Source organism: Ruegeria sp. CH10 (assembly GCF_056537125.1).
This window is the reverse complement of sequence record NZ_JBQFQY010000008.1, coordinates 115,344-172,512: the sequence shown is the minus strand read 5'-3', so window position 1 is coordinate 172,512 and position 57,169 is coordinate 115,344. Positions and strand designations below refer to the sequence as shown.

Sequence of the window (57,169 nt, the reverse complement as noted above, 5' to 3'; positions counted from 1 at the left end):
TCACCAACCGACAAATCGCGCCACCCGTCGGATAATAAACCCCAGTAACACCACCCGTACCAATCGTGATAAACTCTTCGGCGTATGCGGCGGTCGACAGCATGGATGCGGCTGCAAATGCTGTGATTGAAACTTTGTTGAACACTATGACACTCCTGTTGTCCGTTTTATTGCTCCCCACGGGGGTGTCTGATCTAGTCAAAACACGTAGAAAACGGCTTTAGAATCAGCCCCCCGGATGTCAAAGACCAAAGCGAAACCAAACAGCACGTGTCTATACGGTAAGTTACGTATATGATTGGGGGCCGAAGGGCGCCGAACCGTGTCCCAACCCATGTTTCAAGGCGGCTGGAACCAAAGATTGGATACAACAGCACAACAGGATTTCCCCCGGGATCAGGCCGAACCGGCCCGTAGACGCAGATCGTTGCGGGCCACGTTGGCCCTGTGTCTGGCGGGGCTGCAATTCGTGGCTGTGTTGTCCGTGACTCTGTCGACGTTTGTCAGTTCCGAGAACGCTTTGCTGCGGCAATCGCGCCTTTCGCTGAATGAGGTCAGCGTCAATGTCATCGGTCAGGTCAAAAGCTTTCTGAACCCCGCGCGACAGGCACTGGATGCGACGCGGCGGCTGGCGGAGAACGATGTTCTGGACATCCACGACACCGCTGCACTGGAGAGCCATTTCTTTCAGCAATTACAGGTCGCACCGCAATTGGCGGGGATTTACATGGCGGATGAAACCGGGCGGTTTGTCTATGTGATGCGGACCAATGAACCGGGGCAATATCGCACTAAGGTCATTCCCCCGTTTCCACCCGACCTCAGCCAGCATCCGGCGGATTTCCAGTGGCGCAATGACCGGTTTACCCTGCTGGACAGCTCGGACACGCTGATCGACACCTATGAGCCTCGAACCCGCCCTTGGTTCACCATGGTGCAAGAGGCGAAAGCGCCGATCTGGACGCGACCCTACATATTCTTCACCACGCGCCAACCGGGCATCACCTACAGTGTGCCGGTGCTGGATGAGGCGGGCAACATCCGGGCCATTCTGGGTATCGATATTCAGATCGATGCGCTGTCGGGCTTCCTGCTGGATATCTGGTCGGAACGGCGCGGTGCAGCGTTGGTACTGAACGAGGATGGCTCGGTTCTGGCGCATCCGACGCTGGTGCTGATCCCGCAGGACGCGGATTACGACAATCCCGAACTGCCGATGGTGGACCAGATCGACGACCCGCTGGCCCGTCAGGCCTTTGGGGCATTGACGCAAGTGGACCGCACCGAAATCGAAGGGCCCGTCTACACGGATTTTGAACAGAACGGTCAGGATTATGTCGCCATGTTGATCGAGGTGTCCGAACCGGGTCTGCGCTGGCTGATCGGGCTTTATGCGGCCGAGGACAATTTCATCGGTGAGATCAAGAAAAACCGGGTGCAGGGCATCTGGATCGCTTTGTCCATCGCAATCCTGACCGGGGCCATCGGGCTGGCCCTGGCCGACCGGATTTATGCCCCGGTGCGCAGTTTTGCCAGCCAGACGCAACGCCTGTCCAGCGGTGAGATTCCGCCCGCCGAAGACCTGGGCAGCCCGTATCGCGAGTTGGAGGATAGCGGCGCTGCCCTGGCGCAAGAAGTCCGACAACGGCAACGGTTCGAAGCGGCCTATGGACGTACTTTTGATCTGGCCTCACGGGGGATGGCGCAAATATCGCCGGAAACAGGGCGATTTGAACGGTTCAACGCGCAGCTATGCGATATTTTGGGCTACGCGGACACCGAATTCGCGACCATGACACTGACCGATATTCTGCCCGAGGATGGCCAGCAGCTGGCCGTGACGTTCCGTGAAACCCTACTGCAGGATTCCGAATTCATTGCCGAGAACCAATTCATCCGCAAAGACGGCTCACCCATCTGGCTGCGGGTCAACGCGATCCTGATCCGCGACGAAAATGGCGTTCCCGATCATGCGGTTGCGATTGTTGATGACGTCAGCGACCGCAAACAGGCCGAAGAAGAGGCCAGCCGCCTGAACCGTGATCTGTCTCATGTGGCGCGCGTGAACCTGATGGGCGAGATGGCATCGGGGCTGGCGCATGAACTGAACCAGCCGCTGAGCGCGATTTCTTACAATGTGGATGCGGCCAAGATCACGCTGGACGAAATTGGCGATCCCGATCCCGAGCTAAACGAGATTCTGACCGATATCGACCGCCAATCGCGTCGGGCGGGGGATATTATCCGTGCGTTGCGCGATGTGGTGCGCAAAGATCGTGGACGGCAAACACCGTTCGAACTGGATGGGTTGATCCGGCAAACGGTTACTCTGATGGAGACCGATGCCCGTGAGCATGACATCAGGATCGTCTATCGCCACTCTGACCTGCCACCGGTCATCGGAAATCGCACGCAAATCGCGCAGGTCCTGGTCAACCTCTTGCGCAACGCCATAGACGCGCTGGCCCGCCATCCCGCCAAGACGGGGCGGATCACGATAGCCACGCAGATCAACGGGGACTGTGTGGAAGTCCAGGTCGAGGACAACGGGCCGGGTATCAGCGCGGATGTCACCTTGTTCAATACGTTTGACACACAGAAAACCGACGGGCTGGGGTTGGGCCTGTCGATTTGCCGAACCATCGTCAAGACCAATGGCGGCCGGATATGGCATGACCCTATCGAAGGCTCGGGGGCCCGGTTCTGTTTCACCCTGCGTCGCAGCGACGTCGATGCCGGAGGCGATGTATGAACGACCAGCCGCTGACTGTTTTCATTGTCGACGATGATGACGACGTGCGCATTGCCCTTTCCAGATCTCTTGGTAAACGCGGGTTGACCGTTGAACACTTTGCCGACGCGCAAACTTTTCTGGAACAGGTCGATGAAGACGCAGCAGGCTGTCTGATCCTCGACTACGGCATGCCGGGCATGGATGGGTTGGAGCTGCAGGATCATCTGGTCCGTCAGAACTCGACTCTGCCGATCATCTTTGTCTCAGGTCACGGCGGCATCCCTGAATCGGTGCGGGCCACAAAGGCCGGAGCCATTGATTTTCTGGAAAAACCATTTGACCTGACCGTGCTGATCGAGCGGATAGACTCCGCATGGGAGATTGGCGCGCAGCTGCGTGCGGATAAGCAAAGGCGGCAGGACCTGGCGGAGAAACGCAGCCTGTTGACCGAGCGGGAAGAACAGGTTCTGCATCACATCCTGACTCATCCCGCGCGCACCTCCAGCAAAGAAATTGCCGCCGAGCTGGGGATCAGCCCGCGAACGGTTGAGATTCACCGAGGGCGCATCCAACAGAAGGTGGGGGTAAAGACCACAATCGAACTGTATGAACTGTTTGCCCAAATGCCGTGAATGATCAACTCACAGGTCACCCTGCACCATCAGCCATTTGCCATCCGACAAGCTCTGTACACATGTCGGATGGTTGACAGTTTCAAACTGTGCCTTCGCTATCCGTAGACCAGGTTCGGCAGCCACGTGATGACCTGCGGGAACAGCATGCAGATCACCAATCCCACGATCTGAAGGAACAGGAATGGCAGAGCAGCTTTGAAGATATCTGTCATCGGAATCGTCGGCGGTGCCACCCCGCGCAGATAGAACAGCGCATAGCCAAAGGGTGGCGACAGAAAGCTCATCTGCATGTTCACCAGATACAGCACACCGAACCACAGAACCAGATCGTTGGGATCGTCAAAGCCAAAGGCGGCAGCCCCCAGCGCCTTGATGATGGGCACAAAGATCGGCACACACAGCAACAGGATGCCGACCCAATCCAGGAACATGCCCAGCACCACCAGCAGGATCTGCATGACGATCAGGATGCCCCACGGGCCCAGTCCGGCCCCCTGCATGGTTTCCTGCACGAATTGCTGGCCCCCTTCCAGAACGTAAAGCCCCACAAAGATGGTCGCACCGAACATGATCCAGATCACCATGGCTGAGGCTTTGAGCGTGGTCAGGCACGCCTCGCGCACCGTGGGCCAATCCAGCTTGTTGTGGATTGCGGCGACTATGAAGGCACCAAAGGTGCCGATGCCCGCAGCCTCAACCGGAGTAGCTACGCCCGAAAAGATCACGCCCAGAACAATGACGATCAGAGCAATCGGGGCCGACATCTTACCCAGCAGACGCATTTTTTCCCGGTTCGAAATCCGCTCGTTCACCGGAATGGGCGGCCCCAGAACCGGATTGATATAGGACCGGATCACCACATAGAGGATATACATCCCCGACAGCATCAACCCCGGAATCACGGCTCCGATGAACAGCTCGCCCACCGATTGCTCGGCAACCACGGCGTAGATGATGGCCAGAATGGAGGGCGGGATCAGGATGCCCAACGTGCCCCCGGCCATGATCGACCCCATGGCGATTTTTGGGTCATAGCCGCGTTTGAGCATCGCAGGCAGCGCGATGATCCCCATCGTCACCACAGCCGCGCCGATCACGCCAACCATGGCCGCCAGAACGGTCGAGGCGATGATGGTCGCTGCTGCCAAACCGCCTTTCAGGCCGCCCAGAACCTTGTAGATCACATCGAACATGTCGTTGATGATCCCGGCCCTTTCCAGCATCGAGGCCATGAAGATGAACAGCGGAATGGCTGATAGCTGATAGTTCGTCATCAGTGGGAAAATTCGGCTGGGCACGATATTCAGCGCTCGCGCATCCCCCAGAACGAACAGAAAGACACACGCCAGCCCGCCGGTGACAAAGGCCAGCGGCAGACCGGCCATAAGCAGCGCCAGCAGCGAGCCGAACATAACGAGCGTCAACAGCTCGATGGACATATCAAGACCCATCGGTCAGTACCCCCGTGCAATCGTTCGGATGTCTTTGGACAGTTTCGACACCCCTTGCAAAATCAACAGAACCGCGCCCACGACCATCATCCATTTCATCGGCCACAGCGGGATTTCCCATTCGTTAAAGCTGATCTCACCCCAGCGGATGTTCGGATCAGTCCAGTCGCCAAAGGTCAGCGCTCCGAACATCTGGAAGAAACTCATCTCGCCGCGCGCCCAGTCCGAGACGACCGAGTTGCCGGTGGGCACTGCAATCGCGTCCATTGCAAAGATGTAGGACGTCACCAGAAGCGTTCCGGCAAAGATGAAGAAGAAGATCGAGGTGACCAGATCGGCCCAGGCCCGTTTCGGCTTGGTCAAAGGGGCATAGAAGATATCGACCCGCACATGGCTTTCGGTCAGCATCGCGTATGATCCGGCGATCAGATATTGCATGCCGAACATCAGATACATCGATTCATGCGCCCAGTTGGTCGGCGCATTAAAGACGTAGCGGACGATCACCTCATAGTAGTAGACAAAGACTGCGATCACCGCCCAATAGCTGACGAATTCCCCGGCATAAAGGGACAGACGGTCAATCCAGTTCTCGGCATATTCGTGATCGGCTTTGCGCGCACCGGGGTCCATTTCCGCGGCACGGGCGGCCGTTTCCTCGTCGATCTCGATTTCGGGTTCTTCCGGGTCAGCCGCGGCCTTTTCGCGTGCCCGCGCAACAAGGCGCGGCATCAAAAGTGCGTCAATCGCAAGAAGGGCAAGGATCGTGTAGAACGCATAACGGGCGACGGCGCCCCAGGTGGCGCGGGTCTTACCGGCGGTCTCGGCAAGCGGTCGCGATTGTTCAATATCGGCGTTGGCTTCGTCCAGTCGCTCACGCCCGGTACTGATCGCCTTTTCCGCGCGATCCAGAGCGCGTTCGGCGCGACGTTTCTGCAAGGCAGTGCCGTCCTGCGCAGCCTCGGCTGCGGCGCGCAGCTCGTCCAGTTCGGCTTCGGCAGCTTCCACCCGTCCGGCTTCGCGGTCGATCACACGCTCGGCCTGACGCACCACGTTGATCGCGTTGGAAAACTCGTTCCGTGCCTCACGTTCCTGCCCGTTGGCAAAAAGGATCAGCAGGAAGATCGGCAGGTAGACCAGCCCCAGAAGGCTGCGCAGATAAAACCGGTGGAGGCCCAGCATCCCGCCGGTCACAAGGATCAGATATCCCAGAGGCATCCCGTATGTGCGGGTCTGAGGTTGCGTGCGGCGCGCCAGAATCATGGCCAGGGCCGGAAAGGCGATCAGCCCGACCCAGTATAGCCAATGTGGCAGCGTAAAATCGACGCTTGGCATGGTAAGTTCCGAAGTCCAAAGGAAAAGATGGCCCGCGCAGAAACTGCGCGGACTGCGGGGCACACGGCCCTTGACTTACAGGTCCAGAGTCTGGCCTTCGATCATTTCGGGCGTGACATAGCCCAATGAGCCGGACATCATATAATCCAGCTGGATCTTGAACACGCGTGCTGCGTCCTTGTCGCGGTTGGCGTATTTAAACCAGATCGGTACGGCGATTTCCGTCATCAGTTCCACATCGTCTTGCGACAGGCGCGTGATTTCGGTGCCTTCGGCTTCGAACTTTTTCCAGGCTTCCTGATCGGCAGCCTGAATCGCGGCGTGGTGGAGGTCGGAATAGACATGAGTTTCCATCTCGACGAATTCCTGCATCTGCGGGCTGATCTTGTCCCATGCCGTCTTGCCGACGGTGATGTCCATGATGTCGACCGGCTGGTAAACCGACATAAAGCCCGGAGGGCCCATGACGATGTAATCGGTCACCTGACTGAAGCCCAACGCATGGTTCACGGCCGGGCCCACAAAGTCGGCCACGTCAATGGTGCCTTTTTCCAGCGCCGGGAAGATTTCCGAACCGGGCAGAACCGTTGTCTCGGCCCCCAGCTCCGAGAACACCTCGGCCACCATACCACCCGGCAGGCGCATCTTGCGGCCCTCGAAGTCATCGATCGAGCGGATCGGAACCTTGGAGTGGATGATGTTCGGCCCGTGATGCACCGGCCCAACAAAATGCAGACCCTGACGGCCCAGCAATTCACGCGCGATATCGATGCCACCAAGGCCATAGAAGAACACATCATATTCATGCGGTTGGCGCAGACCCAGAGGGTATGAGCTGAGGAACACAGCCGCCGGGATGATGCCCTGATAATAAATGGTGAACGGGTTGATCGCGTCCAACACACCGTTTTTCACCGCGTCGGCCAACTGGAAGTCGCCAACAACATCATTAGCGCCAAAGGCCTGAAAGGCCAATTCCCCACCGGTTTTTTCCTCAATGGTTGCGCACCAATCCTTGAAGGTCTGCAATCCGATCCCACCGGGCCAGGATGTCTGAATCTTCCAGGTCGTCCCCTCTCCGGCTGCGGTTGCGATATGAGGGGCGGCCAGTGTGGCGGCGCTTGCACCGGCAATGGTTCTGAACGCGCTGCGGCGCGTAATGAGCTTTTTCGTCATTTCTTTCCTCCCTTTGAGAACTGCGCGCCTTCAAAAAAGAACGATCAGTTCACCCTCAGCATAGACCTAAATAAAGAAATTGGTAAAATTATTTTTCCAATATCGGATAAATCACGTTTTCGCGATCAGGGACTCCTTTGTTAAACGCGGTTTGCCAATTTTCGTCTCGCTTAATGCTCGGGCTCTCGATTCAGACCGTTCAATTGCGCGATGAAATCCGCCAGCATCGGCAAATAGCGATCCCCCTGCCCTGCGGCCTCCATTGCCGCGAATGCGTTTCGCACATCGGCCTGCACCGGATTCACAGCCCCGACGCTATTGGCCAGATTTGCCAGGTAGCGCATGTCTTTATGGGCATTGGTGATCGAGAATTTGTGCGCGTTTTCGTCCCGGTCCAATGTCCATTTCATGAAGGTTTCATAGAACCCGTTAGACAGGCGTCCGGGGCGGATGATGGAATCCACTTGCTGAACAGTCAGGCCGGATTTTTCAGCAATCGCAAGCGCTTCGGAATAGAGCGCTGCGTAGCCAAGTGAGATAAAGTTGTTAATCAGCTTCATCTTGTGCCCCAGGCCAACTTCGCCCAGATGCACCGCCAACGCGGACCAGCAGTCCAGCACCGGCTTGATTTTCTCGAACGTTTCCGGGCTTGCGCCCACCATTGTATCCAGCGTACCGGCTTCGGCCTCTTTCGGGGTTTTCGCAAGGGGTGCATCGGCCAAGTCCATACCCGCGTCGCGCAGCTCTTGCGCCAGTTGCTGGGTTGAGACCGGATCAGAAGTTGAGCAATCTATCACGATCAGCCCCTGCTTTTCCGAGGCCAGTATCCCGTCAGAGCCGCGCACAAGCTGTTCAACCTGCGGACTGCCAGAGACGCACAGGTGGATGATGTCACATTGGGCGGCCATGTCTTTTGCCGTTTTCACCTCGGACGCGCCGCGCTGCACCAGATCATCGACAGGTTGGCGGTTGCGATGCCCCATCACGATCAACGGATACCCGTTTGCAAGGATGTTTTTGGCCATGCCATGCCCCATCAGGCCGACACCGATAAAACCAATAACGGGTTTGTTCATTTGCGAGTCCTCTCTCAAACCGGATTGAGGCCCGAAGATTGCGCTAACAAAACCTGAGCGCAAGTGTAGGTCTGTGCGCAGATCGCGGCGAGTTTACCGGACGTGATGTCAGATTGCCCATGATGTGATACTTCGGCCAAAGCGCTTCAGATGAACGGGGCTGTTGCCAACCACGCGTGAGGTAGCGCGTTTTGCACTTAAGGAAATTGCAACAGATATGCCGTTAGCTGCTTGAGGTTACGTGTTATTCTGGCCGTTTCAGCCGAATTTCCGTGTCCGAAAGGACATACCACAAAATGAACGCATTTTTGTCTTGGACACACCAGCATATGCGCGTTTAGGAGAGGCTGCAGACTTTAAGAGCAGACGAGGCATCTATGCAAGATTTCAGCATCGTTAACGGCAATCCCGCGACGTTCGTAGATACGACGCCCGGAGGGGGTTTTGTTGTCGATTTTGCTTTGCTGGACAACAGTTTCAGTCTGCAGGTCAACGATGTGGAACTGTTCGTTAGCGGACCCGCGGGCGCCCCGAACGAGCTACAGTTCCAGATATCCGGCACAGCCGGGCAAACGGTTCAGTTCGCAGATGGCGACAGGTATGAAATTGATACGCCTGCGGTCTGGCAGCTTTCCAATTCGGATGATGCCCCCGTTGTCCGGCTTGAGGTAAACCCGGACGGAACCATCCAACTGTTCGGGGTAAAGGCAGATGACGGGACGCTGGTGCCCCTCCAGCTGGTCAACGGTCTGACGGTCAATACCGATGCAATCGCCGCAGCCTGGGATGATGATGGCTCGAACACCATCACAATCAACCAATCGCAGACGGGCCCCACAAACGCGAGCGGTCAGTTCGATGATGTGCCCTGTTTTGCATCCGGGACATTGATCGAAACGCCGAATGGTCTTGTCCGGGTTGAGGATTTAAAGGTCGGTGATCAGATTCTGACCTATGACAACGGCGCACAGCCCATCCGTTGGATCGGCTCACGCCACCTTAGCCCGACCCAGCTTGCGGCGGTGCCAAGGCTCAAACCCATTCTGATCCGGGCCGACGCGCTGGGGATCGGATATCCCCAGCATGACCTGATCGTATCACCGCAGCATCGTGTACTGGTATCTTCTGCAATTGCCAAACGCATGTTCGACTGCCAGGACGTCCTGCTACCGGCAAAGAAATTACTGCCGTTGAGTGGCGTCGACACCGTAGAAGACTTGGCGGACGGGGTTCAGTACTTTCACATCCTGTTCGATCAGCACGAAATCATCTGGTCCAATGGCGCGCCCACGGAAAGTCTTTTCCTGGGACCCGAAGCCTTAAAATCCGTATCCGCCGAAGCGCAGCAAGAAATCAGGGATTTGTTTCCGGAATGCCTTCACCCGGAATTTCAGCCCCTGCCCGCCCGTTTCATTCCTGAAAAGGGCAAGCTGATGGCAAAACTGGTCCAGCGCCATCAGGGAAATCGAAAACCCCTCTTCACTGGCCCGGTCGTGCTTACCTAGCGTTTTGGAGCGTTGGCACGGCAGTTTGCCTTTTGGACACGGGAGTGTTGCCGTGTTTTGTTGTGTTGGACATGAGTGAAACATCCCAATCCGGCTGATCTAAAACCCAATCCTTGCACCGAAAAACGGCCCTTCAAACGTCAGCTCAGACAAAACCTGCGAATTGCCCAAGTCCCATGTCAGATACCTGTAGCCGAACACCAAATCCCATGAATTGACCCGATAGTTGAGCGCAGCACTCAATTGCGCCGTCAGGTCGCTTTCACCGGTCCCGATATCCGCATAGTAGGATACGCCCCATCGATCGGACAGGCTTGCAACGCCGCGAACTCCGACAATAGCGTCCCAATTGTTTAGACCGCCGGACACCCGTTGCGATCCTGTGCCGACCGAGAGATTGGCGCTGGTATCAAGGTCCATGGCCCGAAAGCCGCCCAACACAGCAACGCGATTGGTGCCGGTATCAAGGATGTCATACCCAAGCGACCCGGAAAACACGAACCCCCGGACATCGGCATCTGCCGTGGCAGGAATACCCGGGCCCACTGTTGAATCCCGGTCATCGCTCAGGTCCAGATATAGCGCATCCGCAAACACAGACAGCTGTCCCCGGCGGGCTTCGACCGCGCCCATCAGGGCAAAGTCGAGATTGTCCAGAATATCGCTGAAGCTCAGGTCGAGGTTTTGGCCTGTCGTGGTTTCACCGCTCAGCGCCGGTCCCCAAAGATACAGGTACCCATTGAAATCCCAGTTCCTCGTCTCAGCCTGCGCCCCTGTCCCAAGCCAGAACAACGGGGCAAACCCCAAAGCGCGCAACAGATTTGGCAAGATGGCGACGTCTTTACCTGTCATGCTATTGTCCTGCTTCTGGTCCACGCTTTGGTGTCCTGCCGAAATGAATCAATGTCGTCATTGCCAGCTCATGAACACGCTACGCGCTTCTTCGCTTTCAGGGCGCAGGTTTCCGATGCCACCATAGGGGATGTCCGTTCCAATCTCTGAGTTTGGATATTTCGACATCATCTTCTCATGACGCTGGACCATGTCCTGAAAAGACGCGCCCGACCACAACGCGTTCCCGACCAGAGCATTTTCTTCGCGGGGATCGCGATAGATGTTGAAAACGGGGGCTGCGGCACCGGGTTGTCCGGGCGCGGGCAGGTGCATCTTAAATTCCTGTTTGACGACAGAACGCAGCACCGGACCTTCATAAACGTAGACATAGTCGCGGCGTCCATTGCCCTCGCCTTCAAGCAGCAGGGCGGTCTGGTCGATCCCGTCAATCACCCTGTCCCGAGGGATATAGTCGGTCGCACCAGCGATGCGCGCCATCGTGGTATAGATATCCGAGACGTGAAAAATATCACCCGCCGCGCTGTCGGCTGCAATCACGCCGGGCCAGCGGATGAACGCATCCGTCCGCACACCGCCCTCCAGATGCTGGGTCTTGCCGCCGCGATAGATCAGCTGATTCAGGCCGGATGTCCCCTCAAACTGGTACATCAACCCGTTGTCCGCCATGAGCATGACGATGGTGTTGTCGGCCTCGCCGGTTTCATCCAGCTTGGCCAGCAAATCTCCAATCCAACCATCCAAAAGCTGCAGCTTGTCGGCGTGAAACCCACCATTCCGCGAGATCGCCTGATCCGGGTAGACAAAATTCAGCGGATAAAGCGGCCAGTATTGCAGAAAGAACGGCTCATCCAGGGCCGCGACACGTTCAAGCTGTTCAAGCGCCTGCGCCTGATAGCGTTCGTTCATTTCCTCATATTTGGCTTGGGTCCACTCTTCGCCCGGGGTCATGTCAACCTCACGCGCGGGCCCGCCTGCTTCGCCCTCGACGCCGGTGACCAGCCCGTAAGGTTTGAAACGTTCATCCAGCATGAACTGGTTGTTCTGACCCGATGAGTGGTAGCCCAGCATATTGTTCGCCTGCATCGCCTCGCGTGTCATCAGGCTCAGCTGAACCTGCTGATGCAAGGGGAACGCGGCCCAGTCGAAGCCCTGATTGTGTGGGTATGCTTCTTCGATATCCCCCTGATGCCATTTGCCGACATGAGTGGTGGTGTAGCCCGCCTGTTTCAGGATTTCCGGCAACGTGATCTCGCTCGCGGGCAATCCTTCACCGACCAGAGCGACCTTGACCTCTTTGACACCGGCGCGGATCGGATGACGCCCTGTCAGCATCGCCGTGCGTGTCGGCGTGCAGGACGGCTCGGTGTACATGCGCATCAATGACATACCTTCGCGGGCAAAACTGTTGATATTGGGTGTCTCAATCCCCATCACGTAGTTCAGCTTACGCTCTCCCATCTGGCCGAAGCTGATATCGTCAATCAGGATGTACAGAAAGTTTGGTGGCTTTCCGCCATTGGCCGCGCGAATTTCGGACAGCCGGGCTTCGATCTCAACATCCTGAGCGTCCCATTCTTCACCGAACTGGGCCCGCAGAAATTCAAACTCTCCGTCATGTACGATTGCGCCATCCTGCGCGGTGGCGGGCCCCAATGTCAGAGCCGTCATCACCCCGGCCACGACGCCAGATTTCCAGTTTGTGTTAAGCACCCCTGATTTCCCCCTGATTGGTTGTATCTTCCATCGCCTGAACGATCAGTTCGTGGCATTTGGCCGATAGCGATTGGTTTGATCCCTGTGCCAGTTCCGTCAGACGTTGAAGTTCCGGCGGTGTAAGAAACGTCACAACGCGTTCCGACCGCGCATCACCTTTCGGCAGACGCGGGCGGCCCATTGTTGCTTCGTTTGGGTCATCCTCAGACACTTGACAGATCGCAGTCCAAAATCGCTACATTACCGGTAAACTGTCAGGCTCTGGGAATGGACCACATCAAAAATTCGCCAAATCTGCAGAACGCGGCGGCCTCGGAACTGCGCGATACCCCTGCGGCGAGGACGGTTGATCTGGACCACCCCAACGCCATCGGAACCTTTACGCCCTGGCAGGTCGACTTCCGACAGTTGGACCCGGGTCGGCTAAAGACCCAAGTCACAGTCCGCGCAGGCCACGCGGTCTTGGCCCTGAACATTTCGATGAACCAACGGGTCCATCAGCGCGGCGCGTCGCCAGAGGGGTGGACGACCTTGGGCATTCCGGGGCCCGGCGCGATCGATAGCTGGAAGGGCAACCGGATGACAAAGAATACGTTTCTGTCATTCGGAGACAGCGATGGATTTGACGGCATCTCGACCGGTGGTTTTGCAGGCGGCGTTGTTTCATTTGAAACCGCTCGGCTGCGGAACCTGGCTCAGGCCTGCGGTTTTGGCCTGAGTGAATGCACTCCGGATGCACGGGCAATGGCATCTGTTTCCGGAATGGCCAGCCTGAAAAGGTTGCAACGCAGGATTGCGGCTCTGCTGACCGACCCAAAAGCGGATTGGACCGGCGAGACGGAAGAAAGCCTTATGCTCGAAGCGTTGGCGATGCTGACCGACAGCACAGCGCATGATGACAAGAGCCACTCAGAAACACGGCGAAAAGCCCTGAGCCGTGCGATCGACCTGATGCTTGAAACCCTGGATGAGCCGCTTTCGATAGAAGAGATATGCCTTCAATGCGGCGCATCCTGGCGTACACTGAACAGGGCTTTCAAAGAGCATTTCGGCCACGGTCCAAAGACCTACTACATGCGGCTGAGACTAAATCGTGTTCGTGAGGATTTACTGGGGTCTTCATTCGGCGGAACGATAACAGACGCAGCGAACCGTCACGGATTCTGGCATATGGGGCAGTTTGCGCGGGACTATAAACTGTTCTTTGGCGACCTGCCGTCCGAAACCCGCCGGCGTCTTCAGTGACCGACACGCTGTTGGGCCAGTCAAGCAACTGCCGGGGAAGTGACTTTGCGATTTTGACAGGCAGCGCGCTGTAACGGTTACATGCGTCAAGTTACGTTGCCCGGCAACCCAAGTCAGAGTGACATTTCACCAAGATGCAAAGTGTCTGGCGTGCTTCAACCGCTTTTTCCGCGGCGCTGGGAGCGTCACTGATGAGTCGATCACGGAACGTGGAGAAACGAATGCAACAGCAGACCTGCACCACGCACAAAACCCGGTTCCGTATCACAGCATTGCTGACCTGTGTTCTTGCGACTGCGCTGACCAACGGGTCAAACGCGCAAGACGCAGAAATCGTACATGACGCAGAACACTACGTCCTCAAGGCACAACACGCAGACCGGTGGGAGGAAGAAGACCTCGAACTCGCGGCACAGCTTGCCGCGCTGGAACAGCGGTTTGGAACGCCGCCGAACATTATTCATATCATGTGGGACGATACACCCGTTGGCGAGGTGGGCATCCCGCACCTCCAGAAAAACCGGGGTTTCGAAACATCCAACATGAACCGGTTTGCGGCCGAGGGTATCTATTTCACACGCATGTATACCGAGCCCTCCTGCACGCCCAGCCGTGCCGCTGCGATGACCGGGCGACACGCCGTTCGAAACGGAATGTACAATGTGGGGTTTCCCTACGAGTACGGTGGCTTGGCCGCCGATGAAGTGACCATTGCCGAGGTCCTCAGCGCTGCAGGCTATGCCACTGCATTTTATGGGAAATCCCATCTGGGAGATGTTGAATCCAGCTATTTGAACAGGCAGGGATTTGATGACGCCCATTGGACGCCTTACAATCAGGTGCCCAGTCTCTATGTACCGCGCGGTCAGCGAGGCGCGCTGGTGCCGGGTGTGCTGTTTCCAGAGATGTTCCCGAAAGATCCGTATGACATAGACTTGGGATGGCGGCCAAAGGGATATGTCTGGTCCCTGATCGGAACCAAAGATGGCCCAACCCGCGAATGGGAAGACGGCGGCCTGCCACCCACCGACGAGGAGGGCTATTACCAACTCGAACAGGTCTGGCAAGACAAGACAATCGCTTTCATGGAACGCAGTGCTGCCGATGGAACGCCGTTCTTCATCTCGTATTGGCCCAACATCAACTCGTTTTTGAACATCCGCCCCTCGGAAACGCCCAGCACCGTGTCCTTCGGAGTGCTACAGGAGGGGCTGGCCAATATCGACCGTTTCGTCGGGCGCCTGACCGAGGCGCTTGAGGCTGCCGGGGTGGCAGAGAATACGCTGGTCATCCTGATGGCGGACAATGGGCCGATGACGCATGATGGCCCCCCGGGCATGGTTGAAACGCTGTATCGCGGGGGCAAGGGTGACTATACGGACGGGGCCGTTCGTGTCCCCGCGCTGGCCCGGTGGCCCGGCGTCATAGATGCGGGGCAGATTGTCGGGGATATTGTGCATCTGACCGACTTGTTCACGACATTCGCAACCCTTGGAGGGGCGCAACAGCACATTCCTCGGGATCGCATTATCGATGGCGTCGACCAGACCGCGTTGTTCCTAAAGGGTGACACGTATAGCCGCCGCGACTATGTGCATATCTATACCGGACCGGTTCTGGCCGCGACTGTGAAGGGTCGTTACAAAAAGCACTGGACTGGGGCCAAACCGGGTTTGTCCGGGCCTGAGTTCTATGACATGTACAACGACCCGCGTGAGGTTCAGGGCAAGATGCTGCCGATGTTCCCGGCCAAAGGCATGTTCAACCAAATGAAAATGCGCCACTTGCTGATGAAGGAATACTATCCGGATCAGGGCCAGAACCGCGATTTCCCGTTCCGAAATCTGGAAAACGCGCGCCCCGAGACGGTCGAAGCAAGCCAACCGCGCGTCAACGCAGAGGATGTGCCATTTGACCCGGCGGACCTTATTCGGAACATTCCTGAATGGGAAAACACCGAAGCGAACTGGGGCATTGGCAGCCGCAGTGGCGAGTGAGCATTGCCCGCCTGTTTGCAAAAAGCCTTAAGTGGTCTTCCGAGCGATGACCGCGAATTCGCTATGCTGCTCGGAATAGGGTGAGCCTCTGATATCCTTGTAGATGTGTCCGACCGAGAGCCCGGCCATCTCCAATTCGCGCGTCAGGCTGTCCGGGCTGAAATACTGCAACCAGTTATAGATGACCTCGGGCCGACCGCGTTCCGGGAAGATCGAGTATTTATCGAGCATGACCGCTTCTTGTTCGTACTTGAACGTGTTCACAAAACAATAATAGTCACTTGCGGCCCAGAAATGATTGAGCTGGTTGCGCTCGTAGAAACTGGCAGACTTACGCTCGGCGAAGGCGGCCATGGAATAGACATCCAACAGCACCGCGCCGTTCGCCTTTAGAGCTTTGTGAAAAATACGACGTAAATCCGATCTTTGCGCAGGGCTTAAGGCACAGAAATCGCACATGATCATCGTGATCAGATCGAATTGATCTGTCTGGTCGAACGCCAGATAGTTGCCTTGAAGATACTCAATCTTCTGGCCCGATTGTTGCGCCTGCTGTCTTGCATATCGGATAGACGTGGCCGAAAAATCCAATCCGGTAACGTTTGCCCCGGATTTTTCAAACCGAGACGTATACAGCCCCGGACCGCAGCCAAAGTCACAAACGGACTTCCCCGGTTGCAGATCAAAATGGTCAATGATCCACTCTGAGGACGCCTCAATAAAGGCGCGCTTTCTGGACGCGATGTCGACCGTTTCATTCAGATGAAATTCCAGCATCTGTCTGGATCGGTGCTCATCAGCCCACAGAGCCTCAGCGGTATAGACCCCAAAGACTGTGGGTTTGTCATTGATCTCATTTAGTTCTTTGTACATCGCCAATCTTTCTGCACGCGGAGAGCATGCCTGCTCTGGTCGCCCCGTTCTGCGCATATCAGTCAGGTTATGATGGATAGTTGGGCCGCAGCAACGCAACGCGCGGTGTGTAACGGTTACAGGTTTGGGCGAGAGGGAATTGGTTGGGCCCGCCCTAGCGGGACACTGGGTCAACCCAACCGGCAGCAGACAGCTGTCTGAGAACCCGCTCGGCATCTGCCCTGTCCTCGAACAGGGTTCTCAGGACCAGTGAAACACGGCTTTCCGGCCAAGAGGTTTGGAAAGCTCCGACCATTTCGCGGGCTTTGTCATGCTGCCCCGATGCCTGATAGGCGGCAATTAGGTGGGCTGTGTTAATCTCACTGATGGGTCCGCCAGTGCGTACGGCCTCTGTCAGATGCCAGATGGATTTGTCATAGTCACCGGTGTGAAAAAAGGCGGTTCCCAGCGCGTTCCGCCAAGGCAACCCGGTGCCAGAACGGCCCCGGTGCAGCTTTGGATTGGCATTGGCGATTGTGCGTTCGAAATCGCCGGAAAACACGGAAATGACAGCGTCGATTTCAAGCGAAAACAGGTTATCAGGCTCAAGCTGCAGCGCGCGATGGCTGGATTGCTGAGCCGCAGCAAAATCTCGATGGACAAACTGCGAAAAAGCCTTGGCCGAATGGCTCCAGGCTTTGGTCGAATCCAACTCCAATGCGCGTTCCGCAAAGGCATTGGCAGCGTTCAAATGAACCTCGCGCTCCTGCGCGCTTGCTGACAGCCCGGCCAGAATGGTCGAGGCTTGCGACGCGCCAGCGTAACTGCCGTAGTAGTTCGGATCCAGACGCATTGCTTCTTCGAACATCTCCAGTGCTGCCGAAACGCGCAGCAATTCGGGCGCCGGGAACAGCAATGCGCGCGCTTCGTCGGACATATTGCGGGCCAATAGGGCCGTGGGCTTGTTTTCAAACAATGCCGACCTTGCCTCAGGCGACAGATCCTGCGGCTTTGAGGGTGTGTTGGAACGCGGCATCACAAAGACAGCCATTGCCGCCAACACCACGGCTATTGTGCCTCCAAGAATCCAAGGCACCAGAGGCTTGGAAAACAGTTTGTGATCCTGAGGAGCCTGAAGTGAAATCCGCTCGAACCGGGGTGCATAACCACCCTTGTCGATGTGAATGCGCACCGGATCGCCCTGCCCTTCGGAGGCATAATACAGGTCCAGCCGTTGGCGCAGTCGTGTTGCGTCCACCCGTACGACGGCGTCTGGATTGCCGTCCTCTCCCGGGCCCTTGTTGTACACATCCTCAAGGATTGTCTTGCCCAAGATCAAATCATGACGGCCTGCCAGTTCCTGCTCGACCACATAGGTCAAAAAGGCTCTCAGGCGTTCGGCACCGCTGAATTCGCTGCTTTCGACCACGCGATGCAGAGCAGCCTGTTTCTCCTGCCTGTCGATCTTGGGTTCAGCCATGTGCGGAAAGCCTCACAGACAATCTGTAACGGTTACATACCCCAAGTTACATTGTTCGACTGCGCTTTGCATCTCTCAAATGGCCGCATCGCGATCTGTGATTGCGTCGATTTCGGACGTGTCCCTTGAACGCGGTTAACGGGGTCCTTGAACCAAAAAAACAGGAAGAAAACATGGTAGACTTGTCCAAACGCCACGGCCTTGCAACGTCGCTTTTCGCAGGTTTCTCCGTGTTTCTAGGGGCGCAAAGCCTGGCACAGGACGCGCCCATCGTGCGCGATGCAGAGTACTACATACTCGAGGCACAAAACGGTGAACGCTGGGCCCAAGAGGACCAGGCAATCGACGATGCACTGGCTGCATTCCAAGAGGTCAATAACGGTAAGCCGCCCAATGTTCTTTACATTCTGATCGACGATATCGGCTTTGGCGATCTGGGCAGCGAGACCCTGAATGCCATTCGTGGCTACAAGACCCCTTCGATCAATCAATTTGCCACCGAAGGCATGCGGTTGGCGAGAATGTATACCGAACCCTCCTGCACACCCACCCGTGTCGCGTTCATGACCGGCCGTCAGCCGCACCGCAACGGCATGGGCAACACACAGGTCGAGCTTTCGGGCTTTGGCCTGGCCAAGGATGAGGTGACCCTGGCCGAGCTTTTGTCAGATGCCGGATACAATACCGCCCATATCGGGAAATGGCACATGGGCGACATTCGCGAGTCCTGGCCGAATTTCCAGGGCTTCGATTTCGCGGCCTTCCCGATCCATCAACAGGGTCAGCTGACCATTTACCATGACGATGCCGCAGACGAAGAGGTCTCGGTCGGGATTGGCGACAATAACTATGACGATCTCTACACCATGGATCGCTGGCTGCGCACGGATGCGTCCCGGCTGGCGACTGGGGTAGAAGGCGTGCGGAACGAGGATGTTCGCGAAGTCCATATGGAACCGGGCGAGCGCTGGACCGAAGCAAAATACCACGAAATGAACCTGCGCTATCAGGATCAGGCAATGGATCAGCTGCGCGCGCTTGCCGCGCAGGATGAACCCTTTTTCCTGCAATACTGGCCGCTTTACCCCCTGACAGGCCCGCGGACGACGACCGATGAATACACAACGCCAAATGGCGGGCACTATGTCGAGAAAATGAAGCTGGTCGACAGCTGGATCGGTGACCTGCTGGCCGAGATGGAGACACTGGGCGTTGCCGACAACACCATCGTCATCATCATGGGCGACAACGGTCATTTCACAAAGTATGCGCCACAATCGGGCTATACGCCCATGATCTTCCGTGGGGGCAAGGGCGCGACCACCGAAGGCGGGGTGCGCGTCGACGCCTTTGTGCGCTGGCCCGAGATGATCCAGGCAGGGTCGGTCGTGGGCGATATGATCCACGTGACAGATCTGTTCACTACGCTGGCACGGGTCGCCGGAGTAACAGACGCCATACCGCGTGATCGAGTAATTGATGGGATTGATCAGACGTCTCTGTTGTTCAATGGCGAGGCCCATGGCCGGCGTGATTACGTCTTTCTTTACAATATCAACAAATTAGAGGCTGTGATAAAAGAGCAGTACAAGCTCGCCATTCCCGGTGGAAACATTGAAAACGCGATCCTTGCGGATTTCTACGATCTGTTTCGCGACCCGCAAGAGAAATACCCCGTCTCAACTGAGATCGGAGCCTGGGGCAGCGCAAAGTTTGTCAACATGATCCAGCGCCATTTCCAACGCAAAAACAAATATCCCGACACACCGCCCGGTACCGGCGTTCCCTATGACGGGATTGTCAACCTGCGCCCCGAGACACAGGCAACCGTCGAAGAGTTCTTCTTCATGCGGCAGACCCCAGAACAATAAAGCCCCCTTGCAAATCCAGTTTGAAAAACTGCTCCAGGAAGGAGAACGATATGACCCCGTTTTTGACCAAAATCTCATCTGTCCGAACCGCAACACTGGCATGTGCTTTGCTCGCCCTCTCGGTCGCGCCGCTGTCGGACGCTGTTGCGCAAACGGCCAATGCCTCGTGCGGAACGGATCTGCCTTTGTCCGGCACGCTTACATTTAATGGCCAATCGGTATCGGTACTGGTTGGCGTCCGCTGGGGCAAAGGTGTTCTGACGCTGAACGACGGTCAGGAGATTCCGTTTTCCGCGAATGGCATGAAGGCCCTGGAATCCGGCGTCCGTGTGGGTGAGATCGAAGGCGAGGTTTATGGCCTGACCGACCCTGTGGACTTTGTCGGGCAATACTATGGTTCGGCGGGCGGCCTTGTCCCGGTGCAGTCGTCCGGCGATATCACGCTGGTCAATTCCTCATGCGTCGTAATCGTGGCGCGGCACAAATCCACGGGCGTAACCCTGTCGGTGCCGGCAGAGCAGTCCGTGAAAATCCAGTTTCAGTGACCGCATCCGCGACCACTTATGGGGGCGGTCAGCCCCCTGTGCCACCAAAACATCTTGGAACCTGAATCGATGCGTCTTTTGATCATCCTTGTTTTGACCGCACTGGTGGGCTGTTCAGGTCCCAAAAACCTTGTCGGAGTGGAAACGGCCGTGCCGTCCGAAGGCGTTCCGGATCTCACCCGCCATCGGATCTACGTCGCAACACCGCGTGCGCTGTCAGAAGACCCGTCAGAGTTCTTTTCCGGCGCGCGCGCCCCCGAGTTGAGCTTTGCGGCGATCGACGTCACGATTCCGCCCGATCATCAGAAAGGCAAAATTGAACGACCAGCCTCACTGCCCCCTGATCCGCGCAAACACTTTGTTATCGAGACGCCGGGCTTGTTTTCTGACAAAGCGCAGTTTCAGCAGGCGGTCGGCGATGCGGCAAAATCCCTGCCAAGGGAAAACCGCGAAGTTCTGCTGTTCGTGCATGGGTACAACACAAACCTGACCAGTGCGGTTTTGCAGATGGCCCAGTTTGTCGAGGATTCCGGATACCAGGGTGTGCCGATCCTGTTCACCTGGGCCTCAAGCGGTCAGACGGTCAAATACGTTTACGACATCAACAGCGCGTTGATCGCCCGAGATCACCTGATCAGCATGTTTTCGGTGATGGAGGACTCGGCAATCGACGGATATGATCTGGTGGCGCATTCGATGGGTACGTTTCTGGTCATGGAGGCCGGACGGCAGGTGTCGATGACAACCGGTTTGAATCCCACAGGAAAGGCGCAAAACGTGGTGCTGGCGGCACCGGACATCGATATCGACCTTTTCCTGACGCAGATCCGCCGTTTCCCCGAACAATACAGGCGGTTCGTTGTGTTGGTGTCGCAGGATGACAAAGCGCTGAAGGCCAGCCAGCGGGTTGCGGGTGGCGTTGCGCGCCTTGGCCAGATCCCCGCCGACGAGCTGGCGGACCTGGGGATCAATGCCATCGATCTGAGCACCGTGGATGACACCGGTACGCTGGCCCATTCGAAATTCAAGGACTCGCCGCAAATCGCACAGCTGATGGGCACTGCCCTGACGCAGAGTTCAAGTTTTGAATCGGATTTCGACTTTTCGGTGGGGCGCACAATCGGCACAGGAATCGATGGGGTTCTTCAGGTCGTGCAGATCGATGGATGAGCGGGCCGAGGCGCAGTGCGCGCGGCAAGAACCACCTGACAATCGCAAAGAGAGGCCCAACATGCGTTCAGGACCGGCATTATTCAGAACGGCTTCGGCCCTCTTCCTGGCAGCTTGTGCTCTGCCCTCACTGACTGCGGCGCAGAGTGACCAGACCGGGCCAGTGGAAGAAACGGCAGGCGCCGAGACAGAGGCGCAGTTCACGACAGAAGAACTGCAAGAGCTTGTCGCGCCCGTCGCCCTTTACCCCGATACGCTGTTGATACAAATCCTAGTTGCGGCCACTTATCCGCTGGACGTGTCCAAAGCGGATCAGTTTGCCGAAGACACAGCTGACTCAGAGCCCGAAGCACGCAAGGCGCTGATCGAAGAGCAGGGCTGGGACGCCAGCGTGACCGTGCTTGCGACAGCCTTCCCCGATACGTTGTCCAGAATGGCCGACAACATCGCCTGGACCGAAACCATCGGCGCCGCAATGCTGGTCCAGAGCGAGGGTGTGATGGACGCCGTTCAGGTCAAACGCGCCGAGGCCGAGGCGGCGGGCACGCTTGACAGCGGTCAAGAACAGATAGTCGAGGTGACGCAAGAGGACAACGGCGACCAGACCATCACCATTGCACCGACAGACCCTCAGGTCGTCTATGTGCCGCAGTACAACACTGAAACCGTCTATGTTGTTGAGGAAGGCAGTGGCAGCTCCGGCGCAAACGAGGCCGTATCTGCTGCCTTGCTCTTCTTCGGGACAGCCGTGCTGATTGACGCCATTTTTGACGATGACGACGATTGGTACAGGTATTGGGGCTGCCTCAATTGCGGCGGCTGGCATGGCCGGCCGATCCATCATGACCCCGGCAGGATTGCCATCGGGAATGATCGGAACGTGTTCGTCAATACCGGTGATGTGACTGTCGGATGGCAACCTGACCCAAGGCGCGAGGCCGAAGCGCGTCGAACCATTCAGGATCGGCGGGCTCCGGGTGGCGCCACGACACTGCCTGCGCGCAGTCCCAACCGGGGCGACCAACTGCGGCGCGATCTGAGTGATCGGACCGGTGCGGCGGATATCACCCGTCCGCAGAGCGGTCAGATATCCGATCCTGCCCGTATTCCGGACAACGCCCGTCCGGATGTGGGCAGCGGCACGACCGATGTTCGGAACAACGTAAACACCGGCGATCAGGCTAATAGGCCGAGGGGCGCAGAAACACCCAGGCACAACACAGCGCCGGGTGAACCATCGCGACCCGGAAGGCCGCAGGGGCGCCCGACGCGGGGTGCCGACGGGCCGAGAAGAAAGTAATTCAGTTGTTCCGCCACGCGGTGCAGAACAAGGAGGGTTGAGTTTTGCAACAAAGGTCTGGTGTTACGCGTAAAGGGACAAACGGTCCTATGACACGACACATGGGTGCGGCGGCACTGCTGGCGATGTCCGCGCTACCGGGGCACGCTCAGAACACGGCGGGGGAATGGGATTTTGTTGTAACCCCCTATTTGTGGGCACCGGGCTTAACCGGCGACGTATCGCCGGGCCCAAGATCCCCTACCCTGAGCGTGGATGCGTCCTTTAGCGATCTTCTTGAGGAACTGGACATAGGGTTTCTGATCGCGGGCTCGGCGACCAAGGACAGGATCGGGGTCTTTGGTGACCTTCAATACTTTGATTTCAATTCGGGGGATGCATCGCCCGGCCCGCTTTTCAGCTCAGCCGTTGTTGATACGGACATCACGATTGCAACGCTGGGGCTGGAATACGTGGCCTATGGATCGCCAAGATCAGAGCTGCGTCTGGCCGCGGGCGTTCGGTACTATGACGTTTCGATCAACGGCTCTCTGACCGCAGGTGCGCTGCCAGGCCGGGATGTCACCGGTGGAGACGACTGGTGGGATGGGATTGTCGGAGTACGCGGACAGTCTTTTATCGACGATAACTGGTATCTTACCGGATGGTCTTTTGTGGGTGGCGGCGGTTCGGATTTGGCCGCAGATGTTTTCGGGGGCGTCGGCTATAAAATCAGCGAAACGGTGGATTTGGTCGGGGGGTACAGGTATTTCTCGGTCGATCGCGAAGATGGGAACGGCTTTGTCTACGATGTCGAGCAAAACGGTGCTCTGTTCGGTGTGAAGCTGAAATTCTAGGATGAGCCACCGGGTGAACGGTGTTTCCGGATAGGGTCGTAAGCTGCGCGTGGTTGGGGAAACCACACGCAGACTTTCGGTTTGGCCGCTTGTCTCAGCTGCGGCGGGCCCTGCCGCCTGTCAGAAGGCGGCCTCTACGTCGTTTGTGCAGACATACACGGATTTGACCTGCGAATAGTGTTTAATCGCTTCTTTGGAGTTTTCGCGGCCTACACCCGATCCTTTCATGCCACCGAACGGCGCCTCGACCGGAGTCAGGTTATACGTGTTGATGTAACAGCTGCCTGCCTGGAACGCCGCCGAAACCCGGTGAGCTCGTGCAAGATCTTTGGTGAATACGCCAGCGGCCAGACCAAACTCGGTCTCGTTGGCGCGGGCAATGGCTTCGTCTTCGGTTTCAAACTCCAACAAAGCCAGGACGGGGCCGAAAATCTCTTCGCGGGCAATGGTCATGTCGTCGGTGACATCCGTGAACAGGGTCGGTTCCATGTAGAAACCGGCGCCGCGATCAAGACGTGCGCCGCCATAGGCCAGCGTCGCCCCCTCGGCCTTGCCCTTTTCAACATAGCCAAGGGCGATATCCAGCTGTGCCTGACTGACCATGGGGCCAAAACTCACCTGCGGGTCCATCGGGTCACCGATCACAGCGCCCTCCAGCCGTTCGCAAAGGCGTTTGACAAAGGCGTCCTTTATGCCCTTTTGCACGAACACACGGGTACCATTGGAACAGACCTGCCCAGAAGAGTAATAGTTCCCGTTGATCACGCCGCTGATCGCATTCTCAAGATCGGCATCGTCGAAGACAAGTATGGGGGATTTGCCGCCCAATTCCATGGTCACGTGTTTCATGCCTTCGGCGGCGGCGGCATAAACCTTTTTGCCCGTCGGGACCGAGCCGGTCAGAGACACCTTGTCTATCCGCGTGTCGGCCACCATCGCGGCGCTGGCGTCACGCAGGCCCTGCACCACGTTGAAAACACCGGCGGGCGCGCCGGCGTCGGTCAGAAGCTCGGCCAGTTTCAGCGCTGTCAGCGGGGTCGTTTCGGACGGTTTGAACACCATCGTATTGCCACAGGCCAAGGCTGGGGCGGCTTTCCATGAGGCAATCTGGATGGGATAGTTCCATGCGCCGATGCCAAGGCAGACGCCAAGCGCCTCGGGCACGGTGTAGACGAAATCTCCGTTGCCGACGGGGATGTATTCTCCGGTCAAAGTTGCGGCCAGCCCACCGAAATATTCCAATGCCTCTGCCCCCGACAGAGCGTCTGCGACCAGTGTTTCCTGAAGCGGCTTGCCAGTGTCGTGGGTTTCGATCTTAGACAGGTCTTCGTTACACTGGCGGATCAGTTCGGCAGCACGGCGCAATACACGGCCCCGTTCGACGGCTGGGGTCGCAGCCCATGCTCTTTGCGCCGCCTTGGCACTGGAAATCGCCTGTTCGACAATCGCAGGCGTGGCCGAGTGCACCCGGGCGATAACCTCGCCGGTCGCCGGGTATATCACATCAATCGCCTCGCCATCGGTATCTTCGACATATGCGCCATTGATGAAATGACTGGCCTTGGGTTGATACTTCATTCTGTCCTCTTGGAAGAAGTCGCTACGCCTGAACACAGGGGCAGCTTTGACATTGCATTCAAATGGCGCGCGCTGGTGGGTTCAGTCGCTGGCGGGTTTCCCATTCCGGGTCGATCCAGACATCGGCATTGGACGCGGGCAGCGGGTCACGCCCCAGGATCAAATCCGCGCCGCGTTCCCCCACCATCATCGACGGGGCGTTCAGGTTGCCGTTGGGGATCACCGGGAAGATGGACGAATCCACCACGCGCAGGTTCTCCATTCCGCGGACCCGACATTCGGGGTCCAGTACGGCCATGGGGTCATCATCGCCACCCATCTTGCAAGTGCCCGAGGGGTGATAGGCGGTTTCCGCCTCTTGCCGGACCCATGCGTCGATCTCATCATCTGTCCGGACATCTGCGCCGGGCGCGTATTCGCCTGCATTGAACGGGTCCAGCGCCGGTTGATTCATGATTTCCCGCGTCAGACGCACCGCGCGCCGCCAATCCTCGATATCCTCTTGTTCCTTGAGGTAATTGAACAGGATCTTGGGGTGGTCTTCCATGTTCGGAGTTTGGATCCGCACATGACCACGGCTTTTAGCCTTGTTCGGACCGACATGCACCTGGAACCCGTCTTCTTTGAAGGCAGGATCGCCGGAATAAGAAATCGCTCCGGGAAGGAAATGGAACTGGATATCGGGCCAGCGCAACCCTGCGCGCGACCGTATGAACCCACCCGATTCAAACTGGTTTGAGGCCCCGATGCCTTTTTTGGTCAACAGCCATTGCAGTCCGATCTTAGCCTCGTTGAGCAACCCAAGTTTGGAATTCAGGCTGACGGGCTGCGAACAGCGCATTTGAAAGAACACCTCAAGGTGATCCATCAGGTTTTCGCCGACACCGGGCAGATCATGCACGACCTCAACCCCGGCGTTGCGCAGAACATCAGCCGGGCCAATACCCGAAACCTGCAGCAAGGCCGGAGAGTTAAAGGCGCTGGCCGCGATGATCACCTCTTTGTTCGCCTTGGCGATTTTGCGCTGGCCCTTACGATCATATTCGATCCCGGTGGCGCGCTTGCCGTCCAGAACGATACGCTTGGCAAAAGCCCAGGTCTCGATTTTCAGGTTCTTGCGGTGGCGGATCGGTTTCAGGAAACACCGCGCGGTCGAGCTGCGCCGCCCTTCAAACGCGGTCATCTGATAGGGGCCGAACCCCTCTTGCCGGTAACCGTTATAGTCGGTCGTAGCCGGATAGCCCGCTTCGACGCCCGCGTCGATAAATGCCTGATACAGGGGCGTACCAACCATGTCATTTCCGCGCGAGACTCTCAGGTATCCATCCGTGTTGCGATATTCATCTTCGCTGCCGCTATATTGCTCGCTGCGTTTGAAATAGGGCAGCACCTGCGCATAGCCCCAGCCCTTGGCACCCAGTTCGACCCATTCATCATAATCGCAGGCGTGGCCACGCACGTAGGCCATGCCGTTGATCGCAGACGATCCACCCAAACCCTTGCCCCGATGCTGACCAATCCGGCGATTGTTCATGTAGGGTTCAGGCTCGGTCACGTGTTTCCAGTTAAAGCGGTCAAACTTCATCGGATACGTCATCGCGGCGGGCATGTTGACAAACAGGTTGTCATTCTCGCCTCCGGCCTCAAGCAGCAGCACTGTATTGGCGGCATCTTCGGTCAGTCGGTTGGCCAGGACCGCACCAGCCGAACCCGCGCCCACGATGACATAATCGAACTGTTCCATCGTCTTTTCCCATGTTTCCCGGCGATGTCAGCAAACACGAACGCTTGCGACCTGATCACCTGATCACCTGTGCACCGCGCAGCGACGCTGGGTTTGCCGTCGCGAGCTGACGCAGTTTTGTTGACTTAACTCTGTTATCGATTTTTAACTGATTGATCAGTCAAAAACGATTTTCTTGGAGCTCTAGCTGACATTGACTGACTTGCCAGTCAACAAAAAACGACGCGTTGCCATCAGGCACGAGGTCAGGGATACATCCGACTTTCAGAAAGCCGCCGTTGGGACTGCCAAAAGGTGGCTGATGTCGGCTAAGGGTCTTTTCGCCCTTGAGGGCACGGTGGCGACCCGCGGCGCGAATTTTCAGGATGGTTGGGTAACGGATTGCGCGTGGATATTGATCGGGCCTATTGTTTCCCTATGAAGTCGTTCACACGCCAACACAATACGCTCTGGCCCATCGCATGAGTGTCACCCTCAAAGAAGTCGCGGCTCTGGCCGGTGTATCGCGCTCAGCCGTGTCGCGCACGTTTACAAAAGGGGCTTCGGTCTCGGCCAAGACGCGCAGCAAGGTCGAGAAAGCAGCAGCAGAACTGGGCTACAGCCCGAACGCGCTGGCCTCTTCCCTGACCACCGGGCGGACCAAGCTGATCGGTCTGATTTCCAACAACTTTCACAACCCGATCTTTCTGGAAGTGTTCGATCAGTTCACCCGTGCCCTGCAGGAACGCGGGCTGCGCCCGTTGATCGTGAACCTGACGGATGAGACGGAACCTACAAACTCTGTGCGGATGTTGCGGCAATATTCGGTGGACGCGGCGATTGTCGCCTCATCAACCCTGCCCCCAAGCTTTGCCAAGGCATTTCATGATGCGGGCGTTCCGGTTGTGCATACGTTTGGCCGCTCGGCAACCTCGCCCGAGGTGCATGTGGTTGGCATCGACAACGTGGAATGCGGACGCATGGCCGCCCGCGAGCTTTTGGCGCGCGGTTACCGCCATGTGGGTTATCTGGGTGGGCCCAAAGACGCCACATCCGCCATGGACCGCTATCGCGGTTTCATGGAAGAGGCCGAAAAGCACCCCGACCTGAATGTGACGCATTCCTTTGCGGGTGCCTATTCGTTTGAGGCGGGGCGCGCGGAAATGTTGCGCCTGTTGCAGGGTCAGCCCGCCGAAGGGTATTTCTGCGGCGATGACATTCTGTCGATCGGGGCCTTGTCCGCGCTGTCAGACCATGGCCTGCAACCCGGCAAGGACATCGGCATAATCGGTCTGAACGACATGGAGATGTCGCGCTGGCAAAGCGTTGATCTGACCACAATCCACCAGCCGATCAAACAGATCATCACCGCCTCAGTCGATCTGGTCGAAGAGATGCTGAAAGATCCTGCGCGCTATCCCGAAGCCCGGATTTTTCCCTGCCGCGTGATCGAGCGGGGCACGTTACGGCCCCGCCCCTGATCAACGGAACATGGGCGGACGCGCGTCAGTCCACGCCCCGTCGTTCTTCGACGAGGCAACCGCCGCATGCACGGCGGCGATAGACCGCACGCCATCAGCGGGTGTTGGCAAGCCGTCACGGGTTTCACCCTGAATGGCGTCAGCCAGATCGCAATAGATATTCGCAACGGCCAGCGGGAACCCTTCGGGATGGGCAATGGCAACACGGGACAGGCGCTGCGCGTCTTCGTGCAAGCCGCCTTCGCCCTTTTCAATGATCTGCGTGCGGCCATTGACAGGGGTATAGACCAGCTGGTTCGGCTGTTCCGACATCCAGCGCAGACCACCGGTTTCGCCAAAGACCTGAATGTCGAACCCGTGCTGCCGCCCAATAGCCACGGATGAAGTCCACAGTCGCCCAACCGCGCCGCCCTCGGTGCGGAAGTTGACCATAGCGTCATCTTCAAGCTCGCGGCTGGAAATGGTCGAGGCCATATCCGCCGAGAGCGTTTTGACCTCATCGTCGCTGATAAAGCTCGCCATATGCAGCGCGTGGATGCCGCAATCGGCAAACTGCCCGGAAACGCCCGCCATCGCCGGATCGTAACGCCAGCGCACACGGGGGTTGTCGGCATCCGTGGCGTCCCCATGATGACCATGGCTGAAATTCGTCACCACCAGCCGTACTTTGCCGATGTCGCCCGCCCGCACCATCGCGCGGGCCTGCCGGACCATCGGATAGGCGGAATAACAGTAGTTGACCGCACAAATCTTGCCCGAGGCTTCGGCGACGCGGACGATCTCTTCGCCCTCTTCCACCGTCATGGTCATCGGCTTTTCGCACAGCACGTGGAACCCGGCCTCAAGAAAGGCTTTCGCAATCTCGAAATGGGTGGCGTTCGGCGTCGCAATCGTCACCAGATCGATGCGGTCGGCGCGGTCTTTTTCACCGGCCAGCATCTCTAGCCAGTCGCCATAGGCACGGTCCTGCGCTACCCCCAGACGTTGCGCATATTCGCGCCCGACATCGGGGCGATGATCCAGTGCGCCCGCAGTGAATTCGAACATCCCGTCAGCCAATGCACCCAAACGGTGGGCGGGTCCGATCTGACTGCCCTCGCCCCCGCCAATCATGCCCCATTTCAGTTTTGCCATGATCTTAGTCTCTCTTCTATCATGCCGATATTTGCGTCAGAAATCGCTGACCGCCTGCCATTGCCGCTGGTCCGAGGATGCAAGTGCTGCCGCCAGAACCCGGTTGACCTCATGCCCAACGCGGAACGTGGGCCAGATATTCTGGCCGGTGTGAATGGCGTGCAGGAAATCCTTGGCCTCAATGATGATCTGATCCTGATACCCGGTCCCGTGCCCCGGCCCCTGACAGAAGGGTTCATAATCAGGGTGGGCAGGGCCGGTCAGGATTTTGGTAAAGCCCCGCGTCGCCTCAGGCCCTTCGCTGCGATACAACCACAGGGCGTTCTGATCCTCTTGATCGAAGCGGATCGCGCCCTTCGTGCCCGAGATTTCATAGGCATAGCCCATCTTCCGCCCCGTCGCGACACGGCTGAAATACAGATTGCCCATGACGCCATTCTCAAAGCGGCACATCATCTGGGCGTGGTCATCATTGGTGACCTCGCCACCCGGACGATGACGGTGCACGGTTTCGACATCCGCCATGACCTGCGTGATCGGCCCGATCAGAGCCAGCGCACCGTTGACCATATGGGGTGCCAGATCCCCGATCGTGCCATTGGCCATGCCCGTTGTACGCCAACTCGCCGGAGCCTGCGGATCGGCATAAAAATCTTCGGTATGTTCGCCCCGAAACCATGTGATATCCCCGATCTCACCATTCGCGATCAGCTGCCTTGCGAATTGGCTGGCCGGGGTTCGGATATAGTTGAACCCAACCATATTGATCGCGCCTGCAGCCTCGGCTGCTGCCACCATCGCGCGGCTGTCATCGAGCGAGGCCCCCAGTGGTTTTTCGCACAGCACCGGCTTGCCCAAGGCAAAGGCCGCTTCGGCAATCTGACGGTGCGTGGTTTGCGGTGAGGCGATCACGATTGCCTCTACCTTAGGGTCATTCACCAGCGCGCGCCAATCCTTGGTCGCGCGCTGAAACCCATAGGCTGCGCGATAGCGTTCGGCACTGTCGGCGGTTGAGGCGCAGATCACCTCAAGCCGGGGGCGAAGGACGGTGTTGAACACGGCCCCCACGGCGGCCATCGCAACGGAATGGGCCTTGCCCATATAGCCGCCACCGACGATTCCTATTCCGATTTCAGGCATGTGCAACGGCTCCGAACATTGTATTTGCAACCGGTTGCAAAATGAGTATCGTGTGAATCGATTCAACGCAAGGACCAACGATCCCTGCCCGCCCTTTTTGCCGGAGGACACGACGTGAGCACTTTGATGGATGGGATCAAGGGAAACCGGTTTGCCGTCTTCGGGCGCGCGGGCATCGATCTGTTCGCCGAGCCCATCAATGTCAAAAGCGAGGATGCAGGCACCTTTCACGCCGATCTGGGCGGGTCCTCGGCCAATATCTGCGCGGGGCTGGTCAAGCTGGGCAGTCAGGCGTCACTGGTCACATCGATCTCGGACGATGCGGTGGGGCGGTTCTGCATGAACCGGCTGGCGCATTACGGCGTGGATACATCGTATATCCGCGTTCAGGGCGGCGAATATCGCACCTCACTGGCCTTGTATGAAAGCCGGACAGAGGATTTCCAAAACGTCATCTACCGCAACGGAGCGGTTGATTTTCAGGTCACCGAAGAAGACGTGGACAAGGTAGACTACACCGCCTTTACAGCCGTGCTGTCCGCCGGGACAGTGTTCGCCGCCGAGCCGTCGCGCAGCGCCACGTTCCGAGCCTTTGAAAACGCCCGCAAGGCAGGATTGCCGGTGATTTTCGACATAGACTACCGCCCCTACAGCTGGCCATCGCCCGAAGTGGCCGCCGATGTGCTGTCACGCGCCGGTGACGCCAGCGACCTGATCGTCGGCAATGACGAAGAGTTCGGCTTCATGGCAGGCGGCATTGAGAAAGGTTTTGCCAAGGCTCAGGACCTGGCCCGCAAGCCGGGGCGCGTCGTGATCTACAAGATGGGCGAAAAGGGCGCGGTCACTTTGGCGGACGGGCAGGAGATCGAAACCGGCATCTACCCCGTTGACGCGATCAAACCCGTCGGTGCCGGCGACAGTTTCATGGCCGGGCTGCTGGCCTCAATCGCGGCGGGCTATCCGCTGAAAGAGGCGGTGATGCGCGGGTCGGCCTGTGCGTCGATTGTCGTGTCGCATCCCGGCTGCTCTCCGGCCATGCCGACCACGTCTGAACTGGACGCATTTCTGGCGTCCCACCCCGGTCCGACGACCTAGGAGGTCCCCATGCACATCGCCCCATTCGACAATCAGAACAAGCCCATCGTGGATGCCGATGATCCAACAGTTCCGCTGAACTATTTCAACATCGTCAAACTGAAAAAGGGCGACGCGTTCGAATATCAGGTGCCCGGCTATGAAACCTGCATTGTTCCGGCAACCGGCAGCGTCGATGTCGACATCGACGGCGTCCCCTTCCCCGCTTTGGGAAACCGGGGCGAGGATGTCTGGGACGGCGAACCCGAGGGGGTCTATGTCCCTGTTGGGGCCAAGGCGCAGATGGTTTGCCTGTCCGAGTCCGCCGAGGTGTTCGTGGCCGGTGCAAAATACGACAAGGTGCTGGAACCGTTCGATGTGCGCGAACATGACCTAGTGCAATATGGCAGCGATGACACCAAAACCCATCGCAAGATCAAGCACATACTAGGCCAAAAACAACACGACAAGGTGGGCCGCCTGCTGGTGAGCGAGTTGTTCACCGTCGGCCAGGGCGGCTGGTCGGGTTTCCCCAACCACAAGCATGACACCAACCGCCTGCCCGATGAGACGCGGCATGATGAGACCTATAATTTCCGCTTCAAACCCAACTGGGGCTCGGGTCTGCAGATGCTGCAGCGTGAAGACAACGAACCCGGCGATGCGTATCACATCGTCGATGGATCGACCGTTTGCATCGACAATGGCTACCACCCCTGCTGTGTTCTGCCGGGGTACGAGATGTATTATTTCACCATCCTCGCCGGCCTGAGCCAGCGGTCGCTGGTGCAGTATTTCCAGCCCACCCATGCCTATCAGATCGAAACGATCCCGGGCATCAAAGACATGATCGCCAAGTTCAAATGACGCTTGTTACTCTGAAAGACGTCCTGCAGCCCGCATATGAACAAGGCTATGCCGTTGGCGGGTTGGTGACGCTGGGTTGGGAAGACATGCGTGCCTATGTGGCCGCAGCTGAGGCCGAAAACGCCCCCCTGATCCTGCAAGCGGGCCCAAGCTGTCGCGAGCACACGCCCTTGCCGATCCTTGGCAAGATGTTCCGGCATCTGGCCGAAAACGCCTCGGTCCCCGTTGTGGCGCATCTTGACCATGGCTATACCTTCGAAGAGTGCAGGATCGCGCTGGAGAGCGGCTTTACCTCGCTGATGTTTGACGGGTCGCGCAAACCCTTGCAGCAGAATATCGATGAGACCGCCGCCATTGCGGAAATGGCCCATGCCGCCGGGATTTCCTGCGAGGGTGAGATCGGGTTTGTCGGCTATTCCGGGGGCGAGGGCTCGAACGGCACCGATCCGACAGAGGCCGCGCAATTCGCCCGGCAAAGCGGCGTCGACGCGATGGCGATCTCGGTCGGCAATGTCCACCTGCAACAAGACAAAGAGGGCGGGCTGGATGAGGCCCGCATCGCCGAGATCGACACGCTGACCGAGGTGCCTCTGGTGATCCATGGCGGCTCGGGCGTGCCGGTGGAACAACGCGCGCGCCTGTCGCGCGACACATCGATCTGCAAGTTCAACATCGGAACCGAACTGCGCATGGCCTTTGGTCACGCGCTGCGTGAGGCCGTGAACCGCGACCCGGACCGGTTCGATCGCGTGACCATCCTGAAAGAAACCCATGATCCGGTCGAGGCCGCCGCTCGCACCGTCATACGGGCGTTTGGCGCGCCGCCTCAGCGGTAAGATCAGGCGTCACGCTCCATGATCCATTCGACCTCGGGCGCCGGGACGAACCGCCATTTGCGCAAGGGCCCGGCCATGACGTTCAGATAATACATCTCGAACCCGTAAGGCGCGCCACAGGGGTGGTGGCCGCGCGGTACGCAGACAACGTCCCCGTCCGATACTGCCATGGTTTCGTCCAACTGGCCGTCATCGGTATAGACCCGCTGAATGCCAAAGCCATTGGCCGGCTTCAGGCGGTGATAATAGGTCTCTTCCAGATAGGTGATGCGCGGATAGTCATCCTCGTCATGGCGGTGGCTGGGGTAGGATGACCAGTGACCGTTTGGCGTGAACACCTCGGTCACCAGCAGGCTGTCGGCGTAATCCTCATGTTCCATGGCGATGTTGTTGATATGGCGTGTGTTCACGCCCTTGCCGCGCTCGGTCAGCGTAATGCCTTCCGGCCCAATGCGCCGCGCCTTATGCCCGCCCTTGCCGGGGGCTGAACACACCGCCAGAACGCAATCGGTTTCCGCCACGGCCTCCCACTCGGTCCCGCTTGGCAGGTACAGGCAATGGGGCGCGGTCTTTTCAAAAACATTCATCCGGTCGCCCAGAACGCCCCAGTCCTGCCCCGCGCCTGAGATCCGTGCCTTGCCTTCAACCATGACCAGAATAACCTCACGGTCGCCGGTCATTTCAGCCGCCTTGTCGCCTGCTTTCAGATGGTAAAGGCCAAACCCGACATAGCGCCAACCGGCGCTGGCAGGGGTGATGTCATGCACTTTGCCCCGTGTCCCAAAAGGTTTCTTGAGCAGGTCTGCCATTGTCTTCTTCTCCTTTCGGGCGGGATGACCCCGCCCGGTTCTTGCGTCACGCGGCCCGGCGCTGATCCTGGGTTGCGAGCGTTTCGGCCAATTGAGCCTCGCTCCACCCTTCGGACAGAGCCTGCCGCAGGATGTCCGCCTGACTGGCAGGGGCATTGCCGCCAACGGGCGGGTCAGTGTCGAGATTGGTGGGGAACGGATACCCCTCGGCCGTGGCGGCGATGGCCGCGTCCAAAGCCAAACCGGTCAGCGCTCCACGTTGCTTCAAAGCGATCAGTGCTGAGTAAACCGTCAGACACATGGTACGCCGGTCGATAGCCTCCATCGCGCGCCCAAAGGCCGATGAGACCTGAAGCAGGTTTGCCATCCGGTCGATATTCGCACTGCGGTTCGCACCAGCCGCGTGGAACAGGGCTGGGTTAAAGAACACCGCGTCGCCCTTGGACAATGGCAACTGGATGCAGGACGCCTCAAAATGCTCCCGATGGGCGGGATCGTGAAAGGCCAGATACCCGGGCGCATAAAGCTGCGAAAACGGCAACAGCTTGGTCGGCCCGCTTTCCACGGGCATGTCGCAATGCGCCACCGCGCCTTGCAAGGTCAGAGTCGCCGTCACCATATGCGCATGAGCTGGGTAGCGCGCCGCCATTTCAGCGCTTTGAAACCCCAGGTGATAGTCGCGATGCGCTTGCTGCGCCTGACCGCCGGGGCGTACCTGATTGACCTGCGCGGTCATCTGGTAGTTCGGCCCCAGCCACGCCTCACACGCAGCGGCAATCGCCGGGTTCCCATAGTAGAGCGCAAAGCCTTCGGGATCGTGCATGCACTGTTTTTGCAACGCGTTCCACACCCGGTCATTCGCGCCTGAGGCGGCAAAGTGATCGCCCTCACCGCCGCCGCCTTCACGTTCCTGGGCGATGATGTCGCGGAACACGTCAGTCGCCCGGTCGATCACCGAGGTATCCGCATAAGCCCCCTTCAAGGCGATCACACCCGCCGAGCTGTTCAGGACATGTCCCCACTCGGCCAGCAATTGCTTGCGCTGCTGGGTATCCTCCAACGCCGGTCGCAATGAATCCATGTCATAGACCGGTACGTTCTTTTCGACCGATACCGCGTGGGGCACCGCGTCAGTGGTCAGGCTTTGCGAGGTCAACACCTTGAATTCATCCAGATCACAGGATTCCCGGTCAAAATATCCGACATATCCAAGTTCTTGATGCACCATGATTTTCTCCTTTCTCATGGCTTGGGTGTTGCCCCTGCGGGCGGTGAGTTATGCGGTGATCGTCAGCCCGGCCTCCCCACAGACTTTGACAATGTGCTCATAGCCCTTTTTCGAATACTCATAGGGCGAGGCTTTGGCCGGGTCCTGTTCGGCCTCAACCACGATCCAGCCGCTGTACTCCATTGCTTTCAGCGCGTTCGCCACGGCCTGAAAATCAATGCAGCCATCGCCGGGGACGGTGAATGCGCCGGCAATCACGGCGTCCAGAAAACTGCGCTCATTCTCGCGCGTGTTTTGCACCACGGCGGGGCGGATGTCCTTGAAATGCACATGGTGCACGCGGTCGCCCCAACGGTTCAGGGTGGCCAACACATCGCCTCCGCCAAACAGCAGATGGCCTGTGTCAAAGCACAGCTTCACCTCGGGGCCCGACCCCTCCATCAGCCAGTTCACGTCATCTTCGCTTTCGATGATCGTGCCCATGTGATGGTGATAGGCCATCGGCATGCCTTGATCGGCCATCCACTTGGCCAGTTCGGTGATCTTGGCCGCATAGGCCAGAACCTCGTCTTTCGACAGTTTGGGTCGGTCATTGACCGGCGTTCCGATCTGGCCCTGCACGGTGTTCGAACATTCAGCATAGACGATGCAGGGACTGTTCAGCGCCACGAATTGTTCGACCTGTTCGCGCACGGCCTCGCGCTCGGTTGCGAAATCGTTCACCAGCGACGCGCCCGAGCACCAGCCACCGCATAGCGCAATGTCATTTGCCTCAAGATAGGCACGCAACCCTTCGGTATCGCCAGGCATCCGCTGGCCGCGCTCAACTCCAGTATAGCCGATCTGTCGCGACTCTTTCAGCGCCTGCTCCATGGTGTAGGCAGCCGTCAGGTCCGGCAGATCATCATTCTGCCACGCGATCGGAGAGATCCCGATTTTCACGCTCATTTGGTGTTTCTTTCCTTGATCGCCAGCTCATAGGCCGCGCGTTTTTCGTTCACTTCGGGGCGGATGCTGACCTCGGGCACAGCGACCTCCCACCACGTGCCGCCATATTCGGTCGAGGGGTACGGATCGGTATCGATGACAACCACATATGGACCCTTGATGTCGGCGCGCTTGGCCAGCGCGTCCTCCAACTCGGCAATTGAACCAACCTTGACCGAGGTGGCGCCCATCGCCGCCGCATGGGCGGCAAAGTCGATGGCCGACGGCGTCTCATGCACCGCATGGTCCAGCAGGTTGTTAAACTCGGCCCCGCCAGTGCCCATCTGCAGGCGGTTGATGCAGCCAAAGCCCCGGTTGTCCGTGATCACCACGGTAAACGAGACGCCCATCATCGCCGCCGAGGCCATCTCGGAATTGGCCATCATATAGGTGCCGTCGCCGGTGAAACAGATCACATCGCGCTCAGGCTCAGCCATTTTGATGCCCATGGCACCCGCGATCTCATACCCCATGCAGCTAAAGCCATATTCCATGTGATACGCACCGGGGCGCGGGGCTTTCCACAGCTTGTGCAACTCACCCGGCATGGTGCCCGCGGCACACATCACAACTGTGTCGTTATGCGAGGCACGCTGGACCGCGCCCACAACCTGCATGTCCGTCGGCAACGCATTCCCGTCACCGGGCGCATCGGTCAGCTTATCAACCTTGCCATACCAATCGGCCTTGAGCGTGTCCGAAACCGGATCGGCGCGATAGCCCTGCAAACCCGCGCCAAGCTCTTCCAACCCAACTCGGGCATCCGATTGCAAGGGCATCGCGCCGTGTTTCTCGGCGTCATATGCGCCGGTGTTCAGGCAGATCATCTCACGCTCTGGGTTCGCAAACAGGCCCCATGAGCCGGTGGTGAAATCCTGCAACCGCGTGCCCACGGCCAGCACCAGATCAGCCTTGGCGCAGACATCATTGGCCGGTTCACCGCCCGTCACGCCGACTGGCCCAAGGTTCAGCGGATGATCCCAGGCCAGCGCAGACTTACCTGCCTGCGTTTCGGTGATCGGAATATTGTGCGTCTCGGCAAAGCTCTGCAAAGCATCCGTCGCCCCCGAGTAATGCACGCCGCCGCCCGCGATGATCACAGGCCGTTTGGCCGCCTTAATCGCCGCCACAGCACGGGCCAACTCGCCCTCATCCGGGCGGATACGGCGCTGATACCAGACGCGCGGTTCAAAGAAGCTTTTGGGATAGTCATAGGCCTCGGCCTGCACGTCCTGACAAAAGGCCAGCGTGACGGGCCCGCAATCGGCAGGGTCCGTCATGGTGCGAAAGGCGCGCGGCAGCGCGGTCAACAGATGTTCGGGCCGCGTGATCCGGTCGAAGTATCGGCTGACCGGACGGAAGCAATCATTGGCACTGACAGTACCGTCACTGAAGTTTTCGGGCTGTTGCAGCACCGGGTCGGGCCCTCTCGTGGCAAACACGTCACCGGGCAGCAGCAGAACCGGTAGGCGGTTCACATAAGCCAGCGCCGCCGCCGTTACCATATTCGTCGCCCCTGGCCCGATCGAGGACGTCACCGCCATCGCCCGCGTGCGCCGCTTTTGCTTGGCATAGGCAATCGCGCAATGGGCCATGGTCTGCTCGTTATGACCGCGATAGGTGGGCAGAGTGTCTTTCACAGCATGCAGGGCCTCACCCAGCCCGGCCACATTGCCGTGGCCGAAGATGGCCCAAACACCGGCGATGAATGGCTCGCCACCCTCGTTCATCTGCGCGCCCAGATAGCGCACCAAGGCCTGCGCCGCGGTCAGTCGGATTGTCTTGCTCATTCGTGTTTCCTTTCAACACACGGCCCGCATGCAATACCTATGTGGGCGATCCGTTGAATTTCAGTTTTGCCAATATGCGTGACGGGGCCGTGTCAAACGGTTCCGCCCAGCGACCCTTCCAGTTGGGCCAGTTCCTGTCCACCAGCCATGAGGTCCTGCAGTTCTTCGGGCGAGATTTCACCGCGTTTTGCAGTGCCAAGGGTCTGTCCCCTGTTCAACACGGTAAACCGATCCCCCACGGCCAGCGCGTGTCGCACATTGTGGCTGATAAAGACCACGCCAACCCCCTGACTGCGCACCTTGTCGATGGTCGCCAGAACGTTCGAGGTCTGACGCACCCCAAGGGCCGAGGTCGGCTCGTCCAAGATCAGAATCTTCGCGCCAAAATGCACCGCACGGGCGATGGCGACCGTCTGGCGTTCACCTCCTGACAAGGTGCCTACGGCCTGATCGGGGCCCCGCAAGTTGATGCCCATTTTGCGCATCTCATCCATGGTGATTTCATCGGCCAGTTTCTTGTCGAAGAAGCTGACCCCGGTGACCTTTTTCGTCGGCTCATTGCCCATGAAAAAATTGCGGCTCACGCTCATCAGCGGGATCATGGCCAGATGCTGGTGCACTGTCGCAATCCCCGCCGCAATCGCGTCGCGCGGATCTTCGAAATGCATTGGTTTGTCTTCGAAAAATATCTCGCCCGCCGTTGGTTTGTGCACCCCCGACATGGTTTTGATAAAGGTCGATTTTCCCGCACCATTGTCGCCTAGCAGGCAATGACACTCACCCGGCTTCAGATCAAAGCTGACCCCGGCCAAGGCGATCACCGAGCCAAAGTGTTTCTGGATATCTACCATCCGAATGATCGGAGCCTGTTCCTGCGCGTCGCCGTGATGGAATTTGGTATCTTCGGTCATCTCAGCGCTCTCCTGTGATGATGCGGCGGATATAGGTGTTCAGGATCACCGCACCCAGAAGGATCACACCCAAAAACACCCGGAAGAGTGAGCTTTCAACCCCCGCAAAGAACAGCCCCTGCTGCACCACGCCAAAGATCAATGCCCCCAGGGCCGCGCCCAGAACCGAGCCATAGCCGCCAGTCAGCAGCGCGCCACCAATGACCACGGCGATGATCGCCTCAAATTCCTTCAGCAAGCCGCGATCTGCCCCAGCCGAGCCGAACTCCATCACCTGACAGGTAGCGAAAACCGTGGCGCAGAAGGCAGTGAACATGAACATCAGGATTTTGACCCGGTTCACCGGAACGCCTGAATTCCGCGCCGCTTCGGCATCACCGCCGGCAGCGAAAATCCAGTTGCCGAACTTGGTCTTGGTCAACAGCACGTGGCCGAAGATGATGATGACAATCGCCCAGATGATCAGCATCGGAATGCCATCCACCACAGGCTGACCCGCGCGCGTGCCGCGTTCAAAGGTCTCGATTATGCCCGCGTCACCCAGCCAGACAAACAGCCCCTGCCCGACTTTGCCGCCAAAGACCGAAGCCAGCCAGTCGCCTTCGGCCACATCACGGATACCGCCGATGATGGTTTTGCGTTCGATGGTTTGGGGTAGGTAGATGGTGAAGCCGCGCAGGATGAACAGAAAGGCCAGCGTCACGATAAAGCTGGGCAATCCGGTGCGCACAACGATGTAGCCGTTCACCGCACCGATTGAGACACATAGCGCAAAGGTCACAATGATCGCCATCCAGACCGGCCAGCTGAGCGTGACTGAAAAAATCGCAATCATCATCCCCGCAAAGCCGATCATCGAACCGACGGACAGATCGAACTCACCCGCGATCATCAGCAGGCAGGCGCCTACGGCAATGATCATGAACTGGGCCGAGACAATCGACCAGTTCATCACGCCCTGCGCGTTGAACATGCCGCTGTCAAAGGCGAACAGCAGAAAGAATGTGAACACGGCGACTGTGCCGACCATGCCGCCCAGTTCAGGACGGATCAGGGCCTGGCGCAACGGTGAGATCTCTTTGACCCGTTCGTCGCCGCCCGCTGCGGATTGCGCTGATTCAGCCATGGGTGCCTCCCCTCGCGCTATAGAATGCTTAGATTATGGGGTGCGGACGCAAACTCGGCGCCCGCACCGATCAGAAGATCAGCGGTATTCGCCCGCGAATTCTTCGATTTTCTCCAGCCCGTCTGCGGTCACGAAACCGGGGCCCGAGTTGATGTTGTTGCCCGGCAGAACGCCATAGCGGTGGTAATTGGCCATCACGACAACCGGCAGATAGGCCTGCAGGAACGGCTGCTGGTCGATGCCCCACTGGATCACGCCGCTTTTGATACCTTTGACGATTTCACCACCCAGATCGAAGGTGCCGAAATAGATGTCACCGGCCATGCCGTTCTCTTCCAGCGCCAGAATGGTCGGATCAGCCGAGGTCGGCCCCAGGGTCAGAACGGCATCCGTATCGGGGTTGGCTGACAGATAGGCCAGAACGCGGTTCTTGATCTCGGCCGGGTCCTGACCAGCGTCGATCATCTGCTCGCCCAATTCCACACCCAGACCGTCGGCAAAGCCCTGACACCGTTCCTGGCTGGAAGGCTGCACGATATAGTGGTTCACACACAGGAACGAGCCGACCCCGTCGCCCTTCGCCCGCAGACCGGCGGCGTAACCAGCGTCATATTCGGGCTGACCGACATACATCAGTGCGCCCACTTCGCGCGCCTTTTCCGGCGTGCCGGTATTCATGATGATCACGTCGATTCCTGAATCCACGGCGGCCCTGATCGGACCTTCCAGAATGTCGGGATCAGCCAGCGTAGTAATGATCCCATTCGGACCCGAGGCAGCGGCCTGATCGATAATCCGCGCCATGTCGGCCAAGTCGCCAGTAGGTGGGTTGCGGTATTCAACTTCGACGCCCATCTGGTCACCTGCGAGGGCAATACCGTTCTTGATGGTGTTCCACCAGCTGTCACTGTCGGGGGCGTGGCTGACCAGAATGTACTTTTCACCCTCGGCCGCCGCACCGGTGACACCGGCAAATGCGACGGCGCTGGCCATCAACACCCCTTTTACGAACTTATTCATTTCCATTCCTCCCAATAGAAAAGTTAGTCTTTATGCGGGCTGAGCCCTGCAATTCGGCTCAACCGATTCTCCTGTGCCCGATCAGCGACCGGAATTGCTTCAGTTTCCGGAAATCCGCCAATTTTGCAACCGGTTTCAAAAAACCTCCTTCATTGCAACGGGGCGACCGGCCTGCGCCGACCGTGTCGCCGCCTCGGCCATTGCAAGGGCGGCAACGCCATCCAGCAGTGTCACGGGCATCTCAGTGTCCGTTTGCAGAGCCTCAACAAACGCAGCCCATTCAGCCCGATAGGCATTCATATAGCGTTCGAGGAAAAAATATGTCGGTTTCGCCCCTGTCACTCCGCTGGCTGTCGAGGTCACGACCGAGTGTTCCAGAACGTTTTGCGCCTGCAAAAGCCCCTTGGACCCAAGCAGTTCAACCCGCTGATCATACCCATAGGCCGCACGGCGCGAGTTTTTGATGACCGCGATGCTGTTATCTGCATAAGTCATTGTAACAACAGCGGTATCATAGTCTCCGGCCTGCCCGATTTCGGGATCGACAATCGAGGTTCCAACGGCATTTATCTCAACAGGCACTTGCCCCGTCAGAAAGTTCGCCATGTCGAAATCGTGGATCATCATATCGCGAAACAGACCCCCCGAAACCTTGACATAACTTACCGGAGGCGGCGCGGGATCGAAGGATGTGATCGACAACAGCTCGGCACCGCCAACATCACCTGCAGCATAGGCCGCTTTGAGCGTCTGAAAATTGGGATCAAACCTGCGGTTAAAGCCCACCATCACGGGTTTACCGGTCGCTTCGGCGGCCTTTTGGCAGGTTTTCGCGCGTTCAAGGTCCAGATCGACGGGTTTTTCGCACAGCACGGCCTTGCCCGCTTGGGCTGCCTTTTCGATCAGGTCGGAATGCGTGTCGGTGGGAGTTGCGATCAAAACTGCATCAATCGACGCATCTGCGATGATATCATCCGAACGTGCCGCCCGCGCGCCAAACTCGGCCGCTACATCCTCCGCCGCATCCGCAAGCGCGTCAGACACAGCGGCCAGTTTGGTTTGAGGATGCCCGGAAATCGCATTGGCATGCACACGACCTATTCGTCCAGCGCCTAGCAATCCTATCCTGAGCATTGGTCACCCTCGAATCCATGGTTCGGGGACACAATCACCAGTTTTGCAACCGGTTGCAAGTTTTTTCTGAGCGCGCCGCAAATCAGCTCATTTGCGCTGACCCGCTATAGGCCAAAGTCAATACACAGCCTGCCCGTCACGCCCCCGGCCCGCAAGCGGTCAAGCGCTGTGTTGACCGCGTCCAACGGCAGCGTTTCGACATCGACATTCAAGGGATGGCGCGCCGCGAATTGCAGAAAATCCGCCAGTTCCCGCCGCGTTCCAACCGAGGAGCCGAACACCCTGTGCCCGCCATCAATCAACCAAAGCATCGACAGGTCCACCGGCTTATCCACCAGCGCGATTGCAACAATGTCGCTCAGCGGATTTACCGCATCCTGGATCGTCTCCCACACTTTGGGAGACGGCGCGAAGTTCAGCGTGACATCCGCACCACCCGCCTTACGGACGGCTTTTCCGGCCTCTGGCCCCGCAAGAATAACGCAATCGGCCCCAAGACCGGTGGCGATGTCCAGCTTGGCCGGATCCTGATCCACAACGATCACCTGCGCGCCGCGGGCTTTTGCAATCAGTATGGCGTATTGCCCCAACCCTCCGGCGCCGATGATCAGCACATTCTGCCCGGCCTCCAGCTTTGACCGCCCCAGCGCGCTCCAAGCGGTCAGACCCGCGCATAACAGCGGTGCCCCTTTCACGGGGTCAATTGCATCGGGAATTTCGCACGCAAAGTGCGCATTCAGCACAGCATATTCGGCAAAGGCACCGTTTTGCGCAACGCCGCGTGCCTGTTGCGTGCTGCAATAATTCTCAAGCCCCGTTCGGCAAGGCTTGCAGTCAAGACATGTCTCAAAGAGCCAAGGTAATCCGACACGCGCGCCGATCCCGGGCGCATTCCGCACTCCTGCGCCTGTTGCTACGACCCGCCCGATGCCCTCATGCCCCAGAATTCTGGGATAGGCATCATCCGGCAGTCCATCATCGCGCAGATGCAAATCGGTGTGGCAGACGCCACAGCTTTCCAGCTTGACCAAAAGCTGATCCGGCCCGATCCGCGGCAGCGGCACCTCTTTGACAAGCAAAGGAGCCCCGGGGCCGGTACAAACCGCCGCGTTCATTACCTCGGGCAGATCGGCCATTAGGCCGTCTCCCTACCATCCAACCACGCCCGAATGATCGCGCGGTGGCGTTCGTGGCCGTAGCTTGGGAAATGGCCGCCGTGAACCGTTTGAACCGGCAGATCGTACAGGCGCACCATGGACCGGTAATAATCCTCTGCATTGCTGTGATACGTGTCTTCGATCAGCTCACCATCATAGACAATATCGCCGGAAAACAGGATGCCGGTTGCCGCCTCCCACAAGGCGATGCCGCCCGGAGAGTGACCCGGCGTATGAATAACCTCGAAATGACGATCCCCCAGATCAACGATATCGCCATCATCCAGCAGGCGCGTCGCCTTTGCGCCCGTCACAGCATAGCTGTCGGAGCGGTACGGCGCGGGCGGCAATCGGTCAAAGATGTCATCGGTCACGTAAGGATCGGCCAGAGTGGACACACGGGTCGGATCGGCCAGAATATCGGCCTCATCCCTATGCACCGCGCGGTCTTCGAACTCATGATGACATCCGATATGGTCGAAATGCGTATGGCTTGCCACCGCGGTCAAAGCCCGCTCGGTCACCAGCGGCACCCATGTCCGCAGCGATACAACACCCATACCGCTGTCCACCAGCATATCGCGATCCCGTCCGCGCACATGCCACATGTTGCACCGATAAAAAGGCGTGATGAACGGCTCATCAATCAGGGTCACATCCTGACCCTTGCGTGTGGTTCTGTACCAGTCTTGCGGTTGCGCGCGCTGCATCAGATCTCCTCCGGTTCAAACAGACGGACGTTTTCGACCTCAGCTGAAAGGTGGACGGTGTCGCCTTGCGTCCAGGGGCGATCCGGTTCCAAATAAGCTGTCAGGCTGAGGTCCGGCGCGCGCTCGGGTGCGAAATGGACCCGGCAATAGGTTCCGAAAAACGCGGCTGAGGTTATTGTGGCCGGACCCATCTGGAACGACCCCTGATCATCGGCACGAATGTCCTCGGGTCTCAGACAGATTGCGACGGTGGGTGATGCGGGGACATTTTCCCCGGGCAAAAAACCAAAGGGGGTGGTCACGCCATCTGCTGCTTTTTTCCCTGTGATGTGGTTGTTTTCCCCCATGAAATCAGCGGTGAACAGCGTGGCAGGATGCCGGTACACCCGGTCCGGTGTTCCGTGATCTTCGATCCGGCCCTTGCTCATGACGACGATCCGGTCGGCTATGGCCATGGCCTCTTCCTGATCATGGGTGACATGTACAAAGGTTGTGCCGATCTGCCTTTGAATGCTCTTGAGCTCATCCTGCATCGAGCGCCGCAGCTTGAGGTCCAGCGCCCCCAACGGCTCGTCCAAAAGCAAGACATCGGGGTTCACAGCCAAGGCCCGCGCCAGTGCAACACGCTGACGCTGACCACCGGACAAGGCGTGGGGACGTTTGTGGGCGGCGTCTTTCAGGCCCACAAGCTCCAGCATCTGTTCAGCGCGGGCGTGGCGGTCTTTCCGGCCCATACCCCCCATACGCAGGCCAAAGCCCACATTGTCACGCAGGGACATGTGTGGGAACAGGGCGTAATCCTGAAACACCGTTGTCGTCGGGCGTTTAACCGGCGCAACCCGGGTCATGTCCTGCCCCCCGATCAGGACACGGCCCTGGGTTGGTTCCAGAAACCCGCCCAGAATGGACAACAAGGTGGTTTTGCCGCAACCCGACGGGCCCAGCAGCGTAACATACTCACCCGCCTTGATCTGCAGGTCGATATCCGACAGCGCCTGAAATTGGCCAAACCGATGATTGAGACCCGAGAACGTTACCGACGCAGTCATTGGCGGCCTTTCCGAAAGATGGTGAGTTCCAGCAACAGAACAACAGCCACCGAGATGATGAACACGAAACTGCCAATTGCGTTCAGTTGCGGCGACAGGCCCGATCTGAGCAGCGACCAGATTTCAACTGGCAGGGTGACGTCAAAGCGCGTCAGAAGGAATGAGATGATGAACTCATCCCAACTGAGCGTGACGGACAGAAAATACGCCGCCGCAATCGACGGCAGCAGCATCGGCACGGTCACAAGCAGGATGACCTGTGGTTCCGACGCGCCCAAATCCCGGGCGGCGCGCTCGGCGTTCTGCTGCTGCGCCCCCATCGAGGCATAGATGATGGCAAAGGCCAGCGGCAGGTTGATGACCACATGTCCAATGGCTGCCGTCCATAGCGAAATGCCAAGCCCCGTGCGCGTCAAAACGATCAGCAGCCCCAGCCCGACGATCAGATAGCTGACCGTCAATGGCGCGATCAGCAGCCCCCGGATCAACGCCGATCCAGGCAACACGTGCCGCGCCAGGCCATAAGCTGCCAAAAAGCCCAAGGTCACGGCAACGGCAGATGACCCGAACGCCACGATCAGCGAGTTGCGCAGGGCGGCCATCAGGTCCTCATCCCCCAATATCGTCTGGTACCATTGGAACGACGGGCCGTTGAACGGCGGCACCGGCAGCGTGCCGTCCTGCAGCGAAAACAACACCAAAACGCCGACCGGCAGGTAGATGAAGACAAAGGCCACAATCAGGTAAAGCCAGGGCAGAACACGCATCATAGACGGTCGATCCTCAGCCATTTTGCCGACAGGAGGTAGGCCAGTGCTACGATGCTCATCAGCACGATTGCGAGGGCCGAGGCCAGCGGGAAATCGGCGCGCCGTCCCAGTTGAACCATTATGATCTGGGGCACCGTCAACTCGGTATTGCCGCCCAATATCTGTGGGGTCACGTAATCCCCGATGCACAGCACAAAAGTCAGAAAAGCACCGGTTACGATGCCCGGCAGAGTCAGGGGCAAGATCACATGGCGGAACGTCTGAAACGCGTTCGCGCCCAAATCCATCGCGGCCTTGCGATAGTTTGGCGACAGCTGGATCAGGTTTGCATAGATCGTCAGCGTCAACAGCATCACGAAGAAATGCACGAACCCGGTGATGGTGGCAAAGCGTGTGTTCGCCAGAGTCATCGGTTCAGCGATCAACCCGATCCAGAGAAGGGTTTCGTTGACCACACCTTCGCGGGCCAGAACCAGCAACCAAGCATAGGACCGGACGACGTAAGATGTCCAAAACGGCAATATCGCCAGCAACAGGGCCAGCCGCTGCCACCGTTCCGGCACGCGAAAGGCAATGACCCACGCCAGTGGATAGGCCAGAATAACCGAGATGGCTGTGACGGTCAGTGTGATCTCAAGCGAAACGATTATCGCACGCCACAAATAGGCTTTCTCAAACAGCTTGGCATAGTTCGCAAGTGACAGGTCCCAGACAAGCGTTCGCCCTTCGAGCGACGCAAAGCTCATGGCGCCCATCACCAGAAAGGGCACCACGAAAAAGGCAACCGTCCAAAGCAGGGCCGGGGTGACAAAGCCCCAGCCCCGAAACTGATCTTTGGGCATGGTCACTGTTGCAGAGTTTCCAGCCACAGATCCTGCATTTCGATGTCCAGATCGGCGTCCGGCGCCGGGTACAGCTGTGTGAGGGACAGGTAATCAGGCTGCTGATCCCAGCGCAGGATTTTTTTCTGCTCATCCGTCAGAACATCCCCGGCCTTGGCGTTTGCGGGCATACCCCAAAAGCAGGACGATGTCGCCAGACGCGCCTGCCCTTCGGGGCTGGTGATGTATTTGATGAACTCAACCGCCAGATCAGGGTTTTCCGCCCCCTCGACAACGCCGATGGACTGGGCCCACCGCACAGCGCCTTCTTTTGGGATGGTCCAGGTCAGTTCTGGCTGTTCCGATGCCAGCACCGCTGTCAGCCATTCGCCTCCGCCGACAACGATATCGACCTCGCCGGTGGCCAGAGCCGTTTGCGCGGCAACAACCCCCGCGACCGATGCCGCGCGGCTGCGCATGGTGGACAGGACGTCTCCGATTTTCGCCAGATCGCCCGCGCCTATAGCGTCGGTCGCAATCCCGTCGGCGATTGCGGCCAGACCCATGACAGGCAGATAGTAGTCATAGATCGAGATGCGGCCATCGTATTTCTCGGACCAGACGCTGGCGAGGCTTTCCATATCCGCAGGATCGACCTTGCTGGAATTGTACGAGATCGTGTTGTAGCCGAATTTCTCGGTAACGGCATAGGTCACGCCGTCGATGGTGTTGTTTTCCGCCATGACCACCTCGGGGAAGTAGTCGGCAGTGGAAATTGCGCCCTCGGGCAATGGGGCCAGCACACCGGCCTCGACCGCGCGGAAAACGTCGATCCCATCGACCACCAGCACGTCCCAGTCGCCGGGCCGGGACTGTTCCAGCAGCGCCAGTGCCGCGCCGGTCCCCTCATATTCGCGCAGATTGACCTTGACGTTATGTTCCGCCTCAAAAGGTTCAATCAGTGCGGGGTCCGTGTGGTCGCACCACACCAGCGCATTCAATTCGCCCTCAGCCCAGGCGTGACCAGCCATCAGAGCCAGTGCCGATACACCAAGGATTATCCGTCTGGTTTGCATTCGTTCATCTCCTGTTGATTTCGGGTCGCCCGGTTTTTCAGTGGGTCTGTCAGAAAAAACTTGAACAGCCTCACCTTTATAGTCAACTCTAAATTTGTTTTTACGCCAAACGAGGTCGGATTTCCCCATGGCAGGATTAAGAGAGCGGCAGAAAGCGGCGCGAGAACGTCGAATCCTTGAAGCCGCATCTGCAAAGTTTCGGACACATGGATACCGATCCGTTCGAATCGAGGATCTGGCGGAAATGGCCGAAGTGTCGGTTGGCACGGTCTATAATTACTATGAAACCAAGGGCGACATTCTGATCGCAACCGTCGCGATGGAGGTCGAAGAGGTCATCGCCGCCGGCGCCCCCATTCTGGACGAACCGCCGGCGCGCGTCGAAGAGGCCCTCCTCGCGCTCATCCATCAGTATTACGACCATTCGCTGGAATATCTGTCCAAAGAGATGTGGCGCACCGCGATTGCCCTTTCTATCGAGTACCCCGACACCCCCCGAGGCCGCCGTTACGCGGAACAGGATCGGCGGCTGGCAGCGCAAGTGACCGAGCTGATCGCGGTTTTGCAACAGCGCGGACAGGTGCGCAAAGGCTTGGTCCCGTCTGATTTGGGCGCGCTGATCTTCAACGTTCTGAATCAGGTGTTCATAGAATTCGTCAAAACGGATGAAATGACCCTGCTCCAGCTGAAGGATCAGGTTGCTGGCCAGATTTTACCCGTGGCGCATCTGATCGCCGAGCAGTCGATCGAGTGATCAACCCGTTGAGCGGAAAGAAGGGACTGAGCCTGTCGGCCATCATCGCCGCGATCTGGCGATGATGGCGCTTACAGGTTTTATCGCCAAAAGCGGGCAGCGGGACAAGATCAGAACGACCAGCGTATCCCTGCCTGAAAGTTCGGCCCCTGCGCCCCCCCGCCGATTTCCTGTTCGGCATTGGCCCGGAACAGCATGTCAGGCGCAAACTCGTGCTCATAACCGATCAGAACGCTGCCCCCGCTGAAATCGTTTGAGGCAAAAGACAGGCTCTGGGTTGAAGAGAATACCGTGATATCGGCGTCAGTCTCACCCAATTCGCGCCGCACGACACCGGACACCTGACCGATCAAAACGCCACCGGTGCCGATTTCCCTTTCCAAATCAACGCCAAGGCGCGCCTCGATCACTTCGGTCGTGCTGTCCCCGACCGTGGCATTCGCGGCAGAGCCGCTTTCGGTATAGCCGTCATCCATCTGACTGGTGTACCGCAGGTCACCAAAACCAATCAGCGAGACAGCATTGCTGATGTCAAATGGCCGCTCTACCCCCAGATAAGCGGTAATCAGCGTGCTATCATACTCAGCCTCAGCATCGGCACTGCCGGTGATTTCGCGGGACCGGTCGGTCGACATCCAGCCGAAACCCACGCCCGCTTCGACCGTCGTCAGACCAAATTGCCGACCGACAGAGACATCCAGATAGACGCCATCAGTATCGAAGCTTGTGGTGTCCGTGTCTCCGTCTGACCGGAACACGCCCAAACCCAGGGCAAGTGACACGCCATTGTCCAACTGCCCTGAATACCCCACGCTGCCATTGAACAATGCAACGTCAGTATCTGTGCCTGCACCGTTTTCGAACTGCCGCGACGCGCCATCGATCATCACATAAGGGCGGAACGGCCCCAAGGAGACTGCAGACACCCGTCCCGTTGCTGCGTTGCGCGTAACCTGCGCCTGACGATCATAGGTCAACGCATTGACCGATCCGCTGACGGCTCCACCATACAAAGCCGTCAGTTCGGCCGAATTCAGCAGTTCCGAGGCATCAACACTGGCATAGACAGGTGCCGCGCCGCCTTCGTCCTGAACAAACCAGGCCGACCGCCCGTCCGAGACCGTGGTGTTGAACACACCGGACCCGGCCGCTGCATCTTCGAACCGAAAGATCGCACTGCCGCCATTGGCATCCAGATTGACACGATGGTCCTGCACCCGGATCAACCCACCGACCCTGTCGGTGCTGACCACATTCAGCGTGCCATCGCCCGTTCCAAGATAGATCGCATAGGCATCGCCTGCCGCAGAGGTCGCCGATATGTCACCGACATCGGTGATTTCACCGTCGAAATTTTCGAAGTACAGCCCATAGGCATTAACCATATCTCCGCCTGTCGCGGTCGCCTGAATGACGCCGTTATTGGCGAAACTGCCTTGCATATCCTCAATATAGACTCCGGCGGCCATGCCCTTGGCGTTGGCTGTGGGGTTGGCAAGTGTCGCTGTCGCCGTGACAGAGCCTGTGTTGGACACATCGCCCGCCATCGTGTCATACAGCGAAACGGCCAGTGCCTGTGCGCTTGCCGCGCCCTGTGCAAAAGCTGTAATACCTCCACTGTTTCGCACCGTACCACTTATGCCGCCTGCGACGTATAGCCCATAGCCCTGCGCATCAGAATCCGACGAATTTGCCCGAACCGAGATGGCTCCCCCGTTTCGGACATCTCCCGTTAGCCCGTCTTCGGCATAGATTGCGGCGGCGCGTGCCTGTGCCTTTGCATCGGCCTGAACGCTCATAGAACCGGTATTGCTGAGGCTGCTCTTCGCACCTTCATGGCCAAAATACACCCCGTACCCATGGGCATATTCATCATCAGAACTGGCCTGCACCAGAACCGAGCCGGAATTCGTGACATCCGCATCTATCTGATCGTTTCGGGTCAGCAGACCATAGGAGACGGCCTGCTCGGTCCCTGCATCCGCCACGGCGTGGATTGTGCCGGAGTTTGTCAATGCGCCAGTCCATTCCCGATTGACGTAGACCCCTGCAACCGTTGCCTCGGTTGCGCCGATACCCCGAACTGAGATCACGCCCGAGTTGACGATATCCCCATCCAGACCCGACACTACCGAAACACCATAGCCAAGCGCGTCATTGGCCGTACTTTGCGTCACAACGGAAATGTCGCCCGAATTCACAAATGCTCCCAAGAACATGCCGTCGACACGAAAACCTGCAGCCTCTGCCGTGTCCACTCCGACCGCGGATACAGAAACCACGCCCTCGTTGAGAAGCTGGCCAGTCATGTCGGAGAGCGAGGCCATGCCATAGGCATACGCAACCGACGAAGAAACGGCCGCAACCTGGATCGAACCGCTGTTGGAGACGTTGCCATTGAGGCCGCCGCCTATGCGGTATCCTGCGGCATCGGCAGTATCCGACCCTGAATGCGCGATGGCCATGACGCTGCCGGTATTGATAATGCTGCCCGTCAGGCCGCTTGTGATATCGACACCGTTTGCCCGAGCGCTGGTGCCGCTGGCGTCGGCGCGGACCTCAATACTGCCCGCGTTTCCAAGATCGCCTGTCAGCCCGCCCGCAATGTCGATACCATTGACAGAAGCATCGTTCGCCCCTGATACCTGTACGGTGATAGAACCGGTATTCGTGACCGTACCTGTCAGACCGCCACTGACGTCAAACCCATCGGCACGCGCCTCTGAGGACCCTGTCGCAACAACGGTGACAGTGCCTGAGTTCATGAGGTTTCCATCCATCCCACCGGCGACATGCAGGGCTTCGGCAGACGCCCGGCTAAAACCCGCTTCGGCGGCAACGGATATCGTGCCGGCATTTGCAAACATTCCCTCGAACCCGCTTGAAATGTTAAAGGCATCGGCTTCTGCCAAAGTGCTGCTCACCGATCTGATTGTTACCGTCCCGCTATTCGTGACATTTCCGGCCATACCGCTGCTGACGTAGAATCCATCAGCATCGGCTTCGCTCAGGTCACTTTCTGCCGATACGGTGATGGTACCGGAATTCAGGAAATTTCCAGTCAAACCGCTGCTGACATAGAATGCGTCGGCATCGACCGAAGACAGTCCCATGGCGTTTACGGTCACCATATTGGAATTTGTAATAGTCCCGGTCATGCCCCCGCTGACATAAAACGCATCTGCATCCGTGTTATCGGAACCACCTTGGGCATTAACCACAACGGTACCTGCGTTCCTAAAGTCGCCGGTCAGTCCGCCTCCGACGTTTATGCCAGCCACATCTGCCGGGTCTGCCGCAGCGTCGGCTTTGGCCCCGATATGACCTGAATTGGTGATGTTCCCTGTCATGCCGCTGGTGATGTCGAGGCCGATTGCAAGGGCGCTGGACCCGCCCGCCTCAGCCTGCGCGGTAATGGCGCCTTGGTTATCCAGATCACCTATCAAACCGCCGGCAATATCTATGCCCTTGGCCGAAACTTCGTTTGTACCCGATGCACTTACGGCAATCGTACCGGTGTTCGAGACGGACCCCATCAGGCCGCTGCTGATGTCAAATCCGTCCGCGCGCACCTCGGTTGTACCTGTTGCCACTACGGTCACGGCGGCAGAGTTCGCAATGGCACCCGTCATGCCTCCGGCGACATGCAGCGCCTCTGCCGAAACTTCGCTGCCGCCATTGGCCGTCAACGAGACATTTGCCGCGTTGCTGAAATTGCCCTGGAACCCGCTGGATACATAAAAGGCGTTGGCATCTACCTCGGACGATCCGTTGGCTTTGACCGTAACTGCGCCCTGGTTCGCGATATCCCCGGTCAACCCGCTGCTGATATAGAGGGCGTCCGCATCTGCTTCGCCCGAGTTGCTTTCAGCGCTGACCATAATGCTGCCAGAGTTCAGGAAACCGCCATTCATGCCGCCGCTGACATAAAATCCGTCAGCATCGGCTTCGGTCAGATCACTCACCCCGGTAACAACGAGGCTGCCCGAGTGCGTGATATTGCCCGTAAGACTTCCGCTGACACAAATGCCATCCGCATCTGCGGCTGAGGACGCGTTGACCGCGACGGTCATGGTGGCGGCGGTCGAAAGCCCGCCGGTCATGCCGCCTTCTACCAAGTGTACCGCCGCTTTGGCATCCGACCCCGCACCCGATTGCGCCACAACCGACACGGTTCCTGCATTCGAATAGCTGCCATCTGCACCATTTGAAATGAACGATCCAAAAGCCGACGCCGCAGAAGAGCCGATCGCCGTGACTGTCAAAGTCCCCGTTGTTTGGAAATCCCCCGTGATGCCCTGTTCTATCTGAATCCCTGCGGCAAACACACTGTCGGTTGAATTCGTTGTCGAGGCAATGATCGTACCGCTATTGATCAGAGCTCCGTTCAGTGCGCCTTCGACCCGGATTGCGGCGACGGACACATCCGTTCCACCACTTACCACAGCCCGCAACGTTCCGCCTTCATTGGTGATTGGGCCGCCCACGTCGCCCTCGACCAAGACCGCATAGGCGCGACCGATGTCGTCACCTGTATTTACTTCGGCGTTGATTGTTCCGCTGTTTGCTATCGGTCCGGCGACATCGCCGCCGATACGAATTCCCGCAGCGGTCAGAAACGCGTCATCACCCGCTGCGATGGCCGAAATCGCGGCGTCATTGGACACACCGCCGCCCAGGTTGCCTGTGATGTTGATCCCAACAAGCTCACCACCATAAGAAGCGTCTTCTGTGGTCAGAGTGATGGTGCCCGAGTTCGCCACATCCCCCGAAACCGCCCCGCGCACATTCAGACCATAGCCAAACACGGTGCTGTCATCCGACGTTGCATCAACCGTGATCGTGCCGCTGTTTGTAAAGCTTCCGTCCAAATCGCCCGCCACGTTGAACCCACCAGCGCGAACAATAGTATTTGCACTTGCGTCGATGGCGATCGTGCCCGAGTTTTCAATATTGCCGGTCATGTCGCCACCGACAGACAGAGCATAAGCAGAATAGGGCGACGAGTTGTCCCGGTCAGAGACACTCGTGACCTGAATGCTGCCGGTGTTTTGGAAATTTCCGTCCAAAGTCCCATCCAGCAGATAGCCCGCTGCAGCCTGCACGACACTGCCGCTGGCCGACGCGGTCAGCGTGCCCGAGTTTGTAATGTCACCGACCGTGTTTCCGGTTACGTACAAACCGGCCACGTTCATCTCACCCGTTTCAGATTGCGCCTCAGCCGTGATGGAGCCGCTGTTGCTGAAGTTTCCGTTCAGCCCGTTTTGAAAGTGATAGCCATAGGCCGTCCCCCGCGTATGGCCTTGCGCCTGGACTGTGAGGTCGCCGTTGTGCTCCACATCCCCTGTCACAAGATCCGTCACCGCAAAGCCGGTGGCCTTGGCCCTGACCGCAAACATGTCGACCGATGCCTCGACAGTGCCCGAATTTTCAATTCCGCCGGTCAGGGCACCTTCGACCAGAACAGCCGCTGCCGATTGCGTGTAGGCATTGACCGAAGAAACACTGATCGTGCCCGAGTTTTGCAACGTGGTTTCAGCATCACCGCCCAGCAGCACGCCGTGTGTTTCGACAGTTGAGAAATAGGAGCCGTAATCGGATTGGACCGAAATAACCCCCGAGTTGGAGAAGCTGCCGGTTGACGCAATGCCCTGCTCGAATTGCACCCCGTTTGCCGCAATCGGGTCTGAACCTGCGTTGATGTCGACTGTCACGGTGCCGGTATTTGAAAAACTGCCAGCCAATGCCCCAACGCCGTGCACGCCATTGGCAACAAGGCCGGTGACCGACGTGCCGCGATCGACGCTGACCAGGATGGTGCCGTTGTTCACAATCTGCCCGGTCGACGTGACATCGCCGTTCAGCAAGACTCCGGTCGCGCTTGTCCGGTGGGCTGTGGTGCCTGACGGGAAGGCCGTCAGGGTATTCGAAATCGTACCGTCGTTGGTCAAGGTGCTGGAATAATCCGGCACAATGGTGACCGTTGGTGTATTTGTCGTCGCCGTATCGACCGCTCCGGTCTCAGTAATCGTGAGGTCTTCGTCGGTGGTTATCTGAACCGCGGTCGTCTGAGGAGATGTCACAACCGTTTGCGCCACAGCCCCGGACCCAAATGTTGCCAGTCCGGAAAACGACACCGCAAAGACCGAAGGAGCGATACTGGCAACCGTGCCCTTCCATTTAACCAGCCGACCACCTTTGGCCACCTGCGCCTGCGCGCGATGTTGTTTTAGCACCGTATTCACCTTCGACCCCTTTGACGTCTTTTTATTTGGACGGTTTTTAGTTCAGACCGTCTGGTCTTCACTTGTTCGCGATGCCGCGTTGAATGACCAGCACATCTGTACCCTGCGCACGCTTTGGGCATGCTTGGGTTGCGCAACTGCAACGCGAACTGGGTTTTGGCTGTTCAGTTTTCGAAATCCAGCCGTCAGAGTTTGCCTGACTCTGTCGATCGGATCATCCCGTGTGCGGGTCATTTTAGCTCTTCGCCCAAAGCCCGGAGTTGGAAACGTCAGTGGCCCTACAATAACCGCCAACACAAGCGTCTCACAAAAAACCGGGCCAAATGGCCCGGCTCACTCCTTTTACAAAATGGTCTGAGTTATTGGACGTCGTTCACCAGGAATTGTAAGACAGGTACTTGCCTGACATCTCGACCTTGACCCGGTCGCCTTTTTCATGCGGCACGCGGGTGACTTGCATGTCGAAGTCGATGGCCGACATGATGCCGGTTCCGAATTTCTCTTCGATCAGCGCCTTCAGGGTCGGGCCATAAACGCCAACGATTTCATAAAACCGATAGATGCAGGGATCGGTGGGGACGCTTTGTTCCCAGACCTTTGTGGGCGGCTCGGCCAGTACGCTCGCGGCCTCTTGCGGCAGGCCCATCAAGGTGACCATGGCGTCGGCCTTGTCGGCGGGGAAAGCGTTCATGCCCATGCAGGCCGAATGGGTCCAGACCGGCGACATGTCGATCTTCTCGGCGATGCCTTCCCAGGTCAGGCCAGCCTGTTTCTTGGCCGACAGGATCATCATGGTGACATCTTCTTTGGTCATCATGGCGGGGATTTCGATTGTGTCTTTCATTGGGGTTCCTCCTGATTTGAATGTCCGTGCGCGGGGCTTTCAGTCGTTGACGGCCCGCAGTTGAGGGTTGGTCTCAGCTACATCGGGGGCCGGGTCCGTCAGGTCGATCACAACGGATTCTGGCCGCTGCGCCGCACCGTCGCTGGCCTGACCGGCGAGTTCCTTGGAACGCTGTCCAAGGAACTGCACCAGATGGTTGCGGATCGCGTAGTAATTGGGGTGGTCGACGATTTCCGTCCGGGTTCGTGGCCGGGGAATGGTGATCTCGACCGACTCGGCGACCCGTGCAAACGGGCCATTGGTCATCAGCAGGATGCGGTCGGCCAGCAGGATCGCCTCATCAATGTCATGGGTAATCATGAAGACTGTCTGCTCGGTTTCGCCCCAAACCTTCAGCAATTCGTCCTGAATCGTGCCCCGGGTCAGCGCGTCCAACGCGCCGAAGGGTTCGTCCAGCAACAACAGCTTTGGCTGGTTGGCAAAGGCGCGCGCGATGGACACACGCTGCCGCATTCCGCCCGACAACTGGCTGGGCTTGCGGTGTACCACATCGCCCTCAAGCCCCACCTTGGCCAGAAAGGCGCGCGCGTGTTCTTCAACCTTGGCGGCGGGCCAGCCGGGATAGCGGGCTTTGACGCCGAAGGTCACGTTCTTGAGCGCCGACAGCCACGGCAGCAGCGAGTAGTTCTGGAACACCACGCCGCGATCCAGCGAGGGGCCGGATACTTCGAACCCGTCCATCTTGACCACGCCTGATGTGGGCTCCGCCAGACCGGCCAGGATGTTCATGATGGTCGATTTTCCACAGCCGGAATGACCCAGAATGCAGACGAATTCGCCTTTTTCGATGCCAAAGCTGGCGTTTTCGAAGACGGTCAGGGTGCCGCCCTGACCGTCGGGGAACTGCTGGGTCAGCAATTCGATATTCAGAAACGGTTTACTCATGAGTGTTGTTCCTTATTCGGCATAGGCAACGGCGCGCTGCAGGTAGGCAAAGGCCGAATCCAGCAGCATGCCCACAATGCCGATCATGAGGATGGAAAAGATCACCGAGGTGAGGTCGAGGTTGTTCCATTCGTTCCACACGTAATAGCCAATGCCGGTCCCACCCACGAGCATCTCGGCCGCA

General features: G+C 58.3%; 46 protein-coding genes (1 of these 46 running past the window's edge). 15 read left to right on the top strand and 31 right to left on the bottom strand.

The genetic code is table 11. The annotated features are described in order from the left end of the window. Positions 1-361 precede the first annotated feature (361 nt). Positions 362-2,752, top strand: coding sequence for an ATP-binding protein (locus ACRZ94_RS19585; RefSeq protein WP_480656121.1), 2,391 nt, complete (start codon positions 362-364; stop codon positions 2,750-2,752). Further along, positions 2,749-3,366: a response regulator transcription factor gene (locus ACRZ94_RS19580; protein WP_480656123.1), complete on the top strand. Its 618-nt coding sequence runs from the start codon at positions 2,749-2,751 to the stop codon at positions 3,364-3,366. Before ACRZ94_RS19585 ends, ACRZ94_RS19580 begins: the two co-directional genes overlap by 4 nt. A gap of 98 nt (positions 3,367-3,464) precedes the next feature. On the opposite strand, the gene ACRZ94_RS19575 is transcribed toward ACRZ94_RS19580, so the two are convergent. The 4 genes from ACRZ94_RS19575 to ACRZ94_RS19560 all read right to left on the bottom strand — a co-directional run bounded on the left by ACRZ94_RS19575 (position 3,465) and on the right by ACRZ94_RS19560 (position 8,407). After that, positions 3,465-4,820 (bottom strand): TRAP transporter large permease, encoded by a 1,356-nt coding sequence (locus tag ACRZ94_RS19575; protein WP_480798124.1) that lies wholly within the window; start codon positions 4,818-4,820, stop codon positions 3,465-3,467. A 3-nt stretch (positions 4,821-4,823) separates the two neighbouring features. Continuing rightward, on the bottom strand, positions 4,824-6,155 hold the full coding sequence (locus ACRZ94_RS19570; RefSeq protein ID WP_480656127.1) for a TRAP transporter small permease subunit: 1,332 nt from the start codon (positions 6,153-6,155) through the stop codon (positions 4,824-4,826). A 75-nt stretch (positions 6,156-6,230) separates the two neighbouring features. Beyond that, positions 6,231-7,331 carry a TRAP transporter substrate-binding protein DctP gene (dctP, locus tag ACRZ94_RS19565; protein WP_480656129.1) on the bottom strand — a complete coding sequence of 367 codons (1,101 nt, stop codon included), beginning with the start codon at positions 7,329-7,331 and terminating at the stop codon, positions 6,231-6,233. A 170-nt stretch (positions 7,332-7,501) separates the two neighbouring features. Beyond that, positions 7,502-8,407, bottom strand: a complete 906-nt coding sequence (locus ACRZ94_RS19560; protein ID WP_480656131.1) for an NAD(P)-dependent oxidoreductase — start codon at positions 8,405-8,407, stop codon at positions 7,502-7,504. Between the two features lie 377 nt (positions 8,408-8,784). Here ACRZ94_RS19560 and ACRZ94_RS19555 point away from each other — a divergent pair, with 377 nt between their 5' ends. Next, entirely contained in the window at positions 8,785-9,912 is a 1,128-nt protein-coding gene (locus tag ACRZ94_RS19555) for a Hint domain-containing protein (protein WP_480798123.1), read from the top strand. 99 nt (positions 9,913-10,011) lie between these two features. Here ACRZ94_RS19555 and ACRZ94_RS19550 read toward each other — a convergent pair whose 3' ends face one another. Genes ACRZ94_RS19550 through ACRZ94_RS19540 form a run of 3 tightly spaced genes read right to left on the bottom strand, consistent with a single transcriptional unit; the run spans position 10,012 to position 12,661 of the window. After that, positions 10,012-10,764: a hypothetical protein gene (locus tag ACRZ94_RS19550; protein WP_480798122.1), complete on the bottom strand. Its 753-nt coding sequence runs from the start codon at positions 10,762-10,764 to the stop codon at positions 10,012-10,014. 57 nt (positions 10,765-10,821) lie between these two features. Next, positions 10,822-12,477, bottom strand: coding sequence for a sulfatase-like hydrolase/transferase (locus tag ACRZ94_RS19545; RefSeq protein ID WP_480798121.1), 1,656 nt, complete (start codon positions 12,475-12,477; stop codon positions 10,822-10,824). Beyond that, positions 12,470-12,661, bottom strand: coding sequence for a hypothetical protein (locus tag ACRZ94_RS19540; protein ID WP_480656139.1), 192 nt, complete (start codon positions 12,659-12,661; stop codon positions 12,470-12,472). Before ACRZ94_RS19540 ends, ACRZ94_RS19545 begins: the two co-directional genes overlap by 8 nt. An 86-nt stretch (positions 12,662-12,747) precedes the next feature. Here ACRZ94_RS19540 and ACRZ94_RS19535 point away from each other — a divergent pair, with 86 nt between their 5' ends. Beyond that, on the top strand, positions 12,748-13,725 hold the full coding sequence (locus ACRZ94_RS19535) for a helix-turn-helix domain-containing protein (protein WP_480798120.1): 978 nt from the start codon (positions 12,748-12,750) through the stop codon (positions 13,723-13,725). Positions 13,726-13,946: 221 nt separating this feature from the next. Next, complete coding sequence (locus ACRZ94_RS19530; protein ID WP_480656143.1) at positions 13,947-15,722, top strand: sulfatase-like hydrolase/transferase; 1,776 nt, start codon at positions 13,947-13,949, stop codon at positions 15,720-15,722. A gap of 27 nt (positions 15,723-15,749) precedes the next feature. On the opposite strand, the gene ACRZ94_RS19525 is transcribed toward ACRZ94_RS19530, so the two are convergent. Together ACRZ94_RS19525 and ACRZ94_RS19520 are read right to left on the bottom strand one after the other, a co-directional pair. Continuing rightward, positions 15,750-16,595 carry a class I SAM-dependent methyltransferase gene (locus tag ACRZ94_RS19525; RefSeq protein ID WP_480798119.1) on the bottom strand — a complete coding sequence of 282 codons (846 nt, stop codon included), beginning with the start codon at positions 16,593-16,595 and terminating at the stop codon, positions 15,750-15,752. A 154-nt stretch (positions 16,596-16,749) separates the two neighbouring features. Beyond that, a complete protein-coding gene (locus ACRZ94_RS19520; RefSeq protein ID WP_480798118.1) occupies positions 16,750-18,054 on the bottom strand; it encodes a tetratricopeptide repeat protein in 1,305 nt (434 codons plus the stop codon). Positions 18,055-18,227: 173 nt separating this feature from the next. Here ACRZ94_RS19520 and ACRZ94_RS19515 point away from each other — a divergent pair, with 173 nt between their 5' ends. The 5 genes from ACRZ94_RS19515 to ACRZ94_RS19495 all read left to right on the top strand — a co-directional run bounded on the left by ACRZ94_RS19515 (position 18,228) and on the right by ACRZ94_RS19495 (position 23,776). Then, positions 18,228-19,925: a sulfatase-like hydrolase/transferase gene (locus ACRZ94_RS19515; RefSeq protein WP_480798117.1), complete on the top strand. Its 1,698-nt coding sequence runs from the start codon at positions 18,228-18,230 to the stop codon at positions 19,923-19,925. A gap of 50 nt (positions 19,926-19,975) precedes the next feature. Beyond that, the gene (locus ACRZ94_RS19510) at positions 19,976-20,470 is read left to right on the top strand and encodes a hypothetical protein (protein WP_480656151.1); all 495 of its coding nucleotides are present in this window, start codon (positions 19,976-19,978) and stop codon (positions 20,468-20,470) included. 69 nt (positions 20,471-20,539) lie between these two features. Further along, the gene (locus ACRZ94_RS19505) at positions 20,540-21,640 is read left to right on the top strand and encodes an alpha/beta hydrolase (RefSeq protein WP_480656153.1); all 1,101 of its coding nucleotides are present in this window, start codon (positions 20,540-20,542) and stop codon (positions 21,638-21,640) included. 61 nt (positions 21,641-21,701) lie between these two features. Further along, a complete protein-coding gene (locus tag ACRZ94_RS19500) occupies positions 21,702-22,940 on the top strand; it encodes a DUF3300 domain-containing protein (RefSeq protein ID WP_480798116.1) in 1,239 nt (412 codons plus the stop codon). A gap of 89 nt (positions 22,941-23,029) precedes the next feature. Then, positions 23,030-23,776, top strand: coding sequence for a hypothetical protein (locus ACRZ94_RS19495; protein WP_480798115.1), 747 nt, complete (start codon positions 23,030-23,032; stop codon positions 23,774-23,776). Positions 23,777-23,896: 120 nt separating this feature from the next. On the opposite strand, the gene betB is transcribed toward ACRZ94_RS19495, so the two are convergent. Together betB and betA are read right to left on the bottom strand one after the other, a co-directional pair. Continuing rightward, entirely contained in the window at positions 23,897-25,354 is a 1,458-nt protein-coding gene (gene betB, locus ACRZ94_RS19490; protein WP_480798114.1) for a betaine-aldehyde dehydrogenase, read from the bottom strand. Between the two features lie 58 nt (positions 25,355-25,412). Then, complete coding sequence (gene betA, locus ACRZ94_RS19485) at positions 25,413-27,098, bottom strand: choline dehydrogenase (protein WP_480798113.1); 1,686 nt, start codon at positions 27,096-27,098, stop codon at positions 25,413-25,415. 461 nt (positions 27,099-27,559) lie between these two features. Here betA and ACRZ94_RS19480 point away from each other — a divergent pair, with 461 nt between their 5' ends. Next, positions 27,560-28,558: a LacI family DNA-binding transcriptional regulator gene (locus ACRZ94_RS19480; RefSeq protein ID WP_480798112.1), complete on the top strand. Its 999-nt coding sequence runs from the start codon at positions 27,560-27,562 to the stop codon at positions 28,556-28,558. Here ACRZ94_RS19480 and ACRZ94_RS19475 read toward each other — a convergent pair whose 3' ends face one another. Together ACRZ94_RS19475 and ACRZ94_RS19470 are read right to left on the bottom strand one after the other, a co-directional pair. Continuing rightward, positions 28,559-29,692, bottom strand: coding sequence for a Gfo/Idh/MocA family protein (locus tag ACRZ94_RS19475; RefSeq protein WP_480798111.1), 1,134 nt, complete (start codon positions 29,690-29,692; stop codon positions 28,559-28,561). 36 nt (positions 29,693-29,728) lie between these two features. Beyond that, positions 29,729-30,832, bottom strand: a complete 1,104-nt coding sequence (locus tag ACRZ94_RS19470; protein WP_480798110.1) for a Gfo/Idh/MocA family protein — start codon at positions 30,830-30,832, stop codon at positions 29,729-29,731. 126 nt (positions 30,833-30,958) lie between these two features. Between ACRZ94_RS19470 and iolC the strand changes: the two genes are divergently transcribed. Genes iolC through ACRZ94_RS19455 form a run of 3 tightly spaced genes read left to right on the top strand, consistent with a single transcriptional unit; the run spans position 30,959 to position 33,609 of the window. Next, positions 30,959-31,927: a 5-dehydro-2-deoxygluconokinase gene (gene iolC / locus ACRZ94_RS19465; RefSeq protein ID WP_480656392.1), complete on the top strand. Its 969-nt coding sequence runs from the start codon at positions 30,959-30,961 to the stop codon at positions 31,925-31,927. A 9-nt stretch (positions 31,928-31,936) separates the two neighbouring features. Beyond that, positions 31,937-32,773, top strand: a complete 837-nt coding sequence (locus ACRZ94_RS19460; RefSeq protein ID WP_480798109.1) for a 5-deoxy-glucuronate isomerase — start codon at positions 31,937-31,939, stop codon at positions 32,771-32,773. Then, positions 32,770-33,609 carry a class II fructose-bisphosphate aldolase gene (locus tag ACRZ94_RS19455; RefSeq protein ID WP_480798108.1) on the top strand — a complete coding sequence of 280 codons (840 nt, stop codon included), beginning with the start codon at positions 32,770-32,772 and terminating at the stop codon, positions 33,607-33,609. The genes ACRZ94_RS19460 and ACRZ94_RS19455 overlap by 4 nt, the downstream gene beginning before the upstream one ends. A gap of 2 nt (positions 33,610-33,611) precedes the next feature. Here ACRZ94_RS19455 and iolB read toward each other — a convergent pair whose 3' ends face one another. The 14 genes from iolB to ACRZ94_RS19385 form a co-directional block, all read right to left on the bottom strand. Continuing rightward, positions 33,612-34,418 carry a 5-deoxy-glucuronate isomerase gene (gene iolB / locus ACRZ94_RS19450; protein WP_480798107.1) on the bottom strand — a complete coding sequence of 269 codons (807 nt, stop codon included), beginning with the start codon at positions 34,416-34,418 and terminating at the stop codon, positions 33,612-33,614. Positions 34,419-34,464: 46 nt separating this feature from the next. Further along, positions 34,465-35,646: a phytanoyl-CoA dioxygenase family protein gene (locus ACRZ94_RS19445; RefSeq protein WP_480798106.1), complete on the bottom strand. Its 1,182-nt coding sequence runs from the start codon at positions 35,644-35,646 to the stop codon at positions 34,465-34,467. Positions 35,647-35,694: 48 nt separating this feature from the next. Next, positions 35,695-36,594, bottom strand: a complete 900-nt coding sequence (iolE, locus tag ACRZ94_RS19440; protein WP_480798105.1) for a myo-inosose-2 dehydratase — start codon at positions 36,592-36,594, stop codon at positions 35,695-35,697. Then, positions 36,591-38,423: a 3D-(3,5/4)-trihydroxycyclohexane-1,2-dione acylhydrolase (decyclizing) gene (iolD, locus tag ACRZ94_RS19435; RefSeq protein ID WP_480798104.1), complete on the bottom strand. Its 1,833-nt coding sequence runs from the start codon at positions 38,421-38,423 to the stop codon at positions 36,591-36,593. The genes iolE and iolD overlap by 4 nt, the downstream gene beginning before the upstream one ends. Before the next feature lie 92 nt (positions 38,424-38,515). After that, a complete protein-coding gene (locus ACRZ94_RS19430; protein WP_480798103.1) occupies positions 38,516-39,334 on the bottom strand; it encodes an ATP-binding cassette domain-containing protein in 819 nt (272 codons plus the stop codon). 1 nt (position 39,335) lies between these two features. Further along, a complete protein-coding gene (locus ACRZ94_RS19425) occupies positions 39,336-40,460 on the bottom strand; it encodes an ABC transporter permease (RefSeq protein ID WP_480656183.1) in 1,125 nt (374 codons plus the stop codon). Between the two features lie 78 nt (positions 40,461-40,538). Then, entirely contained in the window at positions 40,539-41,480 is a 942-nt protein-coding gene (locus ACRZ94_RS19420; protein WP_480656185.1) for a sugar ABC transporter substrate-binding protein, read from the bottom strand. Between the two features lie 135 nt (positions 41,481-41,615). Continuing rightward, complete coding sequence (gene iolG / locus ACRZ94_RS19415; RefSeq protein WP_480798102.1) at positions 41,616-42,614, bottom strand: inositol 2-dehydrogenase; 999 nt, start codon at positions 42,612-42,614, stop codon at positions 41,616-41,618. 104 nt (positions 42,615-42,718) lie between these two features. Continuing rightward, positions 42,719-43,750, bottom strand: coding sequence for an alcohol dehydrogenase catalytic domain-containing protein (locus tag ACRZ94_RS19410; protein WP_480798101.1), 1,032 nt, complete (start codon positions 43,748-43,750; stop codon positions 42,719-42,721). After that, positions 43,750-44,481, bottom strand: a complete 732-nt coding sequence (locus tag ACRZ94_RS19405) for an MBL fold metallo-hydrolase (protein ID WP_480798100.1) — start codon at positions 44,479-44,481, stop codon at positions 43,750-43,752. The genes ACRZ94_RS19410 and ACRZ94_RS19405 overlap by 1 nt, the downstream gene beginning before the upstream one ends. Beyond that, positions 44,481-45,530, bottom strand: a complete 1,050-nt coding sequence (locus ACRZ94_RS19400; RefSeq protein ID WP_480798099.1) for an ABC transporter ATP-binding protein — start codon at positions 45,528-45,530, stop codon at positions 44,481-44,483. The genes ACRZ94_RS19405 and ACRZ94_RS19400 overlap by 1 nt, the downstream gene beginning before the upstream one ends. Then, positions 45,527-46,300 (bottom strand): ABC transporter permease, encoded by a 774-nt coding sequence (locus ACRZ94_RS19395; protein WP_480798098.1) that lies wholly within the window; start codon positions 46,298-46,300, stop codon positions 45,527-45,529. Before ACRZ94_RS19395 ends, ACRZ94_RS19400 begins: the two co-directional genes overlap by 4 nt. Then, the gene (locus tag ACRZ94_RS19390; RefSeq protein WP_480656197.1) at positions 46,297-47,142 is read right to left on the bottom strand and encodes an ABC transporter permease; all 846 of its coding nucleotides are present in this window, start codon (positions 47,140-47,142) and stop codon (positions 46,297-46,299) included. The genes ACRZ94_RS19395 and ACRZ94_RS19390 overlap by 4 nt, the downstream gene beginning before the upstream one ends. A gap of 2 nt (positions 47,143-47,144) precedes the next feature. Beyond that, entirely contained in the window at positions 47,145-48,197 is a 1,053-nt protein-coding gene (locus ACRZ94_RS19385) for an ABC transporter substrate-binding protein (protein ID WP_480656199.1), read from the bottom strand. 127 nt (positions 48,198-48,324) lie between these two features. Between ACRZ94_RS19385 and ACRZ94_RS19380 the strand changes: the two genes are divergently transcribed. Further along, the gene (locus ACRZ94_RS19380) at positions 48,325-48,951 is read left to right on the top strand and encodes a TetR/AcrR family transcriptional regulator (protein ID WP_480656201.1); all 627 of its coding nucleotides are present in this window, start codon (positions 48,325-48,327) and stop codon (positions 48,949-48,951) included. Positions 48,952-49,061: 110 nt separating this feature from the next. Here ACRZ94_RS19380 and ACRZ94_RS19375 read toward each other — a convergent pair whose 3' ends face one another. From ACRZ94_RS19375 to ntrB, 4 genes are all read right to left on the bottom strand, one after another. Next, positions 49,062-55,196 (bottom strand): hypothetical protein, encoded by a 6,135-nt coding sequence (locus tag ACRZ94_RS19375; protein ID WP_480798097.1) that lies wholly within the window; start codon positions 55,194-55,196, stop codon positions 49,062-49,064. Positions 55,197-55,569: 373 nt separating this feature from the next. Continuing rightward, a complete protein-coding gene (gene cynS / locus ACRZ94_RS19370; protein WP_480798096.1) occupies positions 55,570-56,040 on the bottom strand; it encodes a cyanase in 471 nt (156 codons plus the stop codon). Positions 56,041-56,079: 39 nt separating this feature from the next. Then, a complete protein-coding gene (locus ACRZ94_RS19365; RefSeq protein WP_480656207.1) occupies positions 56,080-56,985 on the bottom strand; it encodes an ABC transporter ATP-binding protein in 906 nt (301 codons plus the stop codon). Positions 56,986-56,997: 12 nt separating this feature from the next. Then, positions 56,998-57,169, bottom strand: partial view of a nitrate ABC transporter permease gene (gene ntrB / locus ACRZ94_RS19360; RefSeq protein ID WP_480656209.1) — the end only. Its footprint extends 665 nt past the window's final position; 172 of the gene's 837 nt are visible here — the last part of the coding sequence; its start codon lies beyond the right edge, outside the window; the stop codon is at positions 56,998-57,000.

Coding starts and splice junctions, on each gene's coding strand:
- ACRZ94_RS19580 (WP_480656123.1), top strand. CDS start 2,749: ATGAACGACCAGCCGCTGACTGTTTTCATTGTCGACGATGATGACGAC.
- ACRZ94_RS19575 (WP_480798124.1), bottom strand. CDS start 4,820: ATGGGTCTTGATATGTCCATCGAGCTGTTGACGCTCGTTATGTTCGGC.
- ACRZ94_RS19570 (WP_480656127.1), bottom strand. CDS start 6,155: ATGCCAAGCGTCGATTTTACGCTGCCACATTGGCTATACTGGGTCGGG.
- dctP (WP_480656129.1), bottom strand. CDS start 7,331: ATGACGAAAAAGCTCATTACGCGCCGCAGCGCGTTCAGAACCATTGCC.
- ACRZ94_RS19560 (WP_480656131.1), bottom strand. CDS start 8,407: ATGAACAAACCCGTTATTGGTTTTATCGGTGTCGGCCTGATGGGGCAT.
- ACRZ94_RS19555 (WP_480798123.1), top strand. CDS start 8,785: ATGCAAGATTTCAGCATCGTTAACGGCAATCCCGCGACGTTCGTAGAT.
- ACRZ94_RS19550 (WP_480798122.1), bottom strand. CDS start 10,764: ATGACAGGTAAAGACGTCGCCATCTTGCCAAATCTGTTGCGCGCTTTG.
- ACRZ94_RS19540 (WP_480656139.1), bottom strand. CDS start 12,661: ATGGGCCGCCCGCGTCTGCCGAAAGGTGATGCGCGGTCGGAACGCGTT.
- ACRZ94_RS19535 (WP_480798120.1), top strand. CDS start 12,748: ATGGACCACATCAAAAATTCGCCAAATCTGCAGAACGCGGCGGCCTCG.
- ACRZ94_RS19530 (WP_480656143.1), top strand. CDS start 13,947: ATGCAACAGCAGACCTGCACCACGCACAAAACCCGGTTCCGTATCACA.
- ACRZ94_RS19525 (WP_480798119.1), bottom strand. CDS start 16,595: ATGTACAAAGAACTAAATGAGATCAATGACAAACCCACAGTCTTTGGG.
- ACRZ94_RS19520 (WP_480798118.1), bottom strand. CDS start 18,054: ATGGCTGAACCCAAGATCGACAGGCAGGAGAAACAGGCTGCTCTGCAT.
- ACRZ94_RS19515 (WP_480798117.1), top strand. CDS start 18,228: ATGGTAGACTTGTCCAAACGCCACGGCCTTGCAACGTCGCTTTTCGCA.
- ACRZ94_RS19510 (WP_480656151.1), top strand. CDS start 19,976: ATGACCCCGTTTTTGACCAAAATCTCATCTGTCCGAACCGCAACACTG.
- ACRZ94_RS19505 (WP_480656153.1), top strand. CDS start 20,540: ATGCGTCTTTTGATCATCCTTGTTTTGACCGCACTGGTGGGCTGTTCA.
- ACRZ94_RS19500 (WP_480798116.1), top strand. CDS start 21,702: ATGCGTTCAGGACCGGCATTATTCAGAACGGCTTCGGCCCTCTTCCTG.
- ACRZ94_RS19495 (WP_480798115.1), top strand. CDS start 23,030: ATGACACGACACATGGGTGCGGCGGCACTGCTGGCGATGTCCGCGCTA.
- betB (WP_480798114.1), bottom strand. CDS start 25,354: ATGAAGTATCAACCCAAGGCCAGTCATTTCATCAATGGCGCATATGTC.
- betA (WP_480798113.1), bottom strand. CDS start 27,098: ATGGAACAGTTCGATTATGTCATCGTGGGCGCGGGTTCGGCTGGTGCG.
- ACRZ94_RS19480 (WP_480798112.1), top strand. CDS start 27,560: ATGAGTGTCACCCTCAAAGAAGTCGCGGCTCTGGCCGGTGTATCGCGC.
- ACRZ94_RS19475 (WP_480798111.1), bottom strand. CDS start 29,692: ATGGCAAAACTGAAATGGGGCATGATTGGCGGGGGCGAGGGCAGTCAG.
- ACRZ94_RS19470 (WP_480798110.1), bottom strand. CDS start 30,832: ATGCCTGAAATCGGAATAGGAATCGTCGGTGGCGGCTATATGGGCAAG.
- iolC (WP_480656392.1), top strand. CDS start 30,959: ATGGATGGGATCAAGGGAAACCGGTTTGCCGTCTTCGGGCGCGCGGGC.
- ACRZ94_RS19460 (WP_480798109.1), top strand. CDS start 31,937: ATGCACATCGCCCCATTCGACAATCAGAACAAGCCCATCGTGGATGCC.
- ACRZ94_RS19455 (WP_480798108.1), top strand. CDS start 32,770: ATGACGCTTGTTACTCTGAAAGACGTCCTGCAGCCCGCATATGAACAA.
- iolB (WP_480798107.1), bottom strand. CDS start 34,418: ATGGCAGACCTGCTCAAGAAACCTTTTGGGACACGGGGCAAAGTGCAT.
- ACRZ94_RS19445 (WP_480798106.1), bottom strand. CDS start 35,646: ATGGTGCATCAAGAACTTGGATATGTCGGATATTTTGACCGGGAATCC.
- iolE (WP_480798105.1), bottom strand. CDS start 36,594: ATGAGCGTGAAAATCGGGATCTCTCCGATCGCGTGGCAGAATGATGAT.
- iolD (WP_480798104.1), bottom strand. CDS start 38,423: ATGAGCAAGACAATCCGACTGACCGCGGCGCAGGCCTTGGTGCGCTAT.
- ACRZ94_RS19430 (WP_480798103.1), bottom strand. CDS start 39,334: ATGACCGAAGATACCAAATTCCATCACGGCGACGCGCAGGAACAGGCT.
- ACRZ94_RS19425 (WP_480656183.1), bottom strand. CDS start 40,460: ATGGCTGAATCAGCGCAATCCGCAGCGGGCGGCGACGAACGGGTCAAA.
- ACRZ94_RS19420 (WP_480656185.1), bottom strand. CDS start 41,480: ATGAATAAGTTCGTAAAAGGGGTGTTGATGGCCAGCGCCGTCGCATTT.
- iolG (WP_480798102.1), bottom strand. CDS start 42,614: ATGCTCAGGATAGGATTGCTAGGCGCTGGACGAATAGGTCGTGTGCAT.
- ACRZ94_RS19410 (WP_480798101.1), bottom strand. CDS start 43,750: ATGGCCGATCTGCCCGAGGTAATGAACGCGGCGGTTTGTACCGGCCCC.
- ACRZ94_RS19405 (WP_480798100.1), bottom strand. CDS start 44,481: ATGCAGCGCGCGCAACCGCAAGACTGGTACAGAACCACACGCAAGGGT.
- ACRZ94_RS19400 (WP_480798099.1), bottom strand. CDS start 45,530: ATGACTGCGTCGGTAACGTTCTCGGGTCTCAATCATCGGTTTGGCCAA.
- ACRZ94_RS19395 (WP_480798098.1), bottom strand. CDS start 46,300: ATGATGCGTGTTCTGCCCTGGCTTTACCTGATTGTGGCCTTTGTCTTC.
- ACRZ94_RS19390 (WP_480656197.1), bottom strand. CDS start 47,142: ATGCCCAAAGATCAGTTTCGGGGCTGGGGCTTTGTCACCCCGGCCCTG.
- ACRZ94_RS19385 (WP_480656199.1), bottom strand. CDS start 48,197: ATGCAAACCAGACGGATAATCCTTGGTGTATCGGCACTGGCTCTGATG.
- ACRZ94_RS19380 (WP_480656201.1), top strand. CDS start 48,325: ATGGCAGGATTAAGAGAGCGGCAGAAAGCGGCGCGAGAACGTCGAATC.
- cynS (WP_480798096.1), bottom strand. CDS start 56,040: ATGAAAGACACAATCGAAATCCCCGCCATGATGACCAAAGAAGATGTC.
- ACRZ94_RS19365 (WP_480656207.1), bottom strand. CDS start 56,985: ATGAGTAAACCGTTTCTGAATATCGAATTGCTGACCCAGCAGTTCCCC.